Genomic DNA, 57139 nt, shown 5'->3' with positions numbered 1-57139 from the left:
CGTAGGGGTGGTGCGAGGGGCGGTTCTTTCCGTGGCCCCGCCCCCGGGCCAGGGGCAGCCCGTCCGGCGGTTGAGGACGAGCCGGCCGCAGGCCGCGATCAGGGCGCCCCAGGGCCGCGGGAGCGGATTCGGGAAGGGGCGGGACTGGCGAAAGAACCGCCGCAGGCTACGCCCCGGCCACCGCCGCCACCGCAGGAACATCCGCCTCCAGCCACCCCACCGACCAGATCTCCCCCGCCCCCAGCCAGCGCAGCTCGTCGTGGTCCTCCAAGGGCTTCGGCTCCCCGGAGACCAACCGCGCCCGCCACACCCGCAGCACATGTCCCCGGGGCAGCGCCCACTCCCCCGGCACCCGCCCGGTCAGCTCCGCCTCGACGCCCAGCTCCTCGCGCAACTCCCGCACCAGCGCGTCCTCGCAGCTCTCCCCGGGCTCGACCTTGCCGCCGGGCAGCTCCCAGCCGCCGGCGAGCTCGGGGGGCGCGCTGCGGCGCGCGGCCAGCAGGCGTCCGTCGTCGTACAGGGCGGCACCCACCACGATCTTCTGCTCCATGGAGGGGAGCTTAGAGAGCGAGTGCGGCGGGGGGGGGACGGCGCTCAGCGCGCCGTCCCGTTCTGGCTCAGCCTCTCCACCCAGTACAGCTGCTTGTGGCCGCGGTCATCCAGGCTGTCCGCGATGCGCTGGGCCTCGGCCTTCGTCGCGTACCTGCCCACGCGGTAGCGGTTGCCGTTGTCGTCCTGCCGTATGACGAGCCAGGGCAGTGTCGCCGTCCCGTCGTTCATCGCGACCCTCCGCTCCCCGCCCCCGGCGCGCGCCCCGCCTCGATCAGTAAGGAAACCGCAATCCGCATATGCCCGAGCCTACGCCCGACCTTCACGCAGCGGATACGGGTTTACACAAAGAGATACGCAACCGGCCACGGAAGGACCGAGAACCCCCGCCCGCGTCAGCCGCCCCGCACCGTCCGCACCGCAGACACCTTCCGCACCGTCGGCACCGGCAGAACCACGGGCTCCCCCGGCGACTTCCGGCACACGTCCCCGCACTCCGCGTCGAGCGAGCAGCACAGCGAGCAGATCGGGCCCGACTGGACCGGGCAGTCGGCGATGTCGGGGAGTTCGTACGCCGTCGCGCAGACCGCGCACGTGTGGGTGGCCGTGATGTCGGGGACCTCGACGTGCGGGCCGTTCACCGGGTTGGGGCGGGCCAGGTAGTAGCGGCCCTTCGTGGCCCAGGCCAGCAAGGGGCACAGGACGAGGGCGAGTCCGGCGGCGATGAAGGTCGAGAATGCCTCCGCGTACTTCCCGAAGAGGCCGAAGAAGGCGAGGATCGACACCGCCGACGCGACCACCATCGAGCCGAAGCCCGCCGGGTTCACCGCGTACAGGTACGCCCGCTTGAACTCGATGTACTTGGGGCTCCAGCCCACCCTCTTGTTGATGACGAGGTCGGCGGCGACGGCCGTGATCCAGGCGATGCCCACGTTCGAGTAGAAGCCGAGGAGCTTGTTCAGGGCGGCGAACATGTTCATCTCCATCAGCGTCAGCGCGATGGCGAGGTTGAGGAAGATGTACCAGACGCGGCCGGGGTGGCGGTGCGTGAGGCGGGAGAAGAAGTTGGACCAGGACAGGGAGCCGCTGTAGGCGTTCGTGACGTTGATCTTGATCTGGGAGACGATCACGAAGAGCGCGGCGGCGGGGAGGGCGAACGACCCGAGCCAGGGCCGCAGGGCCTCGATCTGCGGGGCGATCGGCTCCAGGGCGTGGGTCTTGCCGACCGCTTCGAGCGCGACGAAGGCGAGGAGGGCGCCGCCGAGCTGCTTGGCCGCGCCGATGACGACCCAGCCGGGTCCGGCGGCGAGCACGGCCAGGTTCCAACTGCGCTTGTTCTGCTCGGTCTTGGCGGGCATGAAGCGCAAGTAGTCGGCCTGCTCGCCGATCTGGGCGATGAGGGAGAGCGCGACGCCGGTGCCGAGCCCGAAGCCGATCCAGGAGAAGCCGCTGCCCGCACCCTCCGTACCGCCGAAGGAGCCGAACGCGCCCCAGGCGTCCGGGGCTTCGAAGGCGAGGACGACGAAGGGCAGGAGCAGCCCGATGATCCAGATGGGCTGCGTCCACGCCTGGACCTTCGCGAGGGCGCCCATGCCGCGGAAGACGATCGGGATGACGATGAGCGTCGTCACCAAGTAGCCGATCTGCACCGGGAGTCCGACGGCCTGGTGCATGGCCTGCGCCATGATCGAGCCTTCGAGCGCGAAGAAGATGAAGGTGAAGGAGGCGTAGATGAGGGAGGTGAGCGTGGAGCCGAAGTAGCCGAAGCCCGCACCGCGCGTGATGAGGTCCATGTCGAGGCCGTACGTGGCACAGGCCCGCGCGATCGGGATGCCGGTCACGAAGATGATCGTGGCGGCGCACAGGATCGAGGCGAGACCGCTCGTGAATCCGTACGTGAAGACGATGGACGCGCCGATCGCGAAGTCCGCGAGATAGGCGATGCCGCCGAGCGCGGTGGACGCCACCATCGTCGGCGACCAGCGCCTGAAGGAGTGCGGGGCGTAGCGGAGCGAGTAGTCCTCGCGGCTCTCGTCGGCCGCGAGCCTGGCGTAACTGCGCCGGGGCGGCGGGCTGTCGGCAGGGCTCGCGGTGTCGCGGGTGACCATCTCCGTCATGGGGTGCTGACTCCTGTCGTCCGGCCGGGGTGCGGGTACGGACGGGGAAGGTAGGAGCCGCGCGTGACGGCGGGCCGCCGCGGGCGATTGCCCGGGGGTTACGGGTGGCGCGCGGGCGTTAACTCCGGATCACGGCGGGCGGACGGGCCCGTCCGGATTCCGGTCGTGGAGGGATCGCACAAGGGCCGCGCCCGGCCGTACGGGGTCAGCGCACGGGCAGGTGGTATGCGATCCGGTAGCGGTCGGCGGGGACGACGATGTCGGCGGTCTCCACGGCGCGGCCCGAGGCGTAGTACGTCCGCTGGACGACGAGGACGACATGGCCGGGGACGCCGCCGAGGGCGAGGAGCTCCTCGGCGAGGCCGGGGCGGGCGCCGACCTCCTCCGCGACGTTGTCCACGATCACGTCGATCGCGGCCATGCGCTCCACCACGCCGCAGCCGCCGAGCGGGCCCTCCTCGGGGAGCATCACCGGGGTGCGGCCGGTGACGGCGAGGGGCTCCCAGGAGGTGGAGAGCATCATGACCTCGCCCGCGTCCCGGTACACGTACCGGGTGCACATCACGCGGTCGCCCACGCGGATGCCGAGCCGCTCCGCGATCACCGCGCTCGCGTCCACCTGCTCGCTGCGCGACTCCCAGGTGCCGCGCGCGCTCTCCTCGGCCTGCTCCTGCTTGAAGGGCGTGGAGCCGCCATGGGTGCGGAAGCCGGTGCGGGCGACGCGGCGGGGCACGGGTCGCTCGCGCACATACGTCCCCGAACCGGAGCGGCCCTCGACGAGCCCCTCGGCCATCAGGACCTTGCGGGCCTCCAGGGCGACGGTGTCGGAGACCCCGTACTCCTCGCGGATTCTGGCCTGGGAGGGAAGCCGCGTGTGAGGCGGCAGCGAACCGTCGGTGATCTTCTTGCGGAGATCACCCGCGACGCGGAGGTACGCCGGCTGCTCACCGAATGTCACTGGCCACTCCCATCAGGTTGACAGACAGCAACAGCCTGGCAACCGTGGGTTGTTGGCCGCAAGCCAAGGCCAATGAATCACTCGAAGTGATGATTTACCCCGAGGCGGGTCTTTACGCAGGGGCTTTGCGGAGCTATGGAGATCGGGGGAGACGGACACCGACGGACACCGACGGACACCGGCGGAGACGGACGGAGACAGACGGCTCCTCACACCTCTCCGACGTCAGCCCCGCCCCCTCCGTCACTGCCACCGTCGGCGCCACCGCCACCGCCATCTCCCCCGCCGGGATCCCCGTCCCGCAGCGACCCCGTGAGCGTCCCGCCCTCGTCCGCGTTGCCGAACAGGCACGTGATGTGCCGGTCGCCCTGGCGCCAGGTCGTACGGCTCGGCACGTAGTAGTAGATGGCGACGTTGCTCGGGACGGCCTCCAGATCCGGGACGTAGTCGGCCTGGAAGTCCGTGCACTTCCGCTCGGCGAGCGCGGTGAGCTCACTGTCCCCGGGGAACCGGCTGTTGTTGACCCTGAAGGACGCGAAGACCTCACCGGTGTGCTGCTCGTCGCAGGACACCTTGTCGACCTCGTGGGCGTACTTCATGCCGGCGAGGTCGTTGTCCGGGGCGTTGAAGCAACCGCCCTTGGCGACGGGGAACTTGTTGAGGTCCCGGGCCGCCTCCGCCGCGTCCTTGAAGCCGTCGGCGAAGTCGCGGGCCGCGCCGGTGGCGAAGAACAGGACGAGCAGCACGGCCCCGACCGACGACAGAACGTTGCCCGCGATCGCCAGGCCCTTGCCGCGCTCGCCCTTCTTCTTGATCTGCGACAGGGCCACGAGGCCGAGGATCAGACCGATCAGCGGGAAGAAGCAGAGGACGCCGAAGACCAGCGAGGCGATGGCGAAGCCGTTGACCGGCGGGGCGGAGTGCGGCGAGTAGTAGCCGGGCCAGGGCTGATAGGGCGGACCGCCGGGCTGCTGCCCCGGATAGGCCGCCCCGTACGGCATCTGCTGCTGGTGCTGCTGACCACCGGCGTACGGGGACTGGTCGGGGTGCGAGGGGTACGAGGGGTACGAGGGAAGGGCACCACCCTGCGGCTGCTGCGGCTGGGGCTGCTGCGGGGACCCGGGGCCGGGCGGCGGGGGTATCGACACGGGTACGGTGCTCCTCGATCGGGCGCTGGCCCTCACTTCTGGGGAGGGCTTGGCGCATCGTAGTCGGGGCGGGGGCGGAAGCGGAATGCGGGCGACAAACTCAACAATTCGGGCGGTCAACCGGTTGACGTCGCGCTGGGCGACGGCGCCGGGCTTCGCGGCGGACGGCGGCACGGTCTTCTCGGCGGCCGGAGTCTGGCCCCTCCTGGCCTTCCTCGCGGACGGCGCGGGCGGCCCCGCCCGGGACGAGCTCGCCGACGCGGTGGGGCTCCGCCCGGAGCAAGCGGCGTCCGGGGCCCGGGAGTTGCTGGCCGCGCTGGACTCCGTACGGGAGCTGGAGGCCGCCGTCGGGCTGTGGACCCGGCGGACGCTGCCCCTCAAGGAGGAGTGGCGCGCGGGGCTGCCGACGGACGCGGCCGGCGTGCTCACCGGGGACCCGGAGGCGGACGGGGCGGCGCTCGACGCGTGGGCGGCCAAGCGGACGGGCGGGCAGATCGAGCGGATGCCGGTGCGGGTGTCGCAGGACACGGAGTTCGTGCTGGCGAGCGCGCTGGCGCTCACCACTACGTGGGAGACGCCGTTCAAGGGCGACCTGACGGTCCCGTCGGCGGGGCCGTGGCAGGGCCGCGAGCTCGCGGGGCTGCACCGCTCGGAGCGCGGCCTGGACGGGGTCCGGCTCGTGACGGCGGACACGGGACGCGTCACCGAGGCGTGCGTGCGGGGAGAGGGCGCCGTCGACGTCCACCTGCTGCTCGGCGAGGTGGGGATGCGCCCGGCGAACGTGCTCATGGCCGGGGTCGACGCCCTCGCGGGAGAACTCCCCGTCGTGCCGGGTGGCCAACTGCCGTACGGCGACGCGGGACCCGGGCTCGGCGTGGCGCGGACCCGTTCGCTCTTCCCCGAGCCCGCGACCACCACCCTGAACACGGTGGAGTTCACGGTGGACGCGGAGCACGACCTGCTGGCCCGGCCGGAGCCGTTCGGCCTCGCCGCGGCCCGCGCGCTCCCGAGCCTGCCCGGGATCTCCGATGCGCCGCTCGTGGTGGGCTCGGCGCAGCAGTCCGCGACCGCGACCTTCAGTTCCGCGGGGTTCCGCGCGGCGGCGGTGACGGCGGTCGAGGCCGTCTACATGGGCTTTCCTCCCGCCCCGGAGTACGAGACGGTCCGGGCCACCGTCCTCGTCGACCGGCCCTTCGGCTTCCTCGCGGTCCACCGGGAGACGCGCCTCGTCCTCGCGGCGGGCTGGGTCACCGACCCGAAGCCCTTCCCCGAGGACGAGAACGCCTACGTGATGGAGTGACTCACCTGAGGGGTCCTGCTAGAACTGCAGCCCCCAAGAGTCCAGCTTCCCCGTGTCCTGCGCGGCGTTGTCGCTCACCCGCAGCTTCCACGTGCCGTTGGCCGTCTCGGACGACGCGTCCACCGTGTACGTGGTGTTGATGTCGTCCGCGCTGCCCCCGCTCCCGTACGACTTCAGCGTGTATGCCGTGCCGTCGGGTGCGATCAGCTGGATCTGGAGGTCACCGATGTAGGTGTGCTTGACGACGACCGGGACGCTCAGGTTGGCGGGCGCCTTGCCGGTGACTCCGGTGACGGTGACCGTGGACTCGGCCGAGGAGTTGTCGGTGATCGGCACGTCGGTGTCGTTGGTGAACTTGGGTCCCGGCGGGGTCGAGCCGCCGCCCACGTACAGGAGGCGGTTGGGCGAGCCGGAGCCGGGGCTGGTGACGACGCCCGTGGTGGCCGCGTCGGTCAGCGCCTTGGAGACCTGGGCCGGGGTGGCCGTCGGGTGGTCTGCCACGTACAGGGCGGCGGCGCCGACCACGTGCGGGGTCGCCATCGACGTACCGGAGATGGTGTTCGTCGCGGAGTCGCTCGTGTTCCAGGACGACGTGATCGAGGAGCCCGGGGCGAACAGGTCCAGGACGCTGCCGTAGTTGGAGTAGCTCGCCTTGGCATCGGTGTTCGTGGTCGCGCCGACCGTGATGGCCTCGGTGACGCGGGCCGGGGAGCGGGTCGAGGCGTCGGTGGTCTCGTTGCCCGCCGCGACGCCGAAGGTGACGCCGGAGGCGATGGAGTTGCGGACGGCGGTGTCGAGCGCCGAGTCGGCCCCGCCACCCAGCGACATGTTGGCAACGGCCGGCTTGACCGCGTTCTTGGTGACCCAGTCGATGCCCGCGACGACCTGCGCGGTGGTGCCGGAGCCGCTGTTGTTCAGGACGCGGACGCCGACGATCTTCGCCTTCTTCGCGACGCCGTACGAGGATCCGGCGACCGTGCCCGCGACGTGCGTGCCGTGGCCGTGGCCGTCCTGCGCGGTGTTGTCGTTGTCGATGGCGTCGTAGCCGTAGGAGGCACGCCCACCGAACTCGCTGTGGCTGATGCGGACACCGGTGTCGATGATGTACGCCGTGACACCTTCCCCGGCCTTGTCCGGGTAGGTGTACTTCTGATCGAGCGGCAGGTTCTTCTGGTCGATGCGGTCCAGGCCCCACGAGGGCGGGTTGGGCTGGGTGCCGTCGACGTGGAAGGTGCGGTTCTGCACGACGGAGTCGACCGCCGGGTCGGCGGCGAACTTCTTGGCCTGGGCGGCGGAGAGCTCGACCGCGTAACCGTTCAGGGCCTTGTCATACGTACGCTCGATCTTCGCGCCGTACTCCTCGGCCAGCGCCTTGCCCTCGGCGGAGCGCGCCTTCGCGGCGTCCTGGTCGAGGGTGACGATGTAGCTGTTCGGGATGGCGCCGGGAACCCCGGCGTTCTCGATCCTGCCTTCCTGCCGGCCTTCCTGCTGCCGGGTGTCCGCGCCCGCGGGCAGGGCGGAGACGACGCCGAGGGCGAGAGCCGCGACCGCTGTCGCGCTGATCCCGGCCAGTCTTCGGCGCGTAGGACGCATCACTGCCATCTGAGGGATCCTCCTCAATCGGTGGTGCGCTGGTGGGGGTGATGGCGACAGGGTCATGTCAATCCCGACCGACAGCCCACAGCCTGTCGATCAATGTTCAACTCTCCGTCGCCGACGAAAGATTGACCGATCCATAGGAAACCCACAAGGGCGAGGAATGGACGTAACACGACCGCCACACCCCCGCCATGACGGCGCCTCAGGGAGTCCGCCCCATAGCCTGCGCCCCATGACAGCCTCGCCGGTCCTGCCGGATTCCTACTGCCCCATCGACGGCACCCGCGTCCCCTCGGGCTCGCTCGTCTGGTGCTGCCCCGCCTGCCGCGGCCCCCTGGACCTGGACTTCTCCCCCACGCCCGCACCGGTCAAGTCCCTTGCGGGACGGGTCAATTCACTCTGGCGGTACGCGGAGTCGCTCCCCCTTCCCGCCCCCGCGATCTCCCTCGGCGAGGGCCGCACACCCCTCGTACCGCTGGAAGGCGAGATTTCGGCCAAGCTCGACTTCCTGATGCCGACGCTCTCCTTCAAGGACCGCGGCGCCGTCATGCTCGCCGCGCTGGCCCAACGCCTCGGCCCCGAGCGGGTGATCGCCGACAGCAGCGGCAACGCGGGCACCTCCATCGCCGCGTACTGCGCCCGCGCCGGGCTGCCCTGCACGGTGTACGTCCCCGACGCGACCTCCCCCAAGAAGCTGGAGCAGATCGCCGCGCACGGGGCCCGCGTCGAACGCGTCCCCGGCGACAGGGAGGCCACGGCCGACGCGGCCCGCGCGGCGGCCGACGAGCCGGCCACCTTCTACGCCTCGCACATCTACAACCCGTACTTCCTGCACGGCACCAAGACGTACGTGCACGAGCTGTGGGAGGACCTCGGCGGCCGCCTGCCCGACGCGGTCGTGGTCCCCGTCGGCAACGGCACCCTCCTCCTGGGCGCCGCCCTCGCCGTGCGCGAGCTGCACGCGGCCGGCCTCATCGCGCGGGCGCCGGTCCTGTACGCGGTGCAGGCCGCCGCCGTCGCGCCGCTGGCGGAGGCGTGGCGCTCCGGGGCGGACGACGTCCTGGGCGACGCGGTGGGCGCGCCCTTCCCCAAGCTCTCAACTACGTTCGAGCAGGGGAGACCCCATGCCGCCGAGGGCATCGCGATCCCCCGCCCGCCGCGGGCCCGCCAGATCCTGCGGGCGGTGCGGGCGCTCGGTGGCGCGATCGTCACGGTGTCCGAGGACCAGATCCAGAAGGCCCAACTCGACCTTGCCGGGCGGGGGTTGTACGTGGAGCCGACGGGGGTCGCGTGCTGGGCCGCGGTGCGGGACGGCGAACTCCTCGGTGACCGCGCCGCCGTGGTCCCGCTGTGCGGCGCGGGCGCGAAGACGGGCCTGGCCACGACAGGGTGACTTTCCCCAACCCCGCCCCTACCCGATCCGGCGACTCCGTCGCCCCTCGGGCGCCCTCCTGGGGGCTGCGCCCCCAGACCCCCATCGGCCGGCCTCGTCCTCAAACGCCGGACGGGCCGAAAGGCACCCACCGCGCGGCAGACACACCGAAACGCCCCGCCCGTAGGAAGGTCACCTCGTGACCCCACGCACCCTCACCGCCACCGCCACCGCCCTCGCAGCCGCCGCGCTCACCGCAGCCCTCACCCCCACCACACCCCTCACTCCCACCGCCACAAGCCAACCCACCACCTGCCTCACCTCCCCCACCTGGGCCCCCACCACCACCCACCGCACCCCACCCAAAGACCCGTACCACCCCTACATCGGCAACGGCTACCTGGGCACCCGCGTCCCACCCTCCGGCACCGGCTACGCCCAGCCACCCGGCGGCAAGAGCGGCTGGCCCCTCTACACACCCCGCTACGACGGCTCCTTCGTCTCCGGCCTCTACGCCCGCGGCCCCCACAACACGGCCGACCGCGAGGCCCTCGCCTCGCTCCCCTCCTGGACGCCCCTCGACGTCACCGTGGGCGGCGAGACATACGGCCCGCGCAGCAAGACGGCCAACTACCGCCAGACCGTCTCCTTCCGCTGCGGCTTCGTCCGCACCACACTCACCTGGACCACCGCCGAAGGCCGCCGCACCGACCTCACGTACGACGTCCTGACCGACCGCGCACACCCGCACACCGGCGCCGTACGACTGCGCCTCACCCCGCACTGGACCGGCACCGCCACCGTCACGGACCGCCTCGACGGACGCGGCGCACGCCGCGTCAAGCAGACCGGCGGCGGCCCGCGCGGCACGGGCACCATGGACGTCACGTTCCGCACCGACGGCACCCGCACGGAGGGCGCGGTGGCGTCCACCCTGAGGGCGCCAGGAGGCATCCGACACACCTCCACGACACGCGAGTTGAGCAGCAGCCAACAAGCAGACCTCGCGCTCCACGCCGGCCGGACCTACGACGTCACCAAGTACGTCGGCATCGACACCGCCCTCACCTCACGCACCCCCCGCACCACCGCCACGACCACCTCACGCCGCGCCGCCGCACTCGGCTGGAACAGACTCACCGCCCGGCACAACGCCGCCTGGCGGAAGTTGTGGAGCGCGGACATCGAGATCCCGGGCCACCCCGACCTCCAGCTCTGGGTCCGCTCGGCCCAGTACGGCCTTCTCTCCTCCCTGCGCCGAGGAGCCCGCGACAGCATCCCGCCCACCGGCCTCAGCAGCGACAACTACGCGGGCATGATCTTCTGGGACGCCGAGACCTGGATGTTCCCCGCACTGCTCGCGACCCGCCCCGAACTCGCCGAGCCGGTTCTCGAATACCGCCACCGGACCAGCGAGGCGGCCCGCGAGAACGCGTGGAAGACAGGCGTGAAGGGCCTGTTCTTCCCGTGGACGAGCGCGAGCAGGGGCGCGCTGTGGACCGAGTGCCAGAGCTGGAACCCGCCGCACTGCGTGCAGCAGAACCACCTCCAGGGCGACATCGCCCTGGCCGCCTGGCAGTACTACCTCGCGACGGGCGACCGCACCTGGCTGCGCGAGCGCGGCTGGCCGCTCCTGAAGGGGATCGCCGAATACTGGGAGTCACGGGTCACCCTCCACAAGAAGGACGGGAGTTACTCGATCCAGAACGTCGCGGGCCCCGACGAGTACAGCAACGGCGTCACCGACGGCGTCTACACCAACGCCGTCGCCGCCACCGCACTGCGCGCCGCCGCCGACGCCGCCCGCACCCTCAACTCCCCCGCCCCGCCCGCCTGGAGGCACATCGCCGACCGGATCCGCATCCCGTACGACGCGAAGCGGAAGGTCTTTCTCCAGTACGCGGGGTACGACGGCTCCACCATCAAGCAGGCCGACACCGTGCTGCTGATCCACCCGCTGGACTGGCCGATGCCGAAGGGCGCGGCCCGCGCGACCCTGGACTACTACGGCGCCCGCACCGACCCGGACGGGCCCGCGATGACGGATTCGGTGCACGCCGTCGACGCGGCCGTGATCGGGGAGCCGGGCTGCGCCGCGTACACCTATCTGCAGCGGTCCGTACGGCCCTTCATGCGCGGCCCGTTCGCGCTGTTCTCCGAGGCGCGCGGCGACAAGGCGGGCGCCGAGGACCCGCTCTCGGGCTCGCCCGCGCAGGACTTCCTCACCGGCAAGGGCGGCTTCCTCCAGGTGTTCACGCACGGCCTGACCGGCATGCGGCTGCGCCCGGACGACGCCCTGCACCTCGACCCGACGCTGCCGCCCCAGCTCGGCGACGGCGTCACGCTGCGCGGGCTGCACTGGCGCGGGCGGACCTTCGACGTCGCGATCGGCCCCAGGTCGACGTCGGTGCGCCTGACGTCGGGCCGCCCCTTCGAGGTCGACGCTCCACAGGGCCGCGTCACCGTCGGCAGGGACGGAGACGGAGACGGAGACGGCGCCACGCTGACGACCCGCCGCCCCGACCTGACCCCCACCCACGACCTGGCCCGCTGCCGTCCGGCGACGGCGACCTCCGAGGACCCCGGCCTGTACGCGGCCGCCGCGGTCGACGGCAGTCCCGTCACGGCCTGGCAGCCCACGGCCACGGGCGCCTCGCTCACCGTGGACCTCGGCCGCCCGCGGAAGGTGTCGGCGGTGACGGTGACGGGCACGCGCGCGTACCGGCTGCTGACGTCGGCGGACGGACGGCACTTCACGGCGTTCACGCCGGGAACGACGGCCCGGCAGGTGCGGCAGGTGCGGCTCACCGAGACGGACGAGAAGCCGGGCGGGGTGAGGGAGTTGACGGTGCGCTAGCCCTCGTCCGGGAGCCGGGGACCGGGGCGGGCCGAAGCCATGAGGGCTTGCTCACTTCGGACGTCCGGACGTACGGAATCGCTTGCTCACTCCGGCCGTACGGAATCCAGGAGGGCGACGCAGCGGTCCAGGAGGGCCGTGAGCGTCGCCCTCTCGTCGTCGGTGAACTCGGCGGCGAGCGCCCGTTCCACGCGGACGGCACCCGCGTCCGCCTCCGTCATGACCGCCTCGCCCTCCTTCGTGAGCCGCGTCTCCAGGACGTTCTTGTGCCAGGCGTGCGGGGTGCGCGCGATGAGGCCGCGCTCCTGGAGGCCCTTCAGGACCGTGTTCATGGTCGGCGGCGTGACCCCGCAGAGCCGGGCCAGGGCGGCGGCCGAGATGCCGGGGTTCTCCGTGAGGAACAGCAGCACCGCGTACTGCGGGACGGTGAGGCCCGCGGGTTTCACGGCGGCGTGCTTGGCGGCATTCAGGGCGTGCTCGGCCCGCTTGAGGGAGGAGCCGAGGCGCTCGGACACGGGCAGGGGCGAGGTCATACCCGCATCGTAACGACCTTCCATCCATTCGAACCCTGATGGTTCATTTGAACCTTGACGAACATTAGAGTTCTAACTTAGATTCGTGGGCGTCCGAGAGTTCGGAATCACACGATGCACCAGACGAGAGGCACCCCTGCCATGTCCCGCCTGCTCACCGGCCGCTCCCTGACCCGCACCGCCACGGCGGCGACCCTGCTGACCCTGGCCGCGCTCACCCCTGCCACCACCGCGACGGCCGCCACCACACCCACACCCACAGCCACAGCCACCACCGCACCTCACCCCCGGATCACCTCCGCGTACGAACTGCCCGGCGACCGCGCCTACCCCGAGGGCATCACCACGGACCCGCGCACCGGCGACGTCTACGTGGGCTCGTACACCACGGGCGCCGTCTACAAGGCCACCCCGGGCCACCACCGGGCCGAGGTCTTCCTGCCCGCGGGCGCCGACGGCCGGAACACGGCCAACGGCCTCCGGGCCGACCGCGCGGGCCGCCTCTGGGTGACCGACTCCACGTCCGGCGTCTCGGTCTACGACCTCCGCAGCCGCACCCTGCTCGCCCGCTTCGACGTGCCGGGGCCGGACGACGCGCCCCGCATGGTGAACGACATCGCGATCACGCCGGACGGCACCGCCTATCTGACCGACAGCTCACGTGCCGTCATCTACCGCGTCACACCGGGGCAGTTGGCCAACGCGTCGGCCCACGGCAAGCGCGGCGAACTCACCGTCAGCCACGACCTGGGCACCACCATCGCCCCGCACCCGGCCGACGCGTACACCCTCAACGGCATCGTCGCCGACCCCTCGGGCCGCTACCTGCTCACCGTCGACATGACCGGTGGCGACCTCTACCGCGTCGACCTCGCCACCGGGGCCGTACGTGAAGTCACCCCGCACGGCGGCGACTTCACGAACGGCGACGGCATGGAGCTGCGCGGCCGCACCCTCTGGGTCGTGCAGAACCGCGACAACACGGTGGCCCGCTGGCGGCTCGACGGCGACGGCACCACCGCCCGCCTGGAGCGCGAGGTCACGGACCCGGCGCTCCAGATCCCGACGACCATCGCGCACAGCGGCGGCCACGCTCTCGTGGTGCGCTCGCAGTTCGACAAGGGCGGGCCGATGGGCCCGGGGACGCCGACGACTCCGTTCACGGTCGCGGACGTCGACGGCATCTGAGCGAGGAGACGAAGGGGCGAAAGGGCAAAGAGGCGAAGAGGCGAGGGGGGCGGAGAGGCGAAGAGGCGAGCCGCCCGCCCCGAGGATCAGCTGATCGACGTGTCGCCGTGGGCCTCCAGGAGCGTGCGGAGCGCCCCGGCGACACGGTCGCAGCTCTCGCGGTCGAGGGACTTCAGGATCTCCGCGTAGTTGCGCAGGTGCGCCCCCATCACCACGTCCGTGACCTCCTTGCCGCGCTCGGTGAGGTGGATCTTCACGGTCCGCCGGTCGGCGCCGTCCCGCACCCGCTCGACCAGGCCCTTGACCTCCATCCGGTCGATGCGGTTGGTGATCGCGCCCGAGGTCACCATGGCCGCCTTCAGGAACGCGCCTGCCGTCAGGGCATACGGGGGCCCGGAGCGGCGCAGCGTGGTCAGGACGTCGAACTCGCCCGGTTCCAGGCCGTGTTCGACGCTGAACTGCTTGAAGCTCTTCTCGATGATCCGGTGCATCCGCTGGATGCGGCCGAGCACCTCCACGGGCCACAGGTCGTCCGTCAGCTCGGGACGCTCCGCCTCCCACTGACCGACGATCGCGTCCAACGCGTCACTCATCGCGCCGCCTCCACCCATCCATCCACCGCTTCGCCAACATCTACCTTCTCAACGTTAAGACACTTGACGCTGAAGGACCAACCCTGCTTTTATCTCAACGTTGAAATTATCAACCTTGAGACGAACAGGGGTGCCCCACTATGTCCGCTTCCGCACTGACCCTCGACCCGGCCGCCCAGGACCTGCTCTTCCGCGAGGCCCGCACCGCCAACACCTTCACCGACGAGCCGGTGACCGAGGAGCGGATACAGGCGGTGTACGACCTCATCAAGTACGGCCCCACGGCGTTCAACCTCTCCTCGCTGCGCATCACACTGATCCGCACCCCCGAGGCCCGCGAGCGCCTCCTGCCGCACATGGCCGAGGGCAACCGGGCCAAGACCGCCACCGCCCCGCTCGTCGCGCTCCTCGCCACCGACCACGAATTCCACGAGGAACTCCCGCAGTTGGTGCCGCACGCCCCCGGCCTGAAGGACGAGTACTTCGCCGACCGGGCCGTGCGCGAGCAGGTCAGCGTCCTCAACGGCGCGCTCCAGGCCGCGTACTTCCTCGTCGGCGTGCGCGCCGCGGGGCTCGCCGCCGGGCCGATGACGGGGTACGACGCCGAGGGCATCCGCAAGGAGTTCCTCGACGGCGACCACGAGCCGCTGATGGTCGTGAACATCGGCAACCCCGGCCCCGACGCCTGGTTCCCGCGCCTGCCGCGCCTGTCCTACGACGAGGTCGTCACGACGCTCTGACCCCGCCACGGGCAGCGCAGCCACTGCCCCTGCCACCACCACCATCACCACACCACCGCCACCGCCGTAGCACCCTGGGGGGTTGTCCACATGTCCGCGTCCATCACGTCTCCCGCACCCACCACGCCCCCCGCGCCCACACACCCGGCCGGACCGGCACGCACCACACCGGCCCGCCCGACGACGGCACCCGCCCAAGTCCCGGTGTTCTGGCTGGCGTTGCTCGCCGCGCCCATCGCGGCCGGGTCCAACGCCCCGGTGCTGATCCTGCCGGACATGGCCCGCTCCCTCGGCGTCGGCGCGGCCACGGCCTCCTGGCTGGTCACGGCGTTCGCCTGGGCGATGGCCGTCGGCACCCCGCTGATGGCGAGCCTGCTGCGGCGGCGCTGCCTGCGCACGGTGCTGCGGCTGAGCGGTGCCCTGGTGCTCACGGGCACCGTCCTGGTGGCGGCCTCCCCCTGGCTGCCGCTCGCCCTGGCCGGGCGCGCGGCGCAGGCGGCCGGGGGTGCGGGCCTGGTCACCTCGGCGATGAGCCTCGCCGGGAGCGCGCGCCGGATGGGCGTGATCAGCGCGGGCTTCGGGATGCTGGGCGCGGCGGGCCCGCTGCTCGGCGAGCACCTGACCGCCGCACTCTCCTGGCGAGCGGCACTGACGGTCTCCGCGATCTCCCTCCTCGCGGTGGCCAAGGTGAGCCGGTACGCACGTGAAGTCCCGCCCGCACAGGGCCGGTTCGACGCCCGCGGCGCCGCGCTGCTGACCGCCTTCGCCACGGCACTGGTCCTGCTGCCGACCGCACCGGCGTACGCAGCCGGGGCGGCCGTGCTCGGTGGCGCGCTCCTCTCCTGGCACGTGGCCCGCCGCCCGGAGGGCTTCGTCCCCCTGGAGCTCCTCCGCACGCCGGCGTTCCGCGTCTCCGCCCTGCTCGCCCTCGCCGCGTCGACGTCGTACTTCACGCTGCTGTTCGCGGTGCCCCGGCTGCTCGCCGACCGCGCGGGCTGGTCCAAGGAGGCCGTCGGGACAGGCCAGTTGGCGGCGCTCCTGGCGGGGGCCGCGCTGTCCTGGTTCTTCGCGGCGGGGTCGGCGCGGATGAGCCGGGCGACGGTGCGCACCGTGCTCCTGGGCCTCGGGGCCGCGGCCGCGGCGACGGCGACCGTGGCGAGCTGGGGCCCGCTGCTCCTGGTCGCGGTGGCGGTCGCGGTGTTCACCTCCACCGGTTCCAACGCGGTCCTGTCGGTGCACGCCGCGACGAGCGCCCCGGAGCGGGCCCGGGCCACGGCGATCGGCCTCTTCACCCTCTGCTACCAGATGGGCGGCGCGTTCGGCCCCGGCATCGCGACGGCCCTGGTCCTGAGCTGAGTCCGCGACACCGCTCACAGCCCGAGCACAGCACGGCGCATACCCTCAGCCCATGCCCGACGATCTCTCCCAGGCCCTGCTGGCCGTGCGCCGCCTGGTGGCGGTGGACGCCCAGCAGGGCTCCGGCGCGGCACTGCCCTTGGCACGCGAAGAGCTGGACAGATTCCCGGAGTTGAAGACGGGCGTCCCAAGCCTCACGGGCACGACGACCTCGACGACACGGCCCAGAGACAGAAAGTCCAGGGACGGAAGGCCCAGAGACGGAAGGCCCAGAGACGGAAGGCCCAGGGACAGAAGGTCCAAGGACCGGCTGTCGGCCCTCGCGGAACTGGCCGAGGTCATCGGCTGGATCCTCTTCGACGCGGGCCACTACCGCCGGGCCCACACGATGAACGCCCGGGCCCTCGCCCTCGCGGACCGCTCCGGCGACCGCTGGACGGCCCGCCTCACGCTCCTCAACGAGAGCATGCTCCTGACGCACACGGGCCACTCGGCGGCCTCCCTGACGGCCGCGGCCCGCGTCCAGGGCCCCCGCCCGCTCCCCGCCCGGGTGTCCACGCTGACCCTCCTGCGTGAGGCGCACGCAAAGGCCCAACTGGGCGCGTACCACGACCCGTTGAAGCTGGCGGAACAGGCTCACAGCCGCTTCCTGGACGGCGTCTCCCGCCACGACCCGCCCTGGGCCTGGTGGATCGACGAGCCGGAGCTCCTGGGCCACCTCGGCTGGATCCACGCCCGCCTGCACCGCTGGGACCAGGCGATCCCCCTGCTCCACGAGGCGTCCACGGCCCCCGGCCCCTCCTACCGCCACCTCTTCGCGGCCAAGCTCCTGGCGACCCTGACCCGGGCCCGCGCCTGGCACGACGCGGAGCAAGTGATCACTCAACTCGCCCCGCGCGCCGCCGGCTTCACCTCCCGCCGCACGACCGAGTCGCTGTGCGCGACGGCCCACCACCTCCGCGACGGGGCCCGGGCCCCGTCCCCCGTACGGGAGGCGGCGGCACATCTCTTGACGGAGCTCGGCTACCGCCCGGGGAGCTCTCGCCCCTCGACGTCACCGCCGTAGGGGACCGTGAGGATCTCCATGACGTGGCCGTCGGGGTCCAGCCAGTAGACGCCGCGTCCGCCGTCGTGGTGGTTGATCCTTCCCTGCTCCTTCCGGGCCGGGTCGGCGTAGTAGGGGATCCCCGCCTCCTGGATCCGGCCGAAGATCGCGGTGAACTCCTCCTCGGACACCAGGAACGCGTAGTGCTGGGACTCGATGGGCAGAGCGGCCGCGTCCTCCAGGCCGGGGCCGGACCTGTCCTCCTTGTTCAGGTAGTCGAGCGCGACGTCATTGCTCAGGACGACGGGCAGGAAGGGGCCGAAGGGCGGCTGCACCTCGACGCCGAACAGGTCCGCCAGGTGCGCGGCGGACACCTTCTTGTCGGTGGCGTTGACGATGGTGTGGTTGAGCTGGATGGGCATGGGGTTCCTTCGAGTGGTCGAACTTCCCGAGAACGCGAGAAGCTCGCGTTCGGTCATGACCCGACTCTCGCCGGGAGCCCGGTCCCCGATAAGGGCTGCGGGCACCACAGTTGAGAGCACCGAACGCGGGTTCCGGAGGGGCCTCGGGGAGGCAGGTGGTGAACGGCCCACCATCCATGGGGCACGAAAGCGGCGATCGAGGGGCCACGGATGGTGGCCCATCCACCACCAGCTCCCCACTCGCGCCTCCTGCGCCGCCCTCGCCGCCCCTCGCCGTCCTCGCCGCTGTCAGCCGTCCAGCGCCCGCGCGGTACGCCGCAGCCCCAGCGCGAGCTGAACCTCCAGTGCGCGTGCGGGCTCCTGCCAGGAGGTGCCGAGGAGCGAGGTGACCCGCTCCAGGCGCCGTACGACGGTGTTGGTGTGGACGTGCAGCCGCTCGGCGGTGCCCTTCAGTTCGCCCCCGGCGGCGAAGTACGCCTCCAGGGTCGTCAGCAGGCCCGTGGAGCGGCGCGCATCGTGGTCGAGCACCGGACCGAGCACGGAGCGGACGTATCCCGGCACGTCCCGTTCCTCGGACAACAGCACGCCGAGAAAGCCGAGTTCGTCGGCGCACGCGCCCTGCCCGCTCCGGCCGAGCGCGGCCAGCGTCTCCACGCAGCGCACCGCCTCCTGGAAAGCGCCCCGCAGTCCGCCGCTCCGGGTGACCACCCCGTCCTCCAGGCGGATGGCGGCGGCACCGGCCGTCACCGGCGTCCCGAGCGCCTCTCCGAGGCGGCGTGCCACGTCGCGCGCCGTCTTGCCCGCCTCCGATCCCGGGACGGCGAGGACCAGGGTCTGTTCCCGGACGGTGGCCATGCCCCCGGCCCGCGTGGTGTGGCCGACGGCCCACATCAGGGACCGTTCAAGGCGCCCCTCCCGCTCGCCCTCGGGGCGGGCCGCGAGCAGCAGCCAGTCGCCGTCGGGCGCGAGCCCGAGGTGCACGGCCCGTGCACGCACCAGCCGCTCCTCCTGGAGCGAGTCGGCGGCCAGCGTGTCGTGCAGGAGCCTGCCGCGCGCCTGGTGGCCGGCTTCGCGCGAGGTGCGGCACAGCAGCATCTGGAAGGAGGCCGCGAGCGCGAACTGCCGCAGCAGCGCGTCCCGTTGCTCCTCGCCCGGGCCGTCCGCGGGCGCGCGGCCCGGGCGTACGACCACGAAGCCGAGGCCGCCCTGACCAGGGATCCGTCCCGCCCAGGACACCCAGCAGCCGGAGGCGTCCTGGACCGCCGTGCGGGACTCCCTGGCCCGCTCCACCGACTGCGACCACTCCGCCATCGCGATCCCGGACGCGCCGTCGGGCCCCGCGTCGCCCACCGGGCGGTACTCATCGGTGAGGATCCGCACGGAGCCGTCGAAGAGCTCGGCGCCCAGCTCGGCGAGGCCCTGCGCGTCGCTCTCCAGCGCCGTCTCCGTCATCCGCCGCTGCGCCGACACGACCGCCCGCAGGGATGCGGCGGCGCGCAGCGCACCACCGTGCCGCTCCCGGCTCTCGAGCAGTTCACCGCGCGTACGTTCCAACTGGTCCGCCCTGTCGATGGCGACGGCCGCGACGTCCCCGAGCGAGGACAGCAGGGTGACCTCGTCCGGGGTGAAGTGACGCACGCTGCGAACGGTGCCGTACAGCATCCCGCCCACGACACCGCCCCGGATCAGCGGAACGGCCAGCACCGCCCGCGTCCCCTCGGCACGCACAGCCTCGTCGATCGTGTCCTCATGAGGAAAGCGGTCGTCCGCCAGGTAGTCCGGGGTCCAGAACGGCGCGAGCCGCTTGCGCGCCACCTCGCCCACACCCCGTCCATCGGCCGGGATCCGCAGCCCGACGACGAGCGTGGTGACCGCGCCGTCGGCCACGCGGGCACACGAGTCGCCGGTGTCCGGGTCGGGCAGGCTGATGTAGGCCATGTCGAGCCCGAGGAGCAGCCGCGCGCGCCGGCACAGGATGCGCAGCTGGCTGTCCAGGTCGTGCGCCTGGGTGAGGTCGCGCAGGGAGTCGACGAGCGCCGACATGCTGGCGGCCCGCTGCTGGTATGCCCCCGCCTGGCTCCGCACCCGCAGCGCGAGCTCCACGGCCTCCGGAACCTCGCCCCCTTCGCCCAACTCCTGCAACGCCTCCCGGGGAGCGTTCCCGGCGAGCAGCCGCAGACAGCGCAGGGCGAGGTCCTCGTGCATCCCACTCGTCATCGGACAACTGTACGGAAAACACAGAACGACCCGACCGCCTCCGAGGAGCGGCCGGGCCGTCGTGTGCTGAGCTGCGAGGGCCAGACGTCGAACTGGTCGAACTAGACGTTGAAGCGGAATCTGTAGTACAGAGCTCCCGCCTGCGGAAACGCGGGTTTCGTAGGGGTCATCCCAGCACCGTCCCAGCACGGGTGTTCTATCCCAGCACCATGGGCTACTCAGATTCCCAGCCGACCATCCTCGATCCATCCACGCCTCTCGCCTCACCGGGCAGTCGACGTCTATACATTAATTTCTTGCCCGCATTCCCCACTCATGGACTACCGTTACTCTGCACCGCGCGCCTTCCTCGGAGGGTGTACGCGACGTGACCCGAGTAGTGTGCGATGCCCTTCGGTCTGGTGACTCAGCCCCATGGTGCGCTCCCGGCGGGAGCCATCCGGCGCCGTCACCGAATAGCCCGAAGGGGGCGCATTCCTGTGGTTGCCGTCGAGTACATGCCCAAGCGCCGCACCTGGGTCCGTGATGTCCTGGTTGGCATCGTGGCGAGCCTCGGCTCGAACCTGGCGTGGGCTCTGGCGCAGTTCGTGGTGTACCGCCTCGGCTGAGCTGGGCGGCGGGCGGGCCCTCCAGGGGCCCGCCCTCCTTGCTTCGCAGGCGGGTAATCTACACAACGTCATTGCGGCCCGACGGGCTTCCGCTCCGCTTCGGCGGAGTCACGAAGGACATGCCCCCACCCGCACGAGTCATCTCGTGCCTGGGGATCCTTCGTGCTCCTGCAACTGTCCGCAGCCGAGCTCGGCCGACTCATCGTGCCGCGAGCCGGATCGGCGTACCTTCCGCTCACCGAGCAACTGATCCAAGGGCATTCCCGGATCAAGGGAGGAGCGCCCGGCCAGGGCGACATCGCTTCCTGGAACAACAGCCTCCCCGTAGTAGTCAAAGCCCTGCTGGACTGCGACCTCGACGAAGTCGAGGTGCAGATTGAGGTTGACCTGCCGCACACCAACTCTGCGGTCGACCTGGTGCTGTGCGGTCGGTATCCCGGTACGGAGACGGATTCCTACCTTGCAGTTGAGCTAAAGCAGGTACGGCACGCCACGGTGGACCCCCTGTGCCCCATCGCCGTCGATCTCGGGTTCGGCGACGGGAAGAACAAGCTGCATCCGGTCCGGCAGGTCCAGCGCTACTGCGAGTACATGCTGCGCTATCTACCCCACCTTCGGGAGAACGAGGATCAGTTGATGGGCGTGGCATTCCTCCACAACGCACGTGACGCGGATGTGGAGGCGCTGTTCGCTCTATCCGAAACCAACCACGGTTTCCTCTACACACTCGACGATCTGGCCCGCTTCCGACGAGTCCTTACTTCGAGATTCTCTCCCGCGTCTGGGAAGCGGGCCGCATCAGCACTGGAGCAGGCCCGTCAGGACCCGTTGCTCAAGATCACCGATGTGGCCCGTCAGCGCTCTGTCGTCGGTGGAGGACTTACGCTCCTCGACGAGCAGTACGTCGCCGTCGACCGGATCACGCGGCACTTGGAGAAGACCGCACACTTCACCGGCTTCGACGTCGGATTGTTCTACGACGCCGCAGCGGCCCACAGTCCCGCCCCCGATCCGGGCGCTAAGCGCGTCTACATCCTGCGGGGCGGCCCTGGCAGCGGGAAGAGCGCAGTGGCCCTCGAGCTGCAGCGTGCCCTCGGTCTCAAGGGCCGCGAGGCCGTTCTGGCAAGTGGCTCTCACGCCTACACGGAGACTCTGCGCGAGATCATGCTCGGTACGGCTCGCAGAGGGCAGACAGCGGACAAGCGGCGCGCAGCCGTCAAGTTGTACCGCTACTTCAACAGCTTCAGTGAGACCCCATCGAACAGCATCGATGTCCTCATCTGCGACGAGGCCCACCGCATGCGGCGCAGCTCGACATACCGCTGGACTCCGAAAGAGCTGCGGGACGACGACAGGCCCCAGGCGACCGAGGTGATAAATGCCGCCAAAGTGCCAATCTTTCTGCTCGACGACCATCAGTCAATTCGCCCGGACGAGGTGGGCACTGCCACCTATCTCAAAGAGCTGGCAGAGGGCCTGGGCTGCGATGTCGAAGTGACCGATCTGGAGGGCACGTTCCGAGCAGGCGGTAGCAAGCGGTACCAGCGTTGGGTCCAGCAGTTGTTGGGCCTTGACGCCTCCGATCCGGTCGCCTGGCGACCGGACGGGAGGATGACTCTGGTAGTGGCCGACTCGCCCGAGCAGATGGAGCAGTTCATCCGGGAACGCCACCTCGAAGGGGCCACAGCCCGCATCACCGCAGGCTTCTGCTGGCCGTGGAGCAACCCGGACGGCGAACAGCTGGTCGACGACGTACACATCAGGGACTGGCGCCGGCCTTGGAACGTGAAGCCAGAGCACAGCGTCCCTGACGCACCACGGTCGGACCTGTGGTCGACCGATCGCCGAGGTGTCGAACAGATCGGCTGCGTCTACACGGCACAGACCTTCGAGTACGACTGGAACGGCGTCATCATCGGACCCGATCTGCTCTTCCGCGACGGCCAGTTCAAGGTGGACCGGAGCGCTTCGTGCGATCCGGCCTTCCGCGGTCCGATCGACGATGCGATCGTCACCCGGTGCGTTCTCAACGCCTACCACGTGCTCCTCACCCGAGGCGTCGTCGGCACCGTTGTCTACGCGGTCGACCCCGCGACCCACAACGAACTGCGCAGGCTCATCCCAGGCGCTATCGGCATGCAGCACTACGACGGCGCCCAGCCGAAGCTCACTGCCGAAGGATCACAGCTGCCACCGGCCTACCGCAGACGGCACGGGTAATCTTGATCCCTACATAGCTGCGGCCCGCCGGGCTTCCGCTCCGCCTGGCGGAGTCATAAAGGAAATGCCCCTACCCGCACGAGTTTCTTCGTGCTGTCTGGGGGCCTGTCTTGCTGTTCCGTGACTCTGCCGCAGCGGTCGCTGCCGAGTGCCATTCCGGTGCCCTATTTTTCCGCCTGACGGAGCAGTTCGTGCACTTTCACGGCCATAAGCCCGGTCCGTCCGAGGTGCGCTCGTGGGAGCGAAGCATTCCCGTACTCGCGAGTGCGCTCAACGACGCCGGTCTCGGACAGGTGGAGGTTCTCCTGGAATACGGACTGCCGTTGAACAGCAAGCGAGCCGACGCGGTCCTGGCCGGCGTGCACCCCGATACCGGGCTCCCGAGTTACGTCGTCGTGGAGTTGAAACAATGGAGCAGCGCGGAACCCGACGACGACGATCCGTCGTTGTGCCGCATCGACTCCTATGCACGGGCTGTACTCAATCCAGTTGACCAGGTCCGCGGCTATTGCGAGTACCTCGTCTCCTTCAACGGAGCACTCGCTGAACATCCGGAGCGCGTCAACGGCGCGGCATTCCTGCACAACGCCACCGAGTTCGGCGTCAACGGGCTCTTCGAGGCCGTGCAGAATCAGTACGGTCAGCTCTTCATCGGGGCGCGACGCGGCGAGTTCATCGACTATCTGCGCACGAAGCTGGGGCCGGAATCCGGCGCCGCGGCCGCGGACGAACTGGTCAACGGGAAGATCGGCCCGTCCAAGCAGCTCATGGCAGTGGCTGCCCAAGAGGTCCGAGAACGTGAGCAGTTCGTGTTGCTGGACGAACAGCAGGTTGCGTACCGCACTGTCCTGAACGCCGTACGCCGGGCCAAGCAATCCGATCACAAGGAGATCGTGATCGTCACCGGAGGACCCGGCACCGGAAAGAGCGTCATCGCCCTGTCACTCCTCGGCGAGCTGTACCGGCAGGGCACCACCGCCCTGCACGCGACGGGTTCCAGCTCGTTCACGACCACCATAAGGAAGGTGGCGGGCGCCCGGAAGCGTGAGGTGAAGGACCTCTTCAAGTACTTCAACAGCTTCATGACCGCGGACCGCAACAGTCTCGACGTCCTGATCTGCGACGAAGCCCACCGCATCCGGGAGACATCGGCCAACCGCTATACACCAGCGTCGAACCGTACCGGCAAGGCCCAGATCGAGGAACTCATCGACGCGGCCCGCGTCCCGGTCTTTCTGCTCGACGAGCATCAGGTCGTACGGCCCGGCGAGATGGGCACGGTCGTGGAAATCAAGGAAGCCGCAGCGAAGAAGGGCCTCCAGTGTCGGGTGGTACCGCTGGACAGCCAGTTCCGGTGTGGTGGGAGCGATGCGTACCTGCGCTGGGTGGTAAGGCTATTGGGCCTTGCAGCAGGCGGCCCGGTGGTGTGGGAACCCGACGACAAGATGCAGCTCACGGTCGCGGACAGCCCACAGGAAATGGAAGCGTTCCTCGACGACCGCCGCTCCCAGGGGTACAGCGCGCGCATGTCCGCGGGCTATTGCTGGAAGTGGACGAAGAAGGTGCCACCCGGGCAGGCGCTTCCCGCAGACGTCGTCGTAGAAGGGTGGGAACGGCCCTGGAACGTCTTCGGCGACCGATCGGTCGCCGGCGCGCCTCCGGCCGCGTTGTGGGCGACCGATCCTGCCGGCTTCGGACAAGTGGGCTGTGTGTACACAGCCCAAGGCTTCGAGTACGACTGGAGCGGCGTCATCATCGGCCCCGACCTGGTGTGGCGCGGCGACCGCTGGATCATCGACCGTTCAGCGTCCAAGGATCCGGTCTTCAAGAAGTCCACCCCGGACGCGGATGTCGACCGGCTGATTCGCAATACGTACAAGGTCCTGCTGACGCGAGGGATGATCGGCACGGTGGTGTACTCGACCGATCCCGAAACCCGCGGGAAGCTCCGTGCTCTGGCTACCGGGTCCTCGACCTTCACGTCCGTGTGATGCGCTGCACGCTGAGGTCTACCGTGCGCGGCACAAGTGATCGCTTCATCACGCGGCCTTCCGTGTACCTGGCCGTCAGCAACGACATGCGCTCGCCGCCCCGGTGGAGACATCCGATGGTGGGCCTGGGCCGGGCAGCGCGCCGACGCGACGCTCGCCGCGCCCCTGACGCCCGCGGTATCGCACCATCGGAGAGCCCACGCCACTGGATCAGTCTGCGGAACGACACCCCAAAGGTGACAGCATCCAACTACCCTGCGGTGCCTCACAGTTCGCCGGACACATGGGCGGGGCCTCGCCCCAGGGGAATCACACCTCCACGAGCCGGACCCGATCGCCACAGAGCTTGACCATGTCGTCGATATCGGAGGTCAACATAACCACAGGGCGGTGCTGTCGCAGCGCGGCCTCGGCGACCGCCGCGTCGATCGCGTACTTGTGCCCGTGCAAGCCTGCATTCATCAGCAACTTCGAGGCCGCCCTCGCCTCCTCGTCGCCCTCCGGAACTACTCGCAGCCCGGAGAGCACCCAGTTCAGGCGAGACTTGTTCGTATGCGCGTGGACAGCCTCAATGATGGTGAGCGCACTGATCACGACCTCCATGCCGCGCGAGCGGGCCTCAGCGATCAGAGCCACCACCTGCTCGTCGTCAGCGAGAAGCTTCGAGACTCCCTCACTGTCGAGGACCAGCGTCCCCTCGTGACTCAGCCTGCGGCGGGCCACTCGCCCTCCTCGGCGAACACCTCGTCGAAGACCTGCCGTGCCCGCTGCTGGGCCTGCTCGGAGACCGGTCCGTTGCGGTTCTCGTAGTCCGCCAGATACTCGTCCAGCACCTCGCCGCGCAGCTCACGCTCGACCGCCGCGGCGATGAACGCGGAGAACTCCCTCTTGCCCACCCGCGCCCGGATCGCCTCCGCGGTCCCCTCCGGCAGCGACAGGCTCACCCGCGTCGCCGGCCCTTCCCCAATGCTGTACGACGTCTCGCCCAAACCTCAAGTGTGTCAAACGAGTAGGAAAAGCGCCACGTCCGCAATACCGTCACACTCGGCCAGCGCCCGGCTCGCACAAATCCCAGCACGGGCATCCTCATCCCATCCCGGCACAATCCCAGCACGGTACGGATGACCAGGGATGACGACAGGTGACGAGGGGTCAGCCAGCCCAGCACCGGAACAAACCAAGGGCCCGACCCCGAAGAGCCGGACCCTCTCTGACCTGCATGTTTGCCAGATCAGTGACGTGGTGATACGTCAGCCACTACACATTGAAGCGGAACTCCACCACATCCCCGTCCTGCATCACATAGTCCTTGCCCTCCATGCGCGCCTTGCCCGCGGACCGCGCCTCGGCGACCGAGCCCGTCTCGACCAGGTCGTCGAAGGAGATGACCTCGGCCTTGATGAAGCCCTTCTGGAAGTCGGTGTGGATGACACCGGCCGCCTCGGGGGCCGTCGCGCCCTTCTTGATGGTCCAGGCGCGGGACTCCTTGGGGCCCGCCGTGAGGTACGTCTGCAGGCCGAGGGTGTTGAAGCCGACGCGGGCGAGCGTGGCGAGGCCGGGCTCGTCCTGGCCGACGGACTGGAGGAGTTCGAGGGCCTCCTCGTCGTCGAGCTCGGCGAGGTCCGCCTCCAGCTTGGCGTTGAGGAAGATCGCCTCGGCGGGGGCGACGAGGGCGCGCTGCTCGGCCTTGAAGTCGTCGTCCGTCAGCTCGTCCTCGTCGACGTTGAAGACGTAGAGGAAGGGCTTGGTGGTGAGGAGGTGCAGGTCGTGCAGGAGCTCCTCGTTGCCGGAGCCCTGGACGATGCCCTGCGAGAAGAGCGTGTCGCCCTTCTCCAGGATCTCCTTGGCCGCCTCGACCGCCTTCACCTTCGGGGCGATGTCCTTCTTGATGCGCGACTCCTTCTGGAGGCGCGGCAGGACCTTCTCGATCGTCTGGAGGTCCGCGAGGATCAGCTCGGTGTTGATCGTCTCGATGTCGTCCTTGGGCGAGACCTTGCCGTCCACGTGCACGACGTTCTCGTCGGCGAAGGCGCGGATGACCTGGCAGATCGCGTCCGACTCGCGGATGTTCGCGAGGAACTTGTTGCCCAGGCCCTCGCCCTCGCTCGCGCCGCGCACGATGCCCGCGATGTCGACGAAGTCGACCGTGGCGGGGAGGGTCTTCTGGGAGCTGAAGATCTCCGCCAGCTTCGTGAGGCGGGTGTCGGGGACGCCCACCACGCCCACGTTCGGCTCGATCGTCGCGAACGGGTAGTTGGCCGCAAGGACGTCGTTCTTGGTCAGGGCGTTGAACAGGGTCGACTTGCCGACGTTGGGCAGACCGACGATTCCGATCGTGAGCGACACGTTGCGACTTCCCGTACGTGGTGAGGAGGACAGTCCACCAAGGTCGGGCGGACAGTCCACCAGTCTACGGCGTTGCCGCCCCCGCCCCGGCGACGTATCGAACGCTTGGCCAAGGTCGGCCAAAGCGCGTGTCTCGCGCCGGATTCCGCGCGGGGCCCGACCTAGGTTGGTCCGGTGGAGCAACACAGGACGCGTCCCCCCTCCCAGGCCCGCCCGCGGCGGACCCCGCCGCTGCCCCCGCAGCAGGGCAGGGCCGCCGAGTCCGCCACGGTCTACCGGGCCGCGGCGCGCAGCCGCCGTCCCGTCCCGCCGTTCGTCCTCGCCCTGCGCCGCAGCCCGCTCTTCCGGAAGGTGCGCCAGGCGCGGCAGCTGCCGCTCTACCGGACGCTGCGGCGGATGCCCAACCCGCGCCTGACCGGCCTCGGCAGCGGCCTGTTCTGCGGGGCCGCGATGTTCCTGCTCGCCTGTCTGCTGCGGGTCCTGTTCGGCGGCGCGGCATCCCTCGTCGCCTACGGGTTCCTCTTCCTGCCCGTCAGCGCGCTCACCGCGCTGTGGGTGCGGCCCGTGGACCTGGTGACGGCGCCGGTCGGGGTGCCGATCGCCTTCGCCGCCGGGATCCTGCCGATCTCCGGCGGGGAGGGCGGCCTCGGCGGCCAGTTCATGGGGCTCGTCACCGCGCTCGCGCTGCACGCGGGCTGGCTCTACGGCGGGACGCTCGTCGCCGGGCTCATCGTGACCGTACGCAAGATCCGGCTCATGGGGCAGCGGCGCCGGGCCAAGGCCGCGCCCCGGCCGGTGAGCAAGGCGAACAAGGCCCGCCGTCGCGTGCCCGCCTCTTAGCAGGCGTCCTTTCACCGGTCACGTCCTGCGTCACGCCCTGCCCGCCGCGGCCATCGCCGCGCCCACGATCCCCGCGTTGTTCTGCAGCTCGGCGGGGACCAGCTCGGCCCGGATGCCCTCGATCAGGGGCAGGAACTTGTGGGCCTTGCGGCTCACGCCGCCGCCGATGATGAACAGCTCCGGCGAGAACAGCATCTCCACGTGCGCCAGGTACTTCTGGACGCGCCGCGCCCAGTGCTCCCAGCTCAGGTCCTCGTCCTCGCGCGCCTTGGAGGACGCCTTCTTCTCCGCGTCGTGGCCGTTCAGCTCCAGGTGGCCGAGCTCCGTGTTGGGGACCAGGCGGCCGCCGGTGAAGACGGCGCTGCCGATGCCCGTGCCGAAGGTCAGCAGGATGACGGTGCCGGTGCGGTCGCGGCCCGCGCCGAAATGCATCTCGGCGACGCCCGCGGCGTCCGCGTCGTTCAGGACCGTGACGGGGCACTGCGACGGCCCGCCGAGGCGGTCGGCGAGCAGGCTCCTGATGTCCGTGCCGATCCAGCTCTTGTCGACGTTGGCCGCGGTGCGCGCCGTCCCGTTCGTGATCACTCCGGGGAACGTGACCCCGACCGGGCCGGTCCAGTCGAAGTGCCCGACGACCTCCCGCACCCGGTCGGCCACGCCCTCGGGCGTCGCCGGCTGCGGGGTCAGGACCTTGTGCCGCTCCTGCGCCAGGTCTCCGCGGTCCAGGTCAACGGGAGCGCCCTTGATTCCGGATCCGCCGATGTCCACACCGAAGATCTGCATGAGGCCCACCGTACGACGGGAGCCCCGCCGCCACTTGTCGGACGGCGGGGCTCTCCAAGAGCCTCACTTCTCGGTGGCGGGCTCCACGAGGGCGGCGGCCTCGGCGCGCAGGTCGCGGCGGAGCTCCTTCGGCAGCGAGAAGGTGATGGACTCCTCGGCCGTCTTGACCGTCTCCACGTCGCCGTAGCCGCGCTCGGCCAGCCACTCGATGACGCCGTCGACCAGGACGTCGGGGACGGAGGCGCCCGAGGTCAGGCCGACCGTGGTGACGCCCTCCAGCCATGCCTCGTCGATCTCGCCGGCGTTGTCGACCAGGTGCGAGGCGGCGGCGCCCGCGTCCAGGGCGACCTCGACCATGCGGATGGAGTTCGAGGAGTTCTTGGAGCCGACGACGATGACCAGCTCGGCGTCCTCGGCGAGCTTCTTCACCGCGGTCTGGCGGTTCTGCGTGGCGTAGCAGATGTCGTCGCTAGGCGGCGAGAGGAGATTCGGGAACTTGCCCTTGAGGGCGTCGACCGTCTCCATCGTCTCGTCGACGGAGAGCGTGGTCTGGGAGAGCCAGACGACCTTGTCGGGGTCGCGGACCTCGACGTTCGCGACGTCGTCCGGGCCGTCGACCAGCGTGATGTGGTCGGGCGCCTCACCGGACGTACCGATGACTTCCTCGTGGCCCTCGTGCCCGATCAGGAGGATGTCGAAGTCGTCCTTGGCGTACCGGACGGCTTCCTTGTGGACCTTGGTGACCAGCGGGCAGGTGGCGTCGATGGTCGCGAGGTTGCGCTCGGCGGCCTCCGCGTGGACGGTCGGCGCGACGCCGTGCGCCGAGAACATGACGATGGATCCCTCGGGGACCTCGTCGGTCTGCTCGACGAAGATCGCGCCCTTCCGCTCCAGGGTCTGTACGACGTACTTGTTGTGGACGATCTCGTGGCGGACGTAGATCGGCGACCCGTACTGCTCCAGGGCCTTCTCGACGGCGATCACGGCACGGTCCACACCCGCGCAGTAGCCACGGGGAGCGGCGAGCAGGACACGGCGGTTGTCACGGCGGCGCGAAGCGCCTCCATCGGGGGTGGTGGTGGGTGACGGGCCGGGAGTTGCAGTCATGGTTCCCATCGTAAGGCCGCACCCAGCGCGTCAAAGATCGGCTTCTTGGAGAGACTGGGAGCCTGCGTATCGCTACGGAGGCACGATGTCCGGTCAGTCGGTCCCTTCTCCTGCGCCCCCCGCCGCCGAGGGCGAGGGGCTGCGCCGCAGTCTCGGCTTCCGGGACCTGGTGGTCTACGGGCTGCTCTTCATCGCCCCCATGGCGCCGGTCGGCGTCTTCGGGACGCTCGACGCCAAGTCGCACGGCGCCGTCGCGCTCGTCTACCTCATCGCGACGGTCGCGATGGCGTTCACCGCTTTCAGTTACGCGCAGATGGTGCGGGTCGTCCCCCAGGCGGGCTCGGTCTTCGCCTACGCGCGCGCGGGGCTCGGCAACGGCCCGGGGTTCATCGCCGGGTGGATGGCGATGCTGGACTACTTGCTGATCCCGGCGGTCGCGTACCTCTTCTCCGGGATCGCCATGAACTCGCTGGTCCCGTCGGTGTCGCGCTGGGTGTGGACGGCGCTCGCGGTGCTGGTCACGACGGTCCTGAACCTGTGGGGGGTGCGGACTGCGGCGCGCGTCGGCTTCCTTGTGCTCGCGATGGAGATCGTGGTGCTGCTGGTCTTCGTGGTCTCGGCGGTGGTGGTGCTGGTGCGGGACGGGGCGGAGCGGGGGTGGCTGTCGCCGCTCTCCGGGGACGGCTCGCAGGGCGCGTTCGCGCTGTCGGCGGTCGTGGGGGCGGTGTCGGTGGCGGTCCTCTCCTACCTGGGCTTCGACGCGATCGCCTCGTTCGCGGAGGAGGTCACGGGAGGCTCGGCGAAGGTGGCGCGGGCGGTGCTGTTCTGTCTGGCGCTGACCGGTGTGCTGTTCGTGGCGCAGACGTATCTGGTGGCGCTCCTTGAGCCGGTCTCGTCGGCGGAGCTGGCGGCCGAGCCGGGCAGACAGGGGTCCGCCTTCTACGACGCCGTGGACGCGTCGGTCGGCGGGTGGCTGCACGACCTGGTGGCGGTCAGCAAGGCGATCGGGGCGGCGTTCGCGGCGCTGGCCGGGCAGGCGGCGGCGGGGCGGCTGCTGTTCGCGATGGCCCGCGACCGGCGGCTCCCGAAGGCGCTGTCCCGCACGGATTCGGGGGTGCCGCGGGTGGCGCTGCTGCTGGCCGCGGTGATCACGCTGGTGGCGGCGGTGTGGGCCGCGCGGCGGGACGACGGGATGGACCACCTGGTGTCGGTGGTCGACATCGGGGCGCTGACGGCGTTCCTGCTGCTGCACGCGAGCGTGGTGGGGTGGTTCGCGGTGCGGCGGGCGTCGGGGGACGGGGCGTTCAGCTGGTGGCGCCATGTCCTCGTGCCCGTGCTGGGTGCCGCGATCGTGGTGGCGGTCATCTGGGAGGCGTCGCGCTCCGCGCAGGTGGTGGGGGTGGTGTGGCTGGCCGTGGGGCTTGTGGTGCTGTTCGTTCAGCGGGGGCGGGGTGTGGGGACGGGTGCGGGTGGCGGTGTGGGGGCCGGTGCGGGTTAGAGCGATTTCCTTTCCCCGATCCCGCCCCTTCCCGAATCCGCCGACTCCGTCGGCCCTGGGGCACCCGTATCGCCGCTGACGCGGCTCGTCCTCGATCGCCGGACGGGCTGAGTGTGCTCGGCCTCGGCCACGGAGCCGCCGTTCGGGGAAGGAAGAACTGTCAGACGCGCCCACTACGCTCGGCGCATGGCTCTCAACACGTCCGCCGACGCCCCCCTCCCCGTGGGTGAGGTGTCGCGGCTCATCGGCGGGTGGATCGACCGGCTCGGTGCGGTCTGGGTCGAGGGGCAGATCACGCAGCTGTCCCGCAGGCCCGGCGCCGGCGTCGTCTTCCTCACGCTCCGGGACCCCTCGCACGACATCTCCGTGAGCGTCACCTGCTACCGCCAGGTCTTCGACGCCGTCGCGGACGTCGTCTCCGAGGGCGCCCGCGTCGTCGTCCACGCCAAGCCCGAGTGGTACGCCCCGCGCGGCCAGCTCTCGCTGCGCGCCGCCGAGATAAGGCCGGTGGGTGTGGGTGAACTGCTCGCGCGCCTTGAGCAGTTGAAGAAGTCCCTCGCCGCCGAGGGCCTCTTCGCCCCGGAGCGCAAGAAGCCGCTGCCGTTCCTGCCCCAGCTCATCGGGCTGGTGTGCGGGCGCGCGTCGGCCGCCGAGCGCGACGTCCTGGAGAACGCCCGCCACCGCTGGCCCGCCGTCCGCTTCGAGGTGCGCAACGTCCCGGTCCAGGGCGTGCACGCGGTGGCGCAGGTCGTGCAGGCGGTGAAGGACCTGGACGCCGTCGAAGAGGTCGACGTGATCGTCGTGGCGCGCGGTGGCGGCAGCGTCGAGGACCTGCTGCCGTTCTCGGACGAGCAGCTCGTACGGGCGGTGGCCTCCTGCCGCACCCCGGTCGTCTCCGCCATCGGCCACGAGCCGGACAACCCCCTGCTCGACTACGTCGCCGACCTGCGCGCCTCCACCCCGACCGACGCCGCCAAGAAGGTCGTGCCGGACGTCGGCGAGGAGTACGAGCGGGTGCGCTGGCTGCGGGACCGGGCCCGGCGCAGCGTGGAGGCGTTCCTCGACCGGGAGGAGCGCGGCCTCGCGCACGCCCTCGCCCGCCCCTCGATAGAGGACCCGTACCGGATGGTCGAGGAGCGGGAGGAGCAGGTCCAGGCGCTCGTCGACCGCGGTCGCCGCACCCTCGGCCACCTCCTGGACCGCGCCTCCTCCGAGCTGACGCACACGCACGCGCGCGTGGTCGCCCTCTCCCCCGCCGCCACGCTCCAGCGGGGGTACGCGGTGCTGCAGAAGCCCGACGGCGCGGTGGTCCGCGACCCCGAAGAGGTGGGCGCCGACGAGGAGTTGAGGGCCCGCGTCGCCGAGGGCGAGTTCACCGTACGAGTGACGGAAAGCTGAGAAGGATCCGAAGGGTGAGGACGGACGCATGACGAGCAAGACCGAAGAGAGCGCCGCGGCGCTCGGCTACGAGCAGGCGCGGGACGAGCTGATCGAGGTCGTTCGGCGCATGGAGGCGGGCGGAACGACCCTGGAGGAGTCCCTCGCGCTCTGGGAGCGTGGCGAGGAGCTGGCCAAGGTCTGCCGCCGCTGGCTGGACGGCGCCCGCGCCCGCCTCGACGCGGCCCTCGCCGAGCAGGGCGAGGACGGGGACGGGGACGACGACGAGGACTGAGACAGAGGCCGGAGCGGAGCGGGAATGACCGCCAGGGCGCCGGGGTTAGTGAGGTCGATCACCCGGACCCGGCTTTGGTTGAAAGTTAAACCGTGGCGGCGTAGTGTCGGACGTACCGGCTGAACCGGATGTATCGGTTCCGGCCGGGACCCGACCCGTTCGTTCGTTCGCAGAAGGTTGATATGTCCCTCGTTCTTGACCCCGCCGCCCAGGACCTGCTCTTCCGGGAGGCCCGCACCGCCAACACCTTCACCGACGAGCCGGTCACCGAGGAGCAGGTCCAGGCGATCTACGACCTGATCAAGTTCGGCCCCACCGCCTTCAACCAGTCGCCGCTGCGCATCACGCTGGTCCGCTCCCCCGAGGCCCGCGAGCGCCTGGTGAAGCACATGGCCGAGGGCAACCAGCCGAAGACCGCGAAGGCCCCGCTGGTCGCGATCCTCTCCGCGGACAACGAGTTCCACGAGGAGCTCCCGGCGCTCTTCCCGCACTTCCCGCAGGCCAAGGACGCCTTCTTCTCCGAGCGTCCGGCCCGCGAGGGCGCCGCGCAGCTGAACGCCGCGCTGCAGGCCGCCTACTTCATCGTCGGCGTCCGCGCCGCCGGTCTGGCCGCGGGCCCGATGACGGGCTTCGACTTCGCGGGCGTCCAGAAGGAGTTCCTGGACGACGACCACACCCCGCTGATGGTCATCAACATCGGCAAGCCGGGCGAGGACGCCTGGTTCCCGCGCTCCCCGCGCCTCGACATCGACCAGGTCATCACGACGGTCTGAGTCACCCGGCCGCACACCGGCCGTGGACACGCAGAGGGGCCCCGGCCATCGCCGGGGCCCCTCTGCGTATGCGGCAAGTCGTGGAAGTGGTTGCGGCAAGTCGCCGAAGTCGTGGTCCGGGTGCGGACTCAGGACGACTTCAGCGACTCCACCATCTTGGTCAGCTGAGCGAACGACGCCGTCCCCGCGATCACCGTCGTCGCGCCCTTGTCCTGGCGCACCAGCGCGTCGTACGTGGAGCCCTGGTAGCGCTGCCACGTCTTGCCGTCGATCTCCTCGGTGGCCGACGTCTTGCGCGCGCCCTGCGTGGCCTGGTCGATGAACTCGGCGGGCTTGCCGGTGGACTGCTTGATCACCACGTACTCGCGCTCCGGGTCGAGAAAGCCCAGGTGCCAGCTGTGGTGCTCCTCGTCCTTGTACCGCACCGACGTCGCCATCCAGTCCTTGGACAGCCCCTTCGGCGCGAGCACCGGGTACGGCGCGACCCGCCGGGCGCCGACCAGCTCGACGCGGTAGTCCTTGCGCTCGACCGGGCTCTTGGAGTCGTCGTGCGGAACGAACACGTAGATGACTCCCGCGACGATGCCGATCACCGCCAGCGACCAGAGCATGTTCCGTACGGTCTGCTTGCCTTGTCTTCCTGCCACGCACCCATCGTCGCAGGTGGCCCGTGCTTCCCTTACCCCAGGTGCCGGGCCTGCTCATGCGTGGGGCCCACTGCTCATTTTGTAAGGCTGGCGATAGAGTCAGCCCCATACCCTCACCGGCCGCCCACCCGTCACCCGCCACCGCCCTAACGGACGCCCTGCGGGCGCGGCCTATTGGTCGTATCAGAGAAAGGTGCGCTCCGATGACCGAGCACCATCATCTTCCGTCCGAACTCGAGGTGTCCCCCGAGGCACCCGACCGCAACCTCGCCCTGGAGCTGGTGCGGGTCACCGAGGCGGCCGCGATGGCCGCGGGCCGCTGGGTCGGCCGCGGCGACAAGATCGGCGCCGACGGCGCCGCCGTCAGGGCCATGCGCACCCTCGTCTCGACCGTCTCGATGAACGGCGTCGTCGTCATCGGTGAGGGCGAGAAGGACGAGGCACCGATGCTCTTCAACGGTGAGCGCATCGGCGACGGCACCGGCGCCGAGGTGGACATCGCCGTCGACCCGATCGACGGCACCACCCTGACCGCCAAGGGCATGCCCAACGCGATCGCCGTGCTGGCCGCCGCCGACCGGGGCACCATGTTCGACCCGTCCGCGGTCTTCTACATGGACAAGCTGGTCACCGGCCCCGAGGCCGCCGACTTCGTGGACATCAACGCCCCGGTGTCGGTGAACATCCGCCGGGTCGCCAAGGCCAAGAAGTCCGCCCCCGAGGACGTCACCGTGATGATCCTGGACCGCCCCCGGCACGAGGGCATCGTCAAGGAGATCCGCGAGACCGGCGCCCGCATCCAGTTCATCTCCGACGGCGACGTCGCGGGCTCGATCATGGCGGTGCGCGAGGGCACCGGCGTGGACCTGCTGATGGGCATCGGCGGCACCCCCGAGGGCATCATCTCGGCCTGTGCCATCAAGTGCCTGGGCGGCACCATCCAGGGCAAGCTGTGGCCCAAGGACGACGCCGAGAAGCAGCGCGCGATCGACGCCGGGCACGACCTGGACCGGACGCTGACCACCGGCGACCTGGTCTCGGGCGAGAACGTCTTCTTCGTCGCCACCGGCATCACCGACGGCGAGCTGCTGCGCGGTGCGCGCTACGGCGCGGAGACCGCGACCACCGAGTCCCTGGTGATGCGCTCCAAGTCGGGCACCATCCGCCAGATCGACTCCACCCACAAGCTGTCGAAGCTGCGCGCGTACAGCGCGATCGACTTCGACCGCGCGAAGTAGCGCGGCGGGCACCGAGCGGAGCCGAGCACGACGAAGGGGGCGCCCCGTGCGGGGGGACGCCCCCTTTGTCGTGCGGATGCGCGTGATCAGCCGGCGGCCGCGTGGGTCGCCGGGCGGGCCGCCTTCTGCAGCTCCATCTCGCGCCGGCGCCTGCGGGCGAGCACGACGCGGCGCTCGGCGGCGGTGAGGCCGCCCCACACCCCGTACGGCTCGGGCTGGAGCAGGGCGTGCTCCCGGCACTCGACGAGGACGGGACAGCGGGCGCAGACGCGCTTCGCGGCCTCCTCACGGGAGAGGCGCGCGGCGGTCGGCTCCTTGGACGGAGCGAAGAAGAGCCCTGCCTCGTCCCGGCGGCACACGGCCTCGGTGTGCCAGGGGGAATCCTGGTCCCGATCACTCACTGGCATCACCGGCCCACGCTGCGCCGGAACGGCGGCGACCTGCAGGGACTGGTGCGACGGTTGCAGCACGGTCTACTCCTGACGACGGCTTCGCGAGCGAGAGACGATGCAGCAAGCTCTACCCGCTGTATGCGCGCCTATGCACTGAGTTCCGATGTACGGAAGTTCTCAGTCCAGTAATCCGGCCGGTAATCGCCGATCGAATTCCGGCCACCGGGAGTGCGCCGGGGCGTGCGCCCCGCCGCGCGCTCAACTCCCCAGGTGCTTGCGGAGCTTGGCGTGGAGATCGCGGATCAGCTTGCCGCGCCGGGGCTTCGCCTCGACGGAGCCGAAGAGCGCGAGCCCGTCCACGTACACCACCGGCGCGTCGCGCTCGGCGGAGTCGAGGGTGTCGACCTCGAAGGTGCCGAGCACGCCGCCGCCGTTGCCCCGCAGCGACACGTTCTGCGGGACGCGGACCTCGATCGAGCCGAAGAGGGCGACCGCCTTGATGACGACCTGGCGGTGCTCGAAGATCGCCTCGCTCAGGTCGAGTTCGACGTTTCCGAAGATCGCGTACGCGTGTGTCCTGCGGCTCACGCGCCAGTGACCCCTGCGGGAGGCGGCGCTGAGGACCGCCACCACATTCTCGTCGGCGACGGGGGGCATGGAGCCCTCCGCGGGGCGGACGGGGGCGGGCTCGTAGGCCGGGGCGGGCCTGCGCGTGGCCTGGTGCGCACCCGGCAAGTCCCTGATCAGCGGCGTCAGTTCGCCCTGGGTCTTGGCGCGGTAGACGCCGTCGATGCGCTCGGCGTGCTCCTCCGCGGTGAGGCGGCCCTCGGCGAGGGCCTCGCGCAGGATGTCGGCCACCCGGTCGCGGTCGGCGTCCGACGCGCGCAGACCCACGGGTGGCTCGGCGGTGTCTTGCTGAGGGCGCTTGTCCAGATCCACGTCCTTCAGCCTACCCACTCGCGATAGATCGCGACTAGGGGGCGGTGAGCCTTACCTCACAAGAACGGCGCGGAGCGCGCGCTCTACGCTGGATGGCGCGCTGCCAATGGAGGCCGCGCCGCTGTCTGCCGAGTGAGGAATGGCCGTAATGCCAGAGTTTGCGTACTCCGATCTGCTCCCGCTGGGAGAGGACACCACCCCGTACCGGCTGGTGACCGCCGAGGGTGTCTCCACCTTCGAGGCCGACGGGCGCACGTTCCTCAAGGTCGAGCCGGAGGCGCTGCGCAAGCTCGCCGCCGAGGCGATCCACGACATCCAGCACTACCTGCGCCCCGCGCACCTGGCGCAGCTGCGGCGCATCGTGGACGACCCGGAGGCGTCCGGCAACGACAAGTTCGTCGCCCTCGACCTGCTGAAGAACGCGAACATCGCGGCCGCGGGCGTGCTCCCCATGTGCCAGGACACCGGCACCGCGATCGTCATGGGCAAGCGCGGCCAGAACGTCCTCACCGAGGGCGGTGACGAACAGGCGCTGTCGCGCGGCATCTACGACGCGTACACGAAGCTGAACCTCCGCTACTCGCAGATGGCCCCGCTCACCATGTGGGAGGAGAAGAACACCGGCTCCAACCTCCCGGCGCAGATCGAGCTGTACGCGACCGACGGCGGCGCCTACAAGTTCCTCTTCATGGCGAAGGGCGGCGGCTCGGCCAACAAGTCGTTCCTGTACCAGGAGACGAAGGCCGTTCTGAACGAGTCCTCCATGATGAAGTTCCTGGAGGAGAAGATCCGCTCGCTCGGCACGGCGGCCTGCCCGCCGTACCACCTGGCGATCGTCGTCGGCGGCACGTCCGCCGAGTTCGCCCTGAAGACCGCGAAGTACGCCTCCGCGCACTACCTGGACGAGCTGCCCTCCGAGGGCTCGGCGCTCGGCCACGGCTTCCGGGACGAGGAGCTGGAGAAGAAGGTCTTCGAGCTGACGCAGAAGATCGGGATCGGCGCGCAGTTCGGCGGCAAGTACTTCTGCCACGACGTGCGCGTGGTGCGGCTGCCGCGGCACGGCGCCTCGCTGCCGGTCGCGATCGCCGTGTCCTGCTCGGCGGACCGGCAGGCCACCGCGAAGATCACCGCCGAGGGCGTCTTCCTGGAGCAGCTGGAGACGGACCCGGCGCGGTTCCTGCCGGAGACCGAGGACTCCCACCTGGAGGATTCCGGCGACGTCGTCAAGATCGACCTCAACCAGCCCATGGACGCCATCCTCGCCGAGCTCACCCAGCACCCGGTGAAGACCCGGCTCTCCCTCACCGGCCCCCTCGTCGTGGCCCGCGACATCGCGCACGCCAAGATCAAGGAGCGCCTGGACGCGGGCGAGGAGATGCCGCAGTACCTGAAGGACCACCCGGTGTACTACGCGGGCCCGGCCAAGACACCGGAGGGCTACGCGTCCGGTTCCTTCGGGCCGACGACGGCCGGGCGCATGGACTCGTACGTGGAGCAGTTCCAGGCGGCCGGCGGCTCCAAGGTGATGCTCGCCAAGGGCAACCGGAGCAAGCAGGTCACCGACGCGTGCGACGCGCACGGCGGCTTCTACCTGGGCTCGATCGGGGGTCCGGCGGCGCGGCTCGCGCAGGACTGCATCAAGAAGGTCGAGGTCGTCGAGTACGAGGAGCTCGGCATGGAGGCGGTCTGGAAGATCGAGGTCGAGGACTTCCCGGCGTTCATCGTCGTCGACGACAAGGGCAACGACTTCTTCCAGAACCCGGCCCCGGAGCCGACGTTCACGCACATTCCGGTACGGGGGCCGGGGCTGGCGTAGCACCGGCTCCTGCCGGAGCGGCCGGGGTGATGGATTTCGCCCCTCCGCCCCTGCCCGTCCCGCACCCGGGGCTCCGCCCCGGACCCCGTTCGGCCTGAACGGCCTCGTCCTCGATCGCCGGACGGGCTGGTGGCGCGGGACCGACACACCTATGGATCACCCTCCGCAGTCTTCCGATTGCGGAGGGTGATCTCGTGTCTGAGGGTGGTGCCATGTCCCGTAAGCACGCCCTGACCGCCGCCCTCAGCGTCGCCGTGTGCGGCGCGCTCGCCCTCGTGCCCGTCGCGGCCGCCGCGCCGAAGGACCCGACACCGCCGCCGGTGTCCACGCCCGGCGCCACCCCGCCGAGCCTGCCGCCGCTGCCCTCGCTGCCCTCGCCCACGCCCCAGCCGTGGGGCTGGCCGAACGCCGCGACGCCCACGCCCGCGGCCACTCCCACCGCCACGCCCACGCCCACGCCGACCAAGACCGGCTCGCCCCTCACCATCCAGGAGGACCCGCGCCGGGACCGCGAGCGGCTCGCGCAGAGCTGGCGGACCATCGGCAAGTTCGGCGGGGCCACCGGGTCGACCGCGGACCTCGCGGGGCTCGCCCTCGGCGGGGAGCGGGACGAGAAGAAGCTCGACGAGAGCGTGGCCGAGGCCAACCGCGGGCTCGACAACCTGCTCGCGATCATGCCGGGCGGCTCGCTCAGCCGGGCCAAGGAGCGCGGCTACGACATCAGGTCGACCATCGAACTGCTCAAGCAGGACAACCGCGCGTTCAAGGACGCCGGCGTCCGGGGTGACGTGGTGGCGATCATGACGCAGGCCGCCTTCACCATGTTCCACCTGGCGCTGCTCGCCTTCGACATCTTCTTCGGGCTCGGGCTGAGCTTCGCACAGGCGTTCCTGCCCTTCCCGCTGCCCGACTTCAAGCTTCCCGACCTGAGCAAGCAGGCCACCCAGACACCCACCCCCACGGCCACGCCCACACCCCCGGCCGAGCCCGCCAAGCCATGACCGAGGGGCAGCCGGGAAACGGGAAGCACAAACGGAACTGGCCGCGCCTCCTGGCACGGGTGAACCTGCTTCTGCTCGTCCTGTCCGCCGTGGCGACCGCCGTCTTCGCGGTCCGCTACCTCGGCGCGGACGGCGCCCCGGCCGGGCACACCCAGCGCTCCGGCTGGGCGCCGCTGCTCGCGAGCGTCGTCCTGCTGGTGCTGTTTCTCGCCGTGGCGCTCCTGAAGCCGTTCGGGCAGGCCGGCCTCTCCGGGAAGCGGTACGCGCTCATCTCCGGGGTCGCGGCGGTGCTCTTCGCGCTCGGCATCGGCGCGGTCTGGCAGATCGTCAGCCACGACCGCGTCACCGACACCATCGTCGGGCAGCCGCTCATGAACGACGGGGACAGCAAGGCGTATCTGAAGAAGACCTTTCCCACGGCGAAGCTGCGGCTCGTGCCCACCGGGGTCTTCATCCAGGGCGCGAAGTTCACCGACCCGCAGGAGGTCGAGGTCAGCGGGTACGTCTGGCAGCGCTATCCGAAGGACTACCCCGAGAAGGACATGGGGGTCGTCTTCCCGGAGGCGCCCGACGGCTACAGCCTCGACGAGGCGTACGACACCACGAACACCGCCGGGCAGCGGCTCAAGGGCTGGCACTTCAACCTGACGCTGCGCCAGCGCTTCAACTACCAGAAGTACCCGCTGGACAAGCAGAACATCTGGCTCCGGCTGTGGACCAACGCCGCCTTCACCAATGACGTGCTGGTGCCGGACTTCGCCTCGTACCCGCCCTGGAAGTACGGGGAGATCGGCCTCGACCAGGACATCGTGACCAGCGGCTGGTCCCCGTACTACACGGCCTGGAGCTACGGGCAGCACAACTACACGATGACGCAGGGCGTGACGGACTGGGACAAGCCCTTCGTGTCGGCGCCCGAGCTGTACTTCAACATCGGGATGGAGCGGAAGTGGGCCGGGCCGCTGACGGGCAAGCTGCTGCAGTCCTTCTTCATCGCCGCGATCATGTTCCTGGCGCTCTTCGTCTACACCAAGGACGACACCAAGAACCCGCGCTTCGGCTTCTCCACCTGGACCGCGATCTCCTTCGCCGTCTCGCTGCTACTCGTCGTGGTGGTGGACCAGACGCAGATCCGGGAGATCGCGGGCGACACGTCCCTGACGTATCTGGAGTACTTCGCGATCGCCCAGTACATCGTGATCATGGGCATCTTCGCCAACGCGATCCTGATCGGCTCCGACACCAACTTCCGCTCCCTGGAGTGGAAGGACAACCTGCTCCCGACGCTGCTGTACTGGCCGGTCCTGATCGGGCTCTTCTTCGCGTTCACGCTCTTCGTGTTCGCGAGCTAGCGCGGCGGGCTCAGCGCAACTGGCCGGCCCGCCGGTGCAGTTCGCGTGCCGTCCCGTCGAACATCGCGCCCCAGGCCACGTCCTCGAAGCCGGGCTCCGTGGGGCGCGCGCTGGTGACGCCGACCTGGACGTCCTTGCCGTCGCCGGTGCGCGCGTACCAGGGGCCGCCGCTCGCGCCGTTGGTCATCCGGCAGGGCTTGAGCTGCTCGCCGCCCACAAGGCGCCCGTCCAGCACGGGAGTTGTGGGGCCGGAGCAGTACTGCAGGGTCTCGCCGTCGTACGGCTTCACGAAGGGGTAGCCGAGCGCGGTCTTCTCGCCGGGCACGGGGGCGAAGACGGCCTCGCGGGCGCCGGTCACGTTCTGCACGGCGCGGCCCTTCTCGTCGGGCCCGAGCGTGACGAAGGCGAAGTCGGCCTTGTGCTCCTCGCGCTCGCGCCAGGCGTCGTCGATGCTGACGCCCTTGGCCACATAACTCCCGTACGGCTTCGCACCCTTGTCGTACGCGGGCACGAACAGCAGCATCTTCATCGCGCCGCCCGCCGCCTTGAGGTGCACACAGTGCCCGGCGGTGGCGATGACACCGCGGTTGTCGGCGTCCACGACGGCGGCCGTGCAGGTGGCCTTCTTGCCGTCGGGGAGCTCCATGAAGAGGCGCCCGACGTTGCGCACGGAGTCGGTGCCGTACGTCCAGGAGACGCCGTCGGGAGGGGTGTCCGGAGGGTCGTCCGAGGAGGCGGCGACCGCCTCCTCCATGGCCGCGGGGGTCCAGTACGCGCGTATCTCGTCGTCCTGGGCAGCGGCGGCGTGTGCGCTCGCCGGGGTGAGCGCGGCCGCGGCGGTGAGTGCCGCCGCGGCCACGGAGAGTGCTGAGATCATGCTTCGAACGTAAGGCTTAGGCGAAGCGCTGGCTCGCCGAACCGTTGCACCTCTGGAGCCGCAGCGGCTCCTTGGGCGCGGAGAGCCCCAGGCAGAGGCCGGTGTCGGCGGCCGGACGCAGGGTCCCCGATTGGCGTACGAACTGCTGGTTGGCGCCGCCGTGGCAGTTCCAGAGAGTGACGGCGGTGCCTTCCTTGTACGAGCCGTCCGGCACGTCGAGGCAGCGGTCCTGGATCAGCCCGGTGTGCAGCGACTCCTGGTTGCCCTCGCCGCCGTCGTACCACCCGAGTTGCAGGGGACGACGGGTGACGGGGTTATGCCTCGTCGAAGAGAACCTGCGACGTGTCGACGACGTGTACGGCCAAGACGATCAGCAGGCCGTCGCTGATCACGTACTCCAGGGCGAGCGAGTGCGTCAGAGCGATGGACCTCGTGTTCTCGTCGCCGGAGATGGGCGACGACACCTTGGTGCGGGGGTCCTGCGCCAGCGCGGCGGTACCGCGCGCGAGTAGCTGCTGCCGGTCCTCCGGGAGGCTGTCGCGGATACGCGCGGCCTGCTCGGAGAAGATCACGTTGTACGTGACGCGATGTGTCACGAGGGCCTCCGGGTCTTGCGTCGAGGCTGCCAATTCTGCCCGTACCTCGTTCGCGCGCCAAGACCGCAGGTCAGACCCGCCCGCCCGGCCGAGGTGCCCGCGCCTGCCAGCCCGCCGTGTACGTGCCCGCGCAGGCGCCCTGGCCGAGCAGATAGCGGGTGACGCAGTCGGTCATGACGGGCGAGAACTCGAGGTCGTCATTGGCCCCGATGACGAGCAGGATCGCCTTGATCTTTGTGTTGCGGGCCTTGACGGCGAGGTTGTCGGACTGGACCAGCTCGTCCGCGTACTGCTTCTGGCCGCCGATCCGGATGTTGACGGTCCGCGCGCCGGAACAGGCCACGTTGCAGGTGACGTCGGCGGGGATGCCGGTGCGGTGGATGGCGGCGTCCGGGGAGCGGTGGCACCAGTTGTCGGGGCCGTTGGTGCCGGGCTCATACGTCCCGACGCCCTCTCCCGAAATCTCGCTGTCGCCGAGCGAGATCAGCCCCGTCTTGCGGTCGGCGAGCGGGCGCTCGGCCGGGTCGCCGTAGAGCTTGGTGGCCTCGTCCGCGCGGATCTTCTCCAGGTCGGGCGGGAGCGGCTTGCTCGCCACGGGTGCCGCTTGTGCGGGCGCGGCCTGGGCGGGGGCGGTCGCCGCCACCCCTCCGAGGACGGCGGCCACGGCGGTGGCGGCCGCCAAAGTACATCGGAGCCTGGTCGATGCGGACGGTCTGGTGCGCTTCATCGCGCCTCCCCGGTGAGGTGTTACCCGCTGTTACCCACGGTTTTTACTGGCCAGTAGGGCCGGAAGGGAATACCTAGAACAAGACAAGTGCTCAACTTTTTAACGGGGTTGAACGGAGAGGTAGGTTCGGAGCATGGCCAGCGGCGAGAGTGACAAGCACCAGGACGGGTCCGGGGACGCGTACCGGATCGAGCACGACTCCATGGGCGAGGTGCGGGTCCCTGCACACGCCAAGTGGCGGGCGCAGACCCAGCGCGCGGTGGAGAACTTCCCCGTCTCCGGGCAGCGCATCGAGCGCGCCCACATCGCGGCGCTCGCGCAGATCAAGGGGGCCGCCGCGAAGGTGAACGCGGGCCTCGGGGTGCTCGACAAGGACGTCGCCGAAGCCATCGCGGACGCGGCCGCCGAGGTCGCCGAGGGCCGCTGGGACGAGCACTTCCCGGTCGACGTCTTCCAGACCGGCTCGGGCACCTCGTCCAACATGAACACCAACGAGGTGCTCGCCACCCTCGCCACCGAGCGACTGAACAGAGCGGGGGCGCGCAGCGCCTCGGTGAGGGGTGGTGGCCGGGAGACGGGCGGGCGCGACGTGCACCCCAACGACCATGTGAACGCCTCGCAGTCGTCCAACGACGTCTTCCCGTCCTCGATCCACATCGCGGCGACGGGCGCGGTCCTGAACGACCTGATCCCGGCGCTCGACCACCTGGCGGCCGCGCTCGAGCGCAAGTCGGCCGAGTTCGCGGACGTGGTCAAGTCCGGCCGCACGCACCTGATGGACGCGACCCCGGTCACCCTCGGCCAGGAGTTCGGCGGCTACGCAGCGCAGGTCCGCCACGGGGTGGAGCGGCTGCGCGCCTCACTGCCCCGACTGGCCGAACTCCCCCTGGGCGGCACGGCGGTCGGGACCGGCATCAACACGCCGCCCGGGTTCTCCGCCGCCGTCATCGCCGAGGTCGCACGCGCCACCGGGCTGCCGCTGACCGAGGCCCGCGACCACTTCGAGGCACAGGGCGCGCGGGACGGGATCGTGGAGACCTCGGGCCAGCTGCGGACCATCGCGGTGGGCCTGACGAAGATCGCCAACGATCTGCGCTGGATGGCGTCCGGGCCGCGCACCGGTCTCGCCGAGATCGCCCTGCCCGACCTCCAGCCCGGCTCCTCGATCATGCCGGGCAAGGTGAACCCGGTCATCCCGGAGGCGGTCCTCATGGTCGCCGCACAGGTCACCGGCAACGACGCGACGGTGGCGACCGCCGGGGCCGCGGGCAACTTCGAGCTGAACGTGATGCTCCCGGTCATCGCGAAGAACGTCCTGGAGTCGATCCGGCTGCTGGCCAACGTCTCCCGGCTGCTCGCCGACCGCACGGTCGACGGCATCACCGCGAACCGCGAACGGGCCCGCGAGTACGCGGAGTCCTCGCCCTCCGTCGTCACGCCCCTGAACAAGTACATCGGGTACGAGGCGGCGGCCAAGGTCGCCAAGCAGTCCCTGGCCGAGCGGAAGACGATCCGGGAGGTCGTGCTCGAGTCCGGCTACGTGGACCGCGGCGAGCTGACGCTGGAGCAACTGGACGCGGCGCTCGACGTGTTGGGGATGACCCGGCCGTAGGGGTCCGCGCGGCGGTCGGCGGGCGCCGGGCTCAAGGGTGGTGGGCGCCGAGCTCAAGGGTGGTGGGCGCCGAGCCCAAGGTCGGCGGGTGCCGGCCCAAGGTTGGCGGGCCTTCAACCCCTTCAACTGAACAGTCGGCGCGCACACCGCCCGCGCCACCTAATATCTGTGCATGACAGACCACGACGGGACGACGACGAGAAGCAGACCGGGGGCCGGGCCCGGCGCCGAGCGGTGGGCTCCTGGGAGTCACATTCTGTGGCGGTACCGGGAGAACGCGGGGTCCCGGTTCCACATCTGTCGTCCCGTCACCGTCGTGCAGGACACCGAGGAGCAGCTCGCCGTCTGGATGGCCCCGGGCACCGAGTGCGTGAAACCGGTCATCCTGAACGGGGACGTCGGTACCCCCGTCCACCACGAGCCGCTCGCCACCCGCTACACCAAGCCCCGCTCGGTCAGCCGCGACCACTGGTTCGGCTCCGGCGTCCTGAAGCTCGCCCGGCCCGGTGAGCCGTGGTCGGTGTGGCTGTTCTGGGAGCCGGGCTGGCGGTTCAAGAACTGGTACGTGAACTTGGAGGAGCCGCTGGTGCGGTGGTCCGGCGGCGTCGACTCCGAGGACCACTTCCTGGACATCTCCGTGCACCCGGACCGCAGTTGGCACTGGCGGGACGAGGACGAGTTCGCACAGGCGCAGCGGGCCGGGCTGATGGACCCGGCGACGGCACGGCACGTGCGCACGGCCGGGCGGGCCGCGGTTGACGTGATCCGGTCCTGGGGGCCGCCGTTCTCGCAGAACTGGCAGCAGTGGCGCCCCGATCCGGCCTGGTCGGTGCCGGTGCTGCCGGATGATTGGGACCGTACGCCCGCGCACGTGTCGTCATGAGACCCTTGATGCGCCCCCACGGGGGAAACGTAGGATCGTCCTCCGCAAGAGCGCACTGGAGCACCAACCGGCGGCGAGCGCACGGTGCTTGACTGACAGTCATCGAGGGGTGGCGGGAACGTGAGCGAGGTGCACGAGCCGTACGTCGGCCGCGGGAGGCCGGGGCGTACGGGACAGGCCGAAGGCGTCGGCGCCGACGGCCTCCAGCATGACGAGCCGTTCCCGGGACACACGATCCGGGTATCCGGTTACCTGCGGGCTCCGGCGACCGCCCCGCACCCCCCGTGCAACGCTTGATCGGCGCGCGCGGCGCGCAGCCCCGGACGGACGGATTCTGAACGCGTGACGGAGCAAGCCACCCCCCACGAGGGCCACACGGCGAAAGCCGGCCGGCCACCCGCCCCCGCGGACCCCCGCGGGGCGATGCTGCGCGCCCCGGACGCCACCCCGCCCACGTCCGGTGCCGCCGCCTTACCGCCACAGGCCCGCGCGGGCGAACAGGCCGGCGACGGCGCGGCCACGTCGCACGGCACGTCGCACAGCCCGTCGAACGGCGCCGAACACACCCGCCCAGACGTCGCCGAGGGAGTGCCCACGCAGCCAGGACCCGAACAGACCCGGCCCCCGGACGGCCAGGAGCGACGCACCGGCGAGCCGCGGCCCCCGGGCCCCGCGGCCATGCGCCGCGACGGCGACCGGCTGCGCTTCGTGGGCGCCGCCACCCGGCGCATCGCCCGCGGCATAGACCTGGACGAGATCGTGATGGGCCTGTGCCGGGCCACCGTGCCGACGTTCTCGGACGCGATCCTCGTCTATCTGCGCGACCCGCTGCCCGTCGGCGACGAGCGGCCCGTGGGCCCGCTGGTCCTTCGGCTGCGCCGCACCGACCGGCTCCGCATGATCGAGGAGGGCGCCGAGGAGCAGGACACCGAAGGCAGCCGCCTGGCCGCGCTGCCCGTGCAGGCGGACATCGTCGCGGGCGCCGAGCTGTGCGAGGTCCACCTCGGCGGGGCGCTCGCCGAGGTGCTGCGCGGGGTGCGCCCGGTCTTCGCGGACTCCGCGGCGGCCCGTGCCGCCCTGACCGAACTCCTCGGCGAGGGGCGGACCGTGCCGGGTGCGCGCCGGGCGATCCTGGCGCCGCTGCGCGGCCGGCGGCGGGTGATCGGCGCCGCCGTGTTCCTGCGCCGCCCGGACCGGCCCGCGTTCGAGGGCGACGACCTGCTGGTCGCCGCCCAGCTCGCCACGCACAGCGCCCTCGGCATCGACAAGGCCGTCCTGTACGGGCGCGAGGCGTACATCGCCGACGAGCTGCAGCGCACCATGCTCCCCGAGACGCTGCCCCGGCCCACCGGCGTGCGGCTCGCCTCGCGCTACCTCCCGGCCGCCGAGACCGCCCGCGTGGGCGGCGACTGGTACGACGCGATTCCCTTGCCCGGCAGCCGAGTTGCCCTCGTCGTGGGCGATGTCATGGGCCACTCCATGACATCGGCGGCGATCATGGGCCAGCTGCGCACGACCGCGCAGACCCTCGCCGGGCTCGACCTGCCCCCGCAGGAGGTCCTGCACCACCTGGACGAGCAGGCCCAGCGGCTGGGCTCCGACCGGATGGCCACCTGTCTGTACGCGGTCTACGACCCGGTCTCGCATCGCATCACCATCGCGAACGCGGGCCATCCGCCGCCCGTGCTCCTGCACCTGGGCGGCCGCGCGGAGGTGCTGCGGGTGCCGCCGGGCGCCCCCATCGGCGTGGGCGGAGTGGACTTCGAGGCCGTCGAGCTGGATGCGCCCGCCGGGGCCACCCTGCTCCTGTACACCGACGGACTGGTCGAGTCGCGCCTGCGGGACGTATGGACCGGCATAGAGCAGCTGCGCGAACGCCTCGCCGCCACCGCCCAGTTGACGGGTCCGGACCACCCGCCGCCGCTGGAGGCCCTCTGCGACGAGGTACTCGACATGCTCGGCCCGGGCGACCGGGACGACGACATCGCGCTGCTCGCCGCCCGCTTCGACGGGATCGCGCCCAGCGACGTCGCGTACTGGTTCCTGGAACCGGAGGAGACGACGCCTTCACGCGCCCGCCGCCTGGCCCGCAGCGCCCTGGAGCGCTGGGACCTGCAGGAGCTGTCGGACTCGGTGGAGCTGCTCGTCAGCGAGGTCGTGACCAACGCCGTGCGGTACGCGTCGCGGCCCATCACGCTGCGGCTGCTCCGCACCGATGTGCTGCGCTGCGAGGTCGGCGACGACGTCGGCCAGCTGCCCCGGCTGCGCCAGGCCCGCGCCACCGACGAGGGCGGGCGCGGGCTCTACCTGGTCAACAAGCTGGCACGGCGCTGGGGCGCGACGCGCCTGAGCAACGGAAAGGTGGTCTGGTTCGAGCTCAACCGGAGCTGAGCCGGACCCGACCGCCTCTGCCGCGCGTTCGCGCCGGGCGCTGCCGTCTGCCGAGCGTTCGCGCCGGGCGCTGCCGCCCGGCGCTCCCGCTCCGCCTCAGTTCTTGCCCGGCCCCCGGCGTGGATCGTCCGGCGGGTCCGGGATCCACGTCTGGGTCGGGTCGTCGGTCGGCGGCTCCGTCGTCGGGTCCTGCGTCGGCGGCTGCGTGGTCGGGGTCTGCGTCGGCGGCTTCGTCGTCGGCGTCTCGGTCGGCTTCGTCGGCGTCTCGGTCGGCTTCTGGGTCGGCTTCGTCGGCTCGGTCGTCGGGGTCTGCGGGGCCTGCGTCGTCGGCTCGGTGGTCGGCGCGATGGCGGCGCCCATGTCCGTGTCCAGGTCGAACTCGCTGGGCGAGCCCATCGCGTTGAAGGTGTACGCCGCCCAGATCTCCGCCGGGAAGCTGCCGCCGTCGACGCGCGGCAGTCCGCCGGCGCCCTTCATGGACACCTGCTGGCCCTGCTTGTATGTGCCGTCGCCCTTGGGCGCCTCGCCGAAGAGGCCGACCGAGGTGACGAGCTTCGGCGTGTAGCCGGTGAACCAGGCCGACTTGTTGTCGTCCGAGGTACCGGTCTTGCCCGCGACGTCCTGCTCGTCGTCGCGCACCGCGTGGCCGGTTCCGTCGTCGACCACGCCGGTCAGGACCGAGGTGATCGAGTCGGCGACACCGCGCTTGACGACCTGCTCGCCGATCGGGTCCGGCAGGTCGATCTGGCGGTCCTTGTGCTCGACCGACTTCACGATCGACGGGGTGACCTTCTTGCCGTGGTTGTCGAGCGTCGCGTACACGCCCGCCATCTCCAGCGGGCTCGCGCCCATGGAGCCGAGGGTCTGGGCGGGCACGGCCTGGAGTCCCTCGACGTCCATGCCGAGCTTGCCCGCGGTCTCCATGACGTTGTCCATGCCGACGTCGACGCCCATCTGCGCGAAGACGGAGTTGATGGACTTGTTCATCGCCTTCTGGACGTTGACCTGGCCGTAGCTGCGGCCGTCCTCGTTGGGCGGCGCGAAGCCGACCTTCTTGCCGTCCTTGACGACGGGGCGCTTGCTGGTGCCGTCGTAGATGGTGTTCGCCGTGATCGGGGTGCCGGACTGGGTCGTCGAGCCGTTCTCCAGGGCGGCCGCGAGGATCAGCGGCTTGAAGGTGGAGGCGGCCTGGTAGTCGCGGCGGGTGGCGTTGTTCGTGTAGTGCCCGATGTAGTTGCGGCCGCCGTACATCGCGAGGACCTTGCCGGTCTTCGGGTCCACGGACGCGGCGCCCGCCTGCACCCGGGCGTCGGCCTTGCTCTTCTTGTCGTCGAGCTTGGCGTTGAGCTTCTTGTTGACGGCCTTCTCGAGCTGCTGCTGCTTCTTCTTGTCGATGTTGAGCGTGATCGTGTAGCCGCCGGCCTCGAACTGCTTCTCCGAGAGGTGGCCGGCCTTCATGACCTCGCGCTTGGCCTCCTCGATGAGGTATCCGGTCTGGCCCTTGACCCCGCTCGGCGGCTTGGGCGTGTGCGGCGTCGGGAACTTCATGCCCGCGCGCTTGCCGGAGTCCAGCCAGCCCTCCTCGACCATGTTGTCGAGCACGTAGTTCCAGCGGGCCTTGGCGAGCTTCTTGCCGGTGTCGGACGCGAGCGCCCAGTCGTACTGGTTCGGGGCCTGGAGGAGGGCGGCGAGATAGGCGCCCTGCTCCACGCTCAGCTTCTCGGCGTCCTTGTTGTAGTACGCCTGGGCGGCGGCCTGGATGCCGTAGGCGCCGCGGCCGTAGTAGCTGGTGTTGATGTAACCGGCGAGGATGTCGTCCTTGGTCTTCTCGCGGTCCACCTTCAGCGAGATGACCAGTTCCTTGAGCTTGCGGGTGACCGTCTGGTCCTGGTCCAGGTAGTAGTTCTTCACGTACTGCTGGGTGATGGTCGAGCCGCCCTGCTTGCCCTTGCCGGTCACCGTGTTGAGGACGCCGCGGGCGGTGCCCTTGAAGTCGACGCCCTTGTCCTTGTAGAACGACTTGTTCTCGGCGGCGACGAAGGTCCGCTGGACGTCCTCGGGGACCTTGGACAGGTCGACGACCTCGCGGTTGATGTCGCCGGTGCGGGCTATGACCTCGCCGTTGCTGTACTTGTAGACGTTGCTCTGCTTGCGGGCCGCGGCGTTGCCCTCGGGTATGTCGATGACCAGGTAGAGCACGACGAAGCTGAGCATGCCGAGCAGGATCACGCCGAAGAAGGCGCCGAGGAGCTTCTTCCAGGTGAAGAAGCGGCGTATGCCGGTCTTCTTGGGCTTGGCCGCCCGCTTCCGGGCGCCCTCGCTCCGGCTCGCCGTCGCCGTCCCGGTGCTGCTCTTGCTGTCGGCCGCGGCGGTGCCGCTGCCGCTCGTGCCCGCCCCACCGCCGGACGAGCGCCCCCGCGCTGCCCGGCGCGCGCCGCGCTGCCGCGCTTGTCGGTCTTCCGCTCGGCCCATGGCTGTGAGTGCTCCGCTTCCGTGTCGTCCTGGTGTTTCTGGTGCTCCTGGCAAGTCAGCTCATGAAGCTAACACCGCACCTTGGGGCAAAGGTCTGCCGATCCGGTCTTTTCCGGACGTGACAATCAGCACCCGCCCCACTGGAACCGGTACCGGCCCCTATGAAACCGACGATCGCAAGGCCCGGAAGGTTGCCCCGTCGCGGAACCTGTGAGCTCTACACCGCGGGTATACATCGCGGGTATACACACCATGTACAGTGGTCGCCATGTCCATCGGTCACACTCTCCTCGGCCTGCTCGAATCGGGCCCCCGCCATGGCTATGACCTCAAGCGCGCCTTCGACGACAAGTTCGGCCACGACAAGCCGCTGCACTACGGGCAGGTCTACTCGACCATGTCCCGCCTCCTGAAGAACGGCCTGGTCGAGGTCGACGGAGTGGAGGCGGGCGGCGGACCGGAGCGGAAGCGGTACGCGATCACCGAGGCCGGCATCACCGACGTACAGCGCTGGCTCGCGACGCCGGAGAAGCCGGAGCCGTACCTCCAGTCGACCCTGTACACCAAGGTGGTCCTCGCCCTCCTCACCGAGCGCGACGCGACCGCGATACTCGACACCCAGCGCGCCGAGCACCTCCGGCTCATGCGGATCCTCACCGACCGCAAGCGCAAGGGCGACCTCGCCGACCAGCTGATCTGCGACCACGCCCTCTTCCATCTCGAAGCCGACCTGCGCTGGCTGGAACTCACCTCCGCGCGCCTCGGCAAGCTCGCCCAGGAGGTTCGCTCCGCATGACCCCCGCAGGTTCCCTCCTGGCCGCCACCGGCCTGCGCAAGGCGTACGGTCCGACGACCGCGCTCGACGGCGCCGACTTCTCCATCCACCCGGGCGAGGTCGTCGCCGTCATGGGCCCCTCGGGCTCCGGCAAGTCGACGCTGCTGCACTGCCTCGCCGGGATCGTCCGGCCGGACGAGGGCTCGATCACGTACAACGGCCGTGAGCTCGCCGGGCTCCCGGACGCCCAGCTCAGCGCCCTGCGCCGGAGCGAGTTCGGCTTCGTCTTCCAATTCGGCCAGCTGGTGCCGGAGTTGACCTGCGTGGAGAACGTGGCACTGCCGCTGCGCCTCAACGGCGCGAAGCGCAAGGACGCCGAGCGGACCGCGCTGACCTGGATGGAGCGCCTCGAGGTCGACGACGTGAGCGGCAAGCGGCCCGGCGAGGTCTCCGGCGGCCAGGGCCAGCGCGTCGCGGTCGCCCGCGCGCTCGCCACGAGCCCGCGCGTGCTCTTCGCCGACGAGCCCACCGGCGCCCTCGACTCCCTCAACGGCGAACGCGTGATGGAGCTCCTCACGGACGCCGCCCGCTCGACCAACGCGGCCGTGGTCCTCGTCACGCACGAGACCCGCGTCGCCGCCTACTCGGACCGCGAGATCGTCGTGCGCGACGGCAAGTCCCGTGACATGGAGCGACTCGTATGAGCGCCACCCGTACGCGCCCCGCGGCGCCGTCGGTGATCGAGGACACCGCCCCGAAGGGCGTCCGTGCCTGGGGCCGCGACCTGCTCATGGGCATGCGCTTCGCGGTCGGCGGCGGCCGCGAGGGCTGGATCCGCACCATCCTCACCGCGGTCGGCGTCGGCCTCGGCGTGGCCCTGCTGCTCGGCGCGGCCTCCGTGCCGGACCTGCTGCAGAACCGGGACGCCCGCGCCGACGCCCGCCAGGCCGCCGACGTCTTCAGCGGCAAGAAGGTCGACCGCACCGACTCCACGGTCCTCGTGATCGACGCGAACACCGACTACCGCGACTCCACGATCAACGGCCGCCTGCTGCAGGCCGAGGGCGGCCACCCGGTCCTGCCGCCCGGCGTGAGCAAGCTGCCCGCGCCCGGCGAGATGGTGGTCTCGCCCGCCCTGCGCTCCCTGCTGAACAGCCCGGACGGCAAGCTCCTCAAGGAGCGCTTCGACCGCTACCGCATCACCGGCACCATCGGCGACGCGGGCCTCATCGGCCCCAAGGAGCTCTACTACTACGCCGGTTCCGACGCCCTCCGGATCGGCGAGGGCGCCCACCGCACCGCGGACTTCGGCTCCCACGTCGACGGTGATCCGCTCGACCCGCTCCTCGTCGTCCTGGTCGTGATGATCTGCGTGGTGCTCCTCACCCCGGTCATGATCTTCATCGGCACGGCCGTGCGGTTCGGCGGCGAGCGCCGCGACCGGCGCCTGGCCGCGCTGCGCCTGGTCGGCGCCGACGCCCGCGGAGTGCGCCGGATCGCCGCGGGCGAGGCCCTCTTCGGCTCGCTCCTCGGCCTCGTCGTGGGCGCCGGGTTCTTCGTCCTGATCCGGCAGTTGGTCGGCGTCGTCGACATGGAGCGGATCAACGCGTTCCCGTCCGACGTGACACCGGTGCCCGCCCTGGCCGCCCTGATCGTGGTCGCCGTGCCGGTCACCGCCGTCGTGGTCACCCTGATCTCGCTGCGCGCGGTCAGCATCGAACCGCTCGGCGTCTTCCGGCACTCGGCGCCCCGCAAGCGCCGCCTGTGGTGGCGGCTCGCGCTGCCCGTGATCGGCATCGCGGTGCTGCTCTCCACGGACCGGGTGAACGCGGCCACGTACGACGTGAACGTCTTCACCATCGCGGGCGGCGCGACGCTCACCCTGATCGGCTTCGCCACGCTCCTGCCGTGGCTGGTCGAGGCGGTCGTGTCCCGGCTGCGCGGCGGCCCGGTGCCCTGGCAACTGGCCACCCGCAGGCTCCAGTTGAACAGCGGCAACGCGGCCCGCGCGATCAGCGGGATCACGGTCGCGGTGGCGGGCGCCATCGCCCTGCAGATGCTCTTCGCGTCCATGCACGACGACTTCAACAAGGTCACCGACGCGGACCCGCGCCGCGCCCAGATCAACGTCAACTCGCAGCAGGCCAGCGGCGAGCTCGCGCAGCGCATGATCGACGAGTTCCGCGCCACGAAGGGCGTCAAGAGCGTCATCGGCCGCGTCGAGTCGTACGTCGTCAGGCCGGGCCCGCTGAAGAACCCTTCCGAGGACATCCGGCCCACCACCGAGCTCTCGGTCGGCAGCTGCGCCACCCTGCGCGAGATCGCCCACGTGAAGTCCTGCAAGGACGGCGACACGTTCATCGTGCGCGGCGGCGACCGCGAGCAGAACGCGTGGATGGAGCAGACCGCGCGCCCCGGCAAGGAGATCGACCTCAACAGCAGCAGCTGGGGCGACTACGGGGGCAAGGGCCGCGGCAAGCACGTGCCGTGGACGCTGCCGAAGTCGACGAGCACCATCACCGCGCGGCCCGACCCGGTGGGCAACCGCTACGACGGCATCTACGCGACGCCCGGCGCCATCGACGTGAAGCGCATGGTCGGGGCCTCCACCCATGCGATGGTCCAGGTCGACCAGACGATGCCGGACGCGGAGGAGTACGTGCGCAACACTGCGGCCCGCATCGACCCGATGGCCTCGGCCTACACCATCAAGATGATCGAGCGTGACAAGCAGTACGCGACGGTCCAGCGGGGCCTGCAGATCGGCGCCATGGCCACCATGGTCCTGATCGCCTCGTCCATGCTGGTCTCGATGATCGAGCAACTGCGCGAGCGCAAGCGGCTGTTGGCGGTCCTCACCGCCTTCGGCACCAAGCGCACCTCGATGGCCCTCTCGCTCCTGTGGCAGACGGCGATCCCGGTGGCGCTCGGCCTGGCCGTCGCGGTCGGCGGCGGCCTGGCGCTCGGCCAGGTCATGGTCCGCATGATCCAGAAGACGGCCACCGACTGGTGGGTCTTCCTGCCGCTGATGGGTGCGGGCGCCGCGATGGTCGCGGCGGTGACGCTGCTGAGCCTGCCGCCGCTGTGGCGCATGATGCGCCCGGACGGCCTGCGCACGGAGTAACTCCCCTCGCCGCGCAGCCCGTTGCCGGTACGAGGTCGGCCGATCACGCGATCAGATCACTCGGTCACGCGATCACACGACCCGTACCGGCAGCGGCCGTACGGCCTCCCGCAGGGCCCCCGCCAGCTCCTCGTACTCCGCCGCCCGGGCGGCCCCGGTGCGCATCGCGAGCGCGATCCGCCGGGTGGGCGCGGGCTCGGCGAAGAAGCCGGTGAGCAGCTGACTGCTGCGGCTGGTCTCCACGCGTACGGCGGTACGGGGCAGCAGCGTCACGCCGAGCCCGCCGGCGACGAGCTGCACGAGCGTGGACAGTCCAGCGGCAGTAGTGGTGACGGGCGCATCGGCACGCCCCGCCTCCCGGCAGATGTCCAGGGCCTGGTCCCGCAGACAGTGCCCTTCGTCGAGCAGCAGCAGATGCAGCTCCTTCAACGCATCGCGCGGAATTCCCTCCCTCCCGCCGAGCCAGTGGTCGAGGGGCGTGACGAGCACGAAGTCCTCGTCGAACAGCGGCAGTTCGGTGATCCCGGGCACACCCAGGGGCACGGCGAGCAGCAACAGATCGAGCCGCCCGCCGGACAAGCCCTCCAGCAGCGACGACGTCTGCTCCTCATGCACCTGAAGATCCAGGTCCGGGTACTTCTCGTGCGCGAGGGTGAGCACGGTGGGCAGCAGATAGGGCGCGACGGTGGGGATGACCCCGAGCCGCAGCACACCGGTGAAGGGCGCCCGCACGGCATCGGCCTCCTCCAGGAGCGCGCCCACCTCGTCGAGCACGACCTTCGCCCGTACGGCGAGCCGCTCCCCCGCGGGCGAGAGCAGCACCTTGCGCGTGGTGCGCTCCAGCAGCGTCACCCCGAGCACGTCCTCCAGAGCGGAGACGGCGCCCGAGAGCGCGGGCTGGCTCATCCCGATCGCGGCGGCGGCGTCCCGGAAGTGCAGATGCTCGGCGACGGCGGCGAAGGCACGCAGCTGGGCCAGACTCGGCTGCCGCCCACTCCTCTTACTGGCCACCACTGATAACAACCTCCGATCAACTCTCACCACTCTAGCTATTTCCGCAATCAATGCACCCTGTGCCACCATCGGTTTCCGTCCAACCCACTGGAAAGCGCCCAAAAGGCACCTTTCCGCCTCGCAAGTTCGCAAGGAGAGCGCGTGCTCACTGTCGGTGACAAGTTCCCCGAGTTCGACCTGACTGCCTGTGTCTCGCTGGAGAAGGGCTCGGAGTTCGAGCAGATCAACCACAAGACCTACGAGGGCAAGTGGAAGATCGTCTTCGCGTGGCCCAAGGACTTCACCTTCGTGTGCCCGACCGAGATCGCGGCCTTCGGCAAGCTGAACGACGAGTTCGCCGACCGTGACGCCCAGGTCCTCGGCTTCTCCGGCGACTCCGAGTTCGTGCACCACGCCTGGCGCAAGGACCACCCGGACCTCACCGACCTGCCCTTCCCGATGCTGGCCGACTCGAAGCACGAGCTCATGCGTGACCTCGGCATCGAGGGCGAGGACGGCTTCGCGCAGCGCGCCGTCTTCATCGTCGACCAGAACAACGAGATCCAGTTCACGATGGTGACCGCGGGCTCCGTCGGCCGTAACCCGAAGGAGGTCCTCCGGGTCCTGGACGCGCTCCAGACGGACGAGCTGTGCCCGTGCAACTGGAGCAAGGGCGACGAGACCCTGGACCCGGTCGCGCTCCTCTCGGGCGAGTGACGGGGCTCAGGTAACTGACATGGCTCTCGACGAACTGAAGTCCGCCATACCGGACTACGCCAAGGACCTGAAGCTCAACCTGGGCTCGGTCATCGGCAACAGCGAGCTTCCGCAGCAGCAGCTGTGGGGCACGGTCCTGTCGTGCGCGATCGCCTCGCGCTCGCCGATCGTGCTGCGCGAGCTGGAGCCCGAGGCGAAGGCGAACCTCTCCCCCGAGGCGTACACGGCCGCGAAGTCGGCCGCCGCCATCATGGCGATGAACAACGTCTTCTACCGCACGCGCCACCTGCTCTCCGACCCGGAGTACGGGACGATGCGGGCGGGCCTGCGGATGAACGTCATCGGCAACCCGGGCGTGGAGAAGGTCGACTTCGAGCTCTGGTCCCTCGCCGTCTCGGCGATCAACGGCTGCGGGCAGTGCCTGGACTCCCACGAGCAGGTGCTCCGCAAGGCGGGCGTGGACCGCGAGACGATCCAGGAGGCCGTGAAGATCGCGTCGGTCCTCCAGGCGGTCGGCGCGACGCTGGACGCCGAGGGCGTCCTGGCGTAACTCTCCGCCCCTGCACGACAGTTGGCCCACCCGGCAGATTCCGGGTGGGCCAACTGCGTTTCCACTTCTTTCCCCAACCCCGCCCCTTCCCGAATCCGCCGCTCCGCGGCCCTGGGGCGCCCGTCCTGGGGCTTCGCCCCTAGACCCCCATCGGCGCTGAACGCGCCTCGTCCTCAAACGCCGGACGGGCTGGAACCACTCAGCC

51 protein-coding genes and 1 pseudogene are annotated in these 57139 nt (G+C 70.4%); 27 read left to right on the top strand and 25 right to left on the bottom strand.

All coding sequences use genetic code 11. The annotated features are described in order from the left end of the window. Positions 1 to 166 precede the first annotated feature (166 nt). The 5 genes from ACFWYM_RS39440 to ACFWYM_RS39420 form a co-directional block, all read right to left on the bottom strand. Positions 167 to 550: a (deoxy)nucleoside triphosphate pyrophosphohydrolase gene (locus tag ACFWYM_RS39440; protein WP_384848639.1), complete on the bottom strand. Its 384-nt coding sequence runs from the start codon at positions 548 to 550 to the stop codon at positions 167 to 169. 44 nt (positions 551 to 594) lie between these two features. Continuing rightward, entirely contained in the window at positions 595 to 780 is a 186-nt protein-coding gene (locus ACFWYM_RS39435; protein ID WP_384848636.1) for an SPOR domain-containing protein, read from the bottom strand. 164 nt (positions 781 to 944) lie between these two features. Then, positions 945 to 2666 carry a purine-cytosine permease family protein gene (locus ACFWYM_RS39430; RefSeq protein ID WP_384848633.1) on the bottom strand — a complete coding sequence of 574 codons (1722 nt, stop codon included), beginning with the start codon at positions 2664 to 2666 and terminating at the stop codon, positions 945 to 947. 205 nt (positions 2667 to 2871) lie between these two features. After that, entirely contained in the window at positions 2872 to 3624 is a 753-nt protein-coding gene (locus ACFWYM_RS39425) for a GntR family transcriptional regulator (RefSeq protein ID WP_384848630.1), read from the bottom strand. 209 nt (positions 3625 to 3833) lie between these two features. Continuing rightward, positions 3834 to 4772: a DUF4190 domain-containing protein gene (locus ACFWYM_RS39420; RefSeq protein WP_384848627.1), complete on the bottom strand. Its 939-nt coding sequence runs from the start codon at positions 4770 to 4772 to the stop codon at positions 3834 to 3836. Between the two features lie 124 nt (positions 4773 to 4896). Here ACFWYM_RS39420 and ACFWYM_RS39415 point away from each other — a divergent pair, with 124 nt between their 5' ends. Then, positions 4897 to 6072 (top strand): serpin family protein, encoded by a 1176-nt coding sequence (locus ACFWYM_RS39415; protein ID WP_384848624.1) that lies wholly within the window; start codon positions 4897 to 4899, stop codon positions 6070 to 6072. Positions 6073 to 6090: 18 nt separating this feature from the next. On the opposite strand, the gene ACFWYM_RS39410 is transcribed toward ACFWYM_RS39415, so the two are convergent. Beyond that, positions 6091 to 7674 (bottom strand): S8 family serine peptidase, encoded by a 1584-nt coding sequence (locus tag ACFWYM_RS39410; protein WP_384848621.1) that lies wholly within the window; start codon positions 7672 to 7674, stop codon positions 6091 to 6093. Positions 7675 to 7903: 229 nt separating this feature from the next. On the opposite strand from ACFWYM_RS39410, the gene ACFWYM_RS39405 reads away from it, so the two are divergent. After that, positions 7904 to 9064 carry a threonine synthase gene (locus ACFWYM_RS39405; protein ID WP_384848618.1) on the top strand — a complete coding sequence of 387 codons (1161 nt, stop codon included), beginning with the start codon at positions 7904 to 7906 and terminating at the stop codon, positions 9062 to 9064. Between the two features lie 178 nt (positions 9065 to 9242). Further along, positions 9243 to 11900: a glycosyl hydrolase family 65 protein gene (locus ACFWYM_RS39400; RefSeq protein ID WP_384848615.1), complete on the top strand. Its 2658-nt coding sequence runs from the start codon at positions 9243 to 9245 to the stop codon at positions 11898 to 11900. Between the two features lie 86 nt (positions 11901 to 11986). Here the strand turns inward: ACFWYM_RS39400 and ACFWYM_RS39395 are convergent, their stop codons facing one another. After that, the gene (locus ACFWYM_RS39395; RefSeq protein WP_384848612.1) at positions 11987 to 12433 is read right to left on the bottom strand and encodes a MarR family winged helix-turn-helix transcriptional regulator; all 447 of its coding nucleotides are present in this window, start codon (positions 12431 to 12433) and stop codon (positions 11987 to 11989) included. Between the two features lie 114 nt (positions 12434 to 12547). Between ACFWYM_RS39395 and ACFWYM_RS39390 the strand changes: the two genes are divergently transcribed. After that, entirely contained in the window at positions 12548 to 13621 is a 1074-nt protein-coding gene (locus tag ACFWYM_RS39390; RefSeq protein WP_384848609.1) for an SMP-30/gluconolactonase/LRE family protein, read from the top strand. Positions 13622 to 13707: 86 nt separating this feature from the next. On the opposite strand, the gene ACFWYM_RS39385 is transcribed toward ACFWYM_RS39390, so the two are convergent. Further along, on the bottom strand, positions 13708 to 14214 hold the full coding sequence (locus ACFWYM_RS39385; protein WP_384848606.1) for a MarR family winged helix-turn-helix transcriptional regulator: 507 nt from the start codon (positions 14212 to 14214) through the stop codon (positions 13708 to 13710). 140 nt (positions 14215 to 14354) lie between these two features. Here ACFWYM_RS39385 and ACFWYM_RS39380 point away from each other — a divergent pair, with 140 nt between their 5' ends. The 3 genes from ACFWYM_RS39380 (at position 14355) to ACFWYM_RS39370 (ending at position 17376) form a co-directional block, all read left to right on the top strand. Continuing rightward, positions 14355 to 14954: a malonic semialdehyde reductase gene (locus tag ACFWYM_RS39380; protein WP_384848603.1), complete on the top strand. Its 600-nt coding sequence runs from the start codon at positions 14355 to 14357 to the stop codon at positions 14952 to 14954. A 90-nt stretch (positions 14955 to 15044) separates the two neighbouring features. Continuing rightward, positions 15045 to 16310: an MFS transporter gene (locus ACFWYM_RS39375; protein WP_384848600.1), complete on the top strand. Its 1266-nt coding sequence runs from the start codon at positions 15045 to 15047 to the stop codon at positions 16308 to 16310. Positions 16311 to 16362: 52 nt separating this feature from the next. Beyond that, a complete protein-coding gene (locus ACFWYM_RS39370; protein ID WP_384848597.1) occupies positions 16363 to 17376 on the top strand; it encodes a DNA-binding protein in 1014 nt (337 codons plus the stop codon). On the opposite strand, the gene ACFWYM_RS39365 is transcribed toward ACFWYM_RS39370, so the two are convergent. Together ACFWYM_RS39365 and ACFWYM_RS39360 are read right to left on the bottom strand one after the other, a co-directional pair. Next, complete coding sequence (locus ACFWYM_RS39365; protein ID WP_384848594.1) at positions 17334 to 17777, bottom strand: VOC family protein; 444 nt, start codon at positions 17775 to 17777, stop codon at positions 17334 to 17336. The two genes, ACFWYM_RS39370 and ACFWYM_RS39365, sit on opposite strands and share 43 nt — an antisense overlap. Before the next feature lie 288 nt (positions 17778 to 18065). Next, positions 18066 to 19994 carry a helix-turn-helix domain-containing protein gene (locus ACFWYM_RS39360; RefSeq protein ID WP_384848591.1) on the bottom strand — a complete coding sequence of 643 codons (1929 nt, stop codon included), beginning with the start codon at positions 19992 to 19994 and terminating at the stop codon, positions 18066 to 18068. Positions 19995 to 20473: 479 nt separating this feature from the next. Here ACFWYM_RS39360 and ACFWYM_RS39355 point away from each other — a divergent pair, with 479 nt between their 5' ends. The 3 genes from ACFWYM_RS39355 to ACFWYM_RS39345 all read left to right on the top strand — a co-directional run bounded on the left by ACFWYM_RS39355 (position 20474) and on the right by ACFWYM_RS39345 (position 24813). Beyond that, the gene (locus ACFWYM_RS39355; RefSeq protein WP_384848588.1) at positions 20474 to 20602 is read left to right on the top strand and encodes a DUF6408 family protein; all 129 of its coding nucleotides are present in this window, start codon (positions 20474 to 20476) and stop codon (positions 20600 to 20602) included. Between the two features lie 162 nt (positions 20603 to 20764). Then, positions 20765 to 22822 (top strand): DNA/RNA helicase domain-containing protein, encoded by a 2058-nt coding sequence (locus ACFWYM_RS39350; protein ID WP_384848585.1) that lies wholly within the window; start codon positions 20765 to 20767, stop codon positions 22820 to 22822. A 110-nt stretch (positions 22823 to 22932) separates the two neighbouring features. Then, positions 22933 to 24813, top strand: a complete 1881-nt coding sequence (locus tag ACFWYM_RS39345) for a DNA/RNA helicase domain-containing protein (protein ID WP_384848582.1) — start codon at positions 22933 to 22935, stop codon at positions 24811 to 24813. 309 nt (positions 24814 to 25122) lie between these two features. Here the strand turns inward: ACFWYM_RS39345 and ACFWYM_RS39340 are convergent, their stop codons facing one another. The 3 genes from ACFWYM_RS39340 to ychF all read right to left on the bottom strand — a co-directional run bounded on the left by ACFWYM_RS39340 (position 25123) and on the right by ychF (position 27159). Then, positions 25123 to 25536, bottom strand: coding sequence for a DNA-binding protein (locus ACFWYM_RS39340; protein WP_384848579.1), 414 nt, complete (start codon positions 25534 to 25536; stop codon positions 25123 to 25125). Next, positions 25518 to 25802, bottom strand: coding sequence for a hypothetical protein (locus ACFWYM_RS39335; protein ID WP_384848576.1), 285 nt, complete (start codon positions 25800 to 25802; stop codon positions 25518 to 25520). Before ACFWYM_RS39335 ends, ACFWYM_RS39340 begins: the two co-directional genes overlap by 19 nt. Positions 25803 to 26070: 268 nt before the next feature. Continuing rightward, positions 26071 to 27159, bottom strand: a complete 1089-nt coding sequence (gene ychF, locus ACFWYM_RS39330) for a redox-regulated ATPase YchF (protein WP_384848573.1) — start codon at positions 27157 to 27159, stop codon at positions 26071 to 26073. Between the two features lie 174 nt (positions 27160 to 27333). Here ychF and ACFWYM_RS39325 point away from each other — a divergent pair, with 174 nt between their 5' ends. Then, entirely contained in the window at positions 27334 to 27999 is a 666-nt protein-coding gene (locus tag ACFWYM_RS39325; protein ID WP_384848569.1) for a DUF6542 domain-containing protein, read from the top strand. Positions 28000 to 28029: 30 nt separating this feature from the next. Here the strand turns inward: ACFWYM_RS39325 and ppgK are convergent, their stop codons facing one another. Further along, the gene (gene ppgK / locus ACFWYM_RS39320; protein ID WP_384848566.1) at positions 28030 to 28782 is read right to left on the bottom strand and encodes a polyphosphate--glucose phosphotransferase; all 753 of its coding nucleotides are present in this window, start codon (positions 28780 to 28782) and stop codon (positions 28030 to 28032) included. Between the two features lie 63 nt (positions 28783 to 28845). Further along, positions 28846 to 29898 carry a 4-hydroxy-3-methylbut-2-enyl diphosphate reductase gene (locus tag ACFWYM_RS39315; protein ID WP_384848563.1) on the bottom strand — a complete coding sequence of 351 codons (1053 nt, stop codon included), beginning with the start codon at positions 29896 to 29898 and terminating at the stop codon, positions 28846 to 28848. 76 nt (positions 29899 to 29974) lie between these two features. Here ACFWYM_RS39315 and ACFWYM_RS39310 point away from each other — a divergent pair, with 76 nt between their 5' ends. The 4 genes from ACFWYM_RS39310 to ACFWYM_RS39295 all read left to right on the top strand — a co-directional run bounded on the left by ACFWYM_RS39310 (position 29975) and on the right by ACFWYM_RS39295 (position 33832). Then, entirely contained in the window at positions 29975 to 31387 is a 1413-nt protein-coding gene (locus ACFWYM_RS39310) for an APC family permease (protein ID WP_384848560.1), read from the top strand. 186 nt (positions 31388 to 31573) lie between these two features. Beyond that, on the top strand, positions 31574 to 32785 hold the full coding sequence (xseA, locus tag ACFWYM_RS39305; RefSeq protein WP_384848557.1) for an exodeoxyribonuclease VII large subunit: 1212 nt from the start codon (positions 31574 to 31576) through the stop codon (positions 32783 to 32785). A gap of 28 nt (positions 32786 to 32813) precedes the next feature. Further along, positions 32814 to 33059, top strand: a complete 246-nt coding sequence (locus tag ACFWYM_RS39300; protein WP_384848554.1) for an exodeoxyribonuclease VII small subunit — start codon at positions 32814 to 32816, stop codon at positions 33057 to 33059. Positions 33060 to 33241: 182 nt separating this feature from the next. Next, complete coding sequence (locus ACFWYM_RS39295) at positions 33242 to 33832, top strand: malonic semialdehyde reductase (protein WP_384848551.1); 591 nt, start codon at positions 33242 to 33244, stop codon at positions 33830 to 33832. Positions 33833 to 33960: 128 nt separating this feature from the next. Here the strand turns inward: ACFWYM_RS39295 and ACFWYM_RS39290 are convergent, their stop codons facing one another. Then, on the bottom strand, positions 33961 to 34479 hold the full coding sequence (locus ACFWYM_RS39290) for a DUF4245 domain-containing protein (RefSeq protein WP_384848548.1): 519 nt from the start codon (positions 34477 to 34479) through the stop codon (positions 33961 to 33963). Between the two features lie 203 nt (positions 34480 to 34682). On the opposite strand from ACFWYM_RS39290, the gene glpX reads away from it, so the two are divergent. Beyond that, the gene (gene glpX, locus ACFWYM_RS39285) at positions 34683 to 35717 is read left to right on the top strand and encodes a class II fructose-bisphosphatase (protein ID WP_384848545.1); all 1035 of its coding nucleotides are present in this window, start codon (positions 34683 to 34685) and stop codon (positions 35715 to 35717) included. A gap of 86 nt (positions 35718 to 35803) precedes the next feature. Here the strand turns inward: glpX and ACFWYM_RS39280 are convergent, their stop codons facing one another. Together ACFWYM_RS39280 and ACFWYM_RS39275 are read right to left on the bottom strand one after the other, a co-directional pair. Next, the gene (locus ACFWYM_RS39280) at positions 35804 to 36187 is read right to left on the bottom strand and encodes a WhiB family transcriptional regulator (protein ID WP_384848542.1); all 384 of its coding nucleotides are present in this window, start codon (positions 36185 to 36187) and stop codon (positions 35804 to 35806) included. Between the two features lie 180 nt (positions 36188 to 36367). Then, complete coding sequence (locus ACFWYM_RS39275) at positions 36368 to 37048, bottom strand: DUF1707 domain-containing protein (protein WP_384848539.1); 681 nt, start codon at positions 37046 to 37048, stop codon at positions 36368 to 36370. A gap of 148 nt (positions 37049 to 37196) precedes the next feature. Between ACFWYM_RS39275 and ACFWYM_RS39270 the strand changes: the two genes are divergently transcribed. The 3 genes from ACFWYM_RS39270 to ACFWYM_RS39260 all read left to right on the top strand — a co-directional run bounded on the left by ACFWYM_RS39270 (position 37197) and on the right by ACFWYM_RS39260 (position 41217). After that, positions 37197 to 38864 (top strand): fumarate hydratase, encoded by a 1668-nt coding sequence (locus tag ACFWYM_RS39270; RefSeq protein WP_384848536.1) that lies wholly within the window; start codon positions 37197 to 37199, stop codon positions 38862 to 38864. A gap of 212 nt (positions 38865 to 39076) precedes the next feature. Next, a complete protein-coding gene (locus ACFWYM_RS39265) occupies positions 39077 to 39865 on the top strand; it encodes a hypothetical protein (protein ID WP_384848533.1) in 789 nt (262 codons plus the stop codon). Positions 39866 to 39924: 59 nt separating this feature from the next. Next, on the top strand, positions 39925 to 41217 hold the full coding sequence (locus ACFWYM_RS39260) for a hypothetical protein (RefSeq protein WP_384848530.1): 1293 nt from the start codon (positions 39925 to 39927) through the stop codon (positions 41215 to 41217). 10 nt (positions 41218 to 41227) lie between these two features. On the opposite strand, the gene ACFWYM_RS39255 is transcribed toward ACFWYM_RS39260, so the two are convergent. The 4 genes and pseudogenes from ACFWYM_RS39255 to ACFWYM_RS39240 form a co-directional block, all read right to left on the bottom strand. Beyond that, positions 41228 to 42094, bottom strand: a complete 867-nt coding sequence (locus ACFWYM_RS39255) for a trypsin-like serine peptidase (protein WP_384848527.1) — start codon at positions 42092 to 42094, stop codon at positions 41228 to 41230. Between the two features lie 16 nt (positions 42095 to 42110). Further along, a complete protein-coding gene (locus tag ACFWYM_RS39250) occupies positions 42111 to 42308 on the bottom strand; it encodes a ricin-type beta-trefoil lectin domain protein (protein ID WP_384848524.1) in 198 nt (65 codons plus the stop codon). 100 nt (positions 42309 to 42408) lie between these two features. Further along, positions 42409 to 42690, bottom strand: a complete 282-nt coding sequence (locus tag ACFWYM_RS39245; protein ID WP_384848521.1) for a hypothetical protein — start codon at positions 42688 to 42690, stop codon at positions 42409 to 42411. 97 nt (positions 42691 to 42787) lie between these two features. Next, positions 42788 to 43417: pseudogene (locus ACFWYM_RS39240) on the bottom strand (hypothetical protein); the annotation flags it as partial. Between the two features lie 133 nt (positions 43418 to 43550). On the opposite strand from ACFWYM_RS39240, the gene ACFWYM_RS39235 reads away from it, so the two are divergent. Both ACFWYM_RS39235 and ACFWYM_RS39230 read left to right on the top strand, forming a co-directional pair. Then, positions 43551 to 45029, top strand: coding sequence for a class II fumarate hydratase (locus tag ACFWYM_RS39235; RefSeq protein WP_384848518.1), 1479 nt, complete (start codon positions 43551 to 43553; stop codon positions 45027 to 45029). Between the two features lie 172 nt (positions 45030 to 45201). Next, a complete protein-coding gene (locus tag ACFWYM_RS39230) occupies positions 45202 to 45912 on the top strand; it encodes a DUF402 domain-containing protein (protein ID WP_384848515.1) in 711 nt (236 codons plus the stop codon). A 99-nt stretch (positions 45913 to 46011) separates the two neighbouring features. On the opposite strand, the gene ACFWYM_RS39225 is transcribed toward ACFWYM_RS39230, so the two are convergent. After that, entirely contained in the window at positions 46012 to 46143 is a 132-nt protein-coding gene (locus ACFWYM_RS39225; RefSeq protein WP_384848512.1) for a hypothetical protein, read from the bottom strand. A gap of 111 nt (positions 46144 to 46254) precedes the next feature. Between ACFWYM_RS39225 and ACFWYM_RS39220 the strand changes: the two genes are divergently transcribed. Beyond that, a complete protein-coding gene (locus ACFWYM_RS39220) occupies positions 46255 to 48303 on the top strand; it encodes a SpoIIE family protein phosphatase (RefSeq protein WP_384848509.1) in 2049 nt (682 codons plus the stop codon). A 96-nt stretch (positions 48304 to 48399) separates the two neighbouring features. Here ACFWYM_RS39220 and ACFWYM_RS39215 read toward each other — a convergent pair whose 3' ends face one another. Next, positions 48400 to 50775, bottom strand: a complete 2376-nt coding sequence (locus tag ACFWYM_RS39215) for a transglycosylase domain-containing protein (protein ID WP_384848506.1) — start codon at positions 50773 to 50775, stop codon at positions 48400 to 48402. A 268-nt stretch (positions 50776 to 51043) separates the two neighbouring features. Here ACFWYM_RS39215 and ACFWYM_RS39210 point away from each other — a divergent pair, with 268 nt between their 5' ends. From ACFWYM_RS39210 to ACFWYM_RS39200, 3 genes are read left to right on the top strand one after another with little or no spacing between them, the layout of a single operon-like run. After that, positions 51044 to 51571, top strand: coding sequence for a PadR family transcriptional regulator (locus ACFWYM_RS39210; protein ID WP_384848503.1), 528 nt, complete (start codon positions 51044 to 51046; stop codon positions 51569 to 51571). Then, positions 51568 to 52254 carry an ABC transporter ATP-binding protein gene (locus ACFWYM_RS39205; RefSeq protein ID WP_384848500.1) on the top strand — a complete coding sequence of 229 codons (687 nt, stop codon included), beginning with the start codon at positions 51568 to 51570 and terminating at the stop codon, positions 52252 to 52254. The genes ACFWYM_RS39210 and ACFWYM_RS39205 overlap by 4 nt, the downstream gene beginning before the upstream one ends. Beyond that, on the top strand, positions 52251 to 54674 hold the full coding sequence (locus ACFWYM_RS39200) for an FtsX-like permease family protein (protein ID WP_384848497.1): 2424 nt from the start codon (positions 52251 to 52253) through the stop codon (positions 54672 to 54674). The genes ACFWYM_RS39205 and ACFWYM_RS39200 overlap by 4 nt, the downstream gene beginning before the upstream one ends. 72 nt (positions 54675 to 54746) lie before the next feature. On the opposite strand, the gene ACFWYM_RS39195 is transcribed toward ACFWYM_RS39200, so the two are convergent. Beyond that, complete coding sequence (locus tag ACFWYM_RS39195) at positions 54747 to 55685, bottom strand: LysR substrate-binding domain-containing protein (RefSeq protein ID WP_384848494.1); 939 nt, start codon at positions 55683 to 55685, stop codon at positions 54747 to 54749. 144 nt (positions 55686 to 55829) lie between these two features. Between ACFWYM_RS39195 and ACFWYM_RS39190 the strand changes: the two genes are divergently transcribed. Beyond that, positions 55830 to 56384 (top strand): peroxiredoxin, encoded by a 555-nt coding sequence (locus ACFWYM_RS39190; protein ID WP_164300746.1) that lies wholly within the window; start codon positions 55830 to 55832, stop codon positions 56382 to 56384. Positions 56385 to 56403: 19 nt separating this feature from the next. Continuing rightward, positions 56404 to 56934, top strand: a complete 531-nt coding sequence (locus tag ACFWYM_RS39185; protein WP_384848490.1) for an alkyl hydroperoxide reductase — start codon at positions 56404 to 56406, stop codon at positions 56932 to 56934. The last annotated feature ends 205 nt before the right edge of the window (positions 56935 to 57139 follow it).

Origin of the sequence: Streptomyces sp. NPDC059009, assembly GCF_042740175.1 — a bacterium.
GTDB lineage: Bacteria > Actinomycetota > Actinomycetes > Streptomycetales > Streptomycetaceae > Streptomyces.
Note: the sequence above shows the minus strand (reverse complement) of the source record. Positions and strands in the feature narration are given on the sequence as shown.

Excerpts from the sequence above, each read along its gene's own strand:
- ACFWYM_RS39440 (WP_384848639.1), bottom strand. The coding sequence starts at position 550 with ATGGAGCAGAAGATCGTGGTGGGTGCCGCCCTGTACGACGACGGACGC.
- ACFWYM_RS39435 (WP_384848636.1), bottom strand. The coding sequence starts at position 780 with ATGAACGACGGGACGGCGACACTGCCCTGGCTCGTCATACGGCAGGAC.
- ACFWYM_RS39430 (WP_384848633.1), bottom strand. The coding sequence starts at position 2,666 with ATGACGGAGATGGTCACCCGCGACACCGCGAGCCCTGCCGACAGCCCG.
- ACFWYM_RS39410 (WP_384848621.1), bottom strand. The coding sequence starts at position 7,674 with ATGGCAGTGATGCGTCCTACGCGCCGAAGACTGGCCGGGATCAGCGCG.
- ACFWYM_RS39405 (WP_384848618.1), top strand. The coding sequence starts at position 7,904 with ATGACAGCCTCGCCGGTCCTGCCGGATTCCTACTGCCCCATCGACGGC.
- ACFWYM_RS39395 (WP_384848612.1), bottom strand. The coding sequence starts at position 12,433 with ATGACCTCGCCCCTGCCCGTGTCCGAGCGCCTCGGCTCCTCCCTCAAG.
- ACFWYM_RS39390 (WP_384848609.1), top strand. The coding sequence starts at position 12,548 with ATGCACCAGACGAGAGGCACCCCTGCCATGTCCCGCCTGCTCACCGGC.
- ACFWYM_RS39385 (WP_384848606.1), bottom strand. The coding sequence starts at position 14,214 with ATGAGTGACGCGTTGGACGCGATCGTCGGTCAGTGGGAGGCGGAGCGT.
- ACFWYM_RS39380 (WP_384848603.1), top strand. The coding sequence starts at position 14,355 with ATGTCCGCTTCCGCACTGACCCTCGACCCGGCCGCCCAGGACCTGCTC.
- ACFWYM_RS39375 (WP_384848600.1), top strand. The coding sequence starts at position 15,045 with ATGTCCGCGTCCATCACGTCTCCCGCACCCACCACGCCCCCCGCGCCC.
- ACFWYM_RS39370 (WP_384848597.1), top strand. The coding sequence starts at position 16,363 with ATGCCCGACGATCTCTCCCAGGCCCTGCTGGCCGTGCGCCGCCTGGTG.
- ACFWYM_RS39365 (WP_384848594.1), bottom strand. The coding sequence starts at position 17,777 with ATGCCCATCCAGCTCAACCACACCATCGTCAACGCCACCGACAAGAAG.
- ACFWYM_RS39360 (WP_384848591.1), bottom strand. The coding sequence starts at position 19,994 with ATGACGAGTGGGATGCACGAGGACCTCGCCCTGCGCTGTCTGCGGCTG.
- ppgK (WP_384848566.1), bottom strand. The coding sequence starts at position 28,782 with ATGCAGATCTTCGGTGTGGACATCGGCGGATCCGGAATCAAGGGCGCT.
- ACFWYM_RS39315 (WP_384848563.1), bottom strand. The coding sequence starts at position 29,898 with ATGGGAACCATGACTGCAACTCCCGGCCCGTCACCCACCACCACCCCC.
- ACFWYM_RS39310 (WP_384848560.1), top strand. The coding sequence starts at position 29,975 with ATGTCCGGTCAGTCGGTCCCTTCTCCTGCGCCCCCCGCCGCCGAGGGC.
- xseA (WP_384848557.1), top strand. The coding sequence starts at position 31,574 with ATGGCTCTCAACACGTCCGCCGACGCCCCCCTCCCCGTGGGTGAGGTG.
- ACFWYM_RS39300 (WP_384848554.1), top strand. The coding sequence starts at position 32,814 with ATGACGAGCAAGACCGAAGAGAGCGCCGCGGCGCTCGGCTACGAGCAG.
- ACFWYM_RS39295 (WP_384848551.1), top strand. The coding sequence starts at position 33,242 with ATGTCCCTCGTTCTTGACCCCGCCGCCCAGGACCTGCTCTTCCGGGAG.
- glpX (WP_384848545.1), top strand. The coding sequence starts at position 34,683 with ATGACCGAGCACCATCATCTTCCGTCCGAACTCGAGGTGTCCCCCGAG.
- ACFWYM_RS39270 (WP_384848536.1), top strand. The coding sequence starts at position 37,197 with ATGCCAGAGTTTGCGTACTCCGATCTGCTCCCGCTGGGAGAGGACACC.
- ACFWYM_RS39265 (WP_384848533.1), top strand. The coding sequence starts at position 39,077 with ATGTCCCGTAAGCACGCCCTGACCGCCGCCCTCAGCGTCGCCGTGTGC.
- ACFWYM_RS39255 (WP_384848527.1), bottom strand. The coding sequence starts at position 42,094 with ATGATCTCAGCACTCTCCGTGGCCGCGGCGGCACTCACCGCCGCGGCC.
- ACFWYM_RS39235 (WP_384848518.1), top strand. The coding sequence starts at position 43,551 with ATGGCCAGCGGCGAGAGTGACAAGCACCAGGACGGGTCCGGGGACGCG.
- ACFWYM_RS39230 (WP_384848515.1), top strand. The coding sequence starts at position 45,202 with ATGACAGACCACGACGGGACGACGACGAGAAGCAGACCGGGGGCCGGG.
- ACFWYM_RS39215 (WP_384848506.1), bottom strand. The coding sequence starts at position 50,775 with ATGGGCCGAGCGGAAGACCGACAAGCGCGGCAGCGCGGCGCGCGCCGG.
- ACFWYM_RS39210 (WP_384848503.1), top strand. The coding sequence starts at position 51,044 with ATGTCCATCGGTCACACTCTCCTCGGCCTGCTCGAATCGGGCCCCCGC.
- ACFWYM_RS39205 (WP_384848500.1), top strand. The coding sequence starts at position 51,568 with ATGACCCCCGCAGGTTCCCTCCTGGCCGCCACCGGCCTGCGCAAGGCG.
- ACFWYM_RS39200 (WP_384848497.1), top strand. The coding sequence starts at position 52,251 with ATGAGCGCCACCCGTACGCGCCCCGCGGCGCCGTCGGTGATCGAGGAC.
- ACFWYM_RS39185 (WP_384848490.1), top strand. The coding sequence starts at position 56,404 with ATGGCTCTCGACGAACTGAAGTCCGCCATACCGGACTACGCCAAGGAC.